At 54.4% G+C, this 55,995-nt stretch carries 54 protein-coding genes (1 of these 54 running past the window's edge); 28 read left to right on the forward strand and 26 right to left on the reverse strand.

Annotation, left to right across the window (positions count from 1 at the left end; genetic code table 11):
• Positions 1 to 557 precede the first annotated feature (557 nt).
• From HMPREF9098_RS08495 to HMPREF9098_RS08525, 7 genes are all read left to right on the forward strand, one after another.
• Positions 558 to 2,864 (forward strand): TonB-dependent siderophore receptor, encoded by a 2,307-nt coding sequence (locus HMPREF9098_RS08495; RefSeq protein WP_040564393.1) that lies wholly within the window; start codon positions 558 to 560, stop codon positions 2,862 to 2,864.
• A gap of 144 nt (positions 2,865 to 3,008) precedes the next feature.
• Positions 3,009 to 3,869 carry an EamA family transporter gene (locus HMPREF9098_RS08500; RefSeq protein ID WP_003783912.1) on the forward strand — a complete coding sequence of 287 codons (861 nt, stop codon included), beginning with the start codon at positions 3,009 to 3,011 and terminating at the stop codon, positions 3,867 to 3,869.
• A 268-nt stretch (positions 3,870 to 4,137) separates the two neighbouring features.
• Positions 4,138 to 7,440 carry a YadA-like family protein gene (locus tag HMPREF9098_RS08505; RefSeq protein WP_003783914.1) on the forward strand — a complete coding sequence of 1,101 codons (3,303 nt, stop codon included), beginning with the start codon at positions 4,138 to 4,140 and terminating at the stop codon, positions 7,438 to 7,440.
• A gap of 138 nt (positions 7,441 to 7,578) precedes the next feature.
• Positions 7,579 to 8,019 (forward strand): MarR family winged helix-turn-helix transcriptional regulator, encoded by a 441-nt coding sequence (locus HMPREF9098_RS08510; RefSeq protein ID WP_003783916.1) that lies wholly within the window; start codon positions 7,579 to 7,581, stop codon positions 8,017 to 8,019.
• Positions 8,020 to 8,127: 108 nt separating this feature from the next.
• A complete protein-coding gene (locus HMPREF9098_RS08515) occupies positions 8,128 to 8,625 on the forward strand; it encodes a DUF2269 family protein (RefSeq protein ID WP_003783918.1) in 498 nt (165 codons plus the stop codon).
• Between the two features lie 151 nt (positions 8,626 to 8,776).
• Entirely contained in the window at positions 8,777 to 9,892 is a 1,116-nt protein-coding gene (locus HMPREF9098_RS08520; RefSeq protein WP_003783919.1) for an NADH-dependent flavin oxidoreductase, read from the forward strand.
• 147 nt (positions 9,893 to 10,039) lie between these two features.
• Complete coding sequence (locus HMPREF9098_RS08525) at positions 10,040 to 10,939, forward strand: pirin family protein (protein ID WP_003783920.1); 900 nt, start codon at positions 10,040 to 10,042, stop codon at positions 10,937 to 10,939.
• A gap of 53 nt (positions 10,940 to 10,992) precedes the next feature.
• Here the strand turns inward: HMPREF9098_RS08525 and HMPREF9098_RS08530 are convergent, their stop codons facing one another.
• The 4 genes from HMPREF9098_RS08530 to dnaA form a co-directional block, all read right to left on the reverse strand.
• Positions 10,993 to 11,634 carry an MBL fold metallo-hydrolase gene (locus HMPREF9098_RS08530; RefSeq protein ID WP_003783922.1) on the reverse strand — a complete coding sequence of 214 codons (642 nt, stop codon included), beginning with the start codon at positions 11,632 to 11,634 and terminating at the stop codon, positions 10,993 to 10,995.
• A gap of 274 nt (positions 11,635 to 11,908) precedes the next feature.
• The gene (locus tag HMPREF9098_RS08535) at positions 11,909 to 13,432 is read right to left on the reverse strand and encodes a fumarate hydratase (RefSeq protein ID WP_003783925.1); all 1,524 of its coding nucleotides are present in this window, start codon (positions 13,430 to 13,432) and stop codon (positions 11,909 to 11,911) included.
• Between the two features lie 111 nt (positions 13,433 to 13,543).
• Positions 13,544 to 14,647, reverse strand: coding sequence for a DNA polymerase III subunit beta (gene dnaN, locus HMPREF9098_RS08540; RefSeq protein WP_003783927.1), 1,104 nt, complete (start codon positions 14,645 to 14,647; stop codon positions 13,544 to 13,546).
• Between the two features lie 58 nt (positions 14,648 to 14,705).
• Positions 14,706 to 16,277 carry a chromosomal replication initiator protein DnaA gene (dnaA, locus tag HMPREF9098_RS08545; protein ID WP_040564394.1) on the reverse strand — a complete coding sequence of 524 codons (1,572 nt, stop codon included), beginning with the start codon at positions 16,275 to 16,277 and terminating at the stop codon, positions 14,706 to 14,708.
• A gap of 326 nt (positions 16,278 to 16,603) precedes the next feature.
• On the opposite strand from dnaA, the gene HMPREF9098_RS08550 reads away from it, so the two are divergent.
• The 5 genes from HMPREF9098_RS08550 (at position 16,604) to yidC (ending at position 20,083) form a co-directional block, all read left to right on the forward strand.
• Positions 16,604 to 17,452: an SPFH domain-containing protein gene (locus HMPREF9098_RS08550; protein ID WP_003783931.1), complete on the forward strand. Its 849-nt coding sequence runs from the start codon at positions 16,604 to 16,606 to the stop codon at positions 17,450 to 17,452.
• 185 nt (positions 17,453 to 17,637) lie between these two features.
• Positions 17,638 to 17,772: a 50S ribosomal protein L34 gene (gene rpmH / locus HMPREF9098_RS08555; protein ID WP_002214728.1), complete on the forward strand. Its 135-nt coding sequence runs from the start codon at positions 17,638 to 17,640 to the stop codon at positions 17,770 to 17,772.
• Positions 17,773 to 18,132, forward strand: coding sequence for a ribonuclease P protein component (gene rnpA / locus HMPREF9098_RS08560; protein WP_003783934.1), 360 nt, complete (start codon positions 17,773 to 17,775; stop codon positions 18,130 to 18,132).
• A 4-nt stretch (positions 18,133 to 18,136) separates the two neighbouring features.
• Positions 18,137 to 18,349 (forward strand): membrane protein insertion efficiency factor YidD, encoded by a 213-nt coding sequence (gene yidD / locus HMPREF9098_RS08565; protein WP_003783936.1) that lies wholly within the window; start codon positions 18,137 to 18,139, stop codon positions 18,347 to 18,349.
• 63 nt (positions 18,350 to 18,412) lie between these two features.
• Complete coding sequence (gene yidC, locus HMPREF9098_RS08570) at positions 18,413 to 20,083, forward strand: membrane protein insertase YidC (RefSeq protein ID WP_003783938.1); 1,671 nt, start codon at positions 18,413 to 18,415, stop codon at positions 20,081 to 20,083.
• Positions 20,084 to 20,172: 89 nt separating this feature from the next.
• Here yidC and argJ read toward each other — a convergent pair whose 3' ends face one another.
• On the reverse strand, positions 20,173 to 21,390 hold the full coding sequence (argJ, locus tag HMPREF9098_RS08575; RefSeq protein WP_003783940.1) for a bifunctional glutamate N-acetyltransferase/amino-acid acetyltransferase ArgJ: 1,218 nt from the start codon (positions 21,388 to 21,390) through the stop codon (positions 20,173 to 20,175).
• Between the two features lie 125 nt (positions 21,391 to 21,515).
• On the opposite strand from argJ, the gene HMPREF9098_RS08580 reads away from it, so the two are divergent.
• The gene (locus tag HMPREF9098_RS08580) at positions 21,516 to 22,172 is read left to right on the forward strand and encodes a DedA family protein (protein WP_040564395.1); all 657 of its coding nucleotides are present in this window, start codon (positions 21,516 to 21,518) and stop codon (positions 22,170 to 22,172) included.
• Positions 22,169 to 22,822, forward strand: a complete 654-nt coding sequence (gene queC, locus HMPREF9098_RS08585) for a 7-cyano-7-deazaguanine synthase QueC (RefSeq protein WP_003783944.1) — start codon at positions 22,169 to 22,171, stop codon at positions 22,820 to 22,822. The genes HMPREF9098_RS08580 and queC overlap by 4 nt, the downstream gene beginning before the upstream one ends.
• Before the next feature lie 76 nt (positions 22,823 to 22,898).
• Here queC and HMPREF9098_RS08590 read toward each other — a convergent pair whose 3' ends face one another.
• From HMPREF9098_RS08590 to ribF, 11 genes are all read right to left on the reverse strand, one after another.
• The gene (locus tag HMPREF9098_RS08590; RefSeq protein ID WP_003783946.1) at positions 22,899 to 23,387 is read right to left on the reverse strand and encodes an acyl-CoA thioesterase; all 489 of its coding nucleotides are present in this window, start codon (positions 23,385 to 23,387) and stop codon (positions 22,899 to 22,901) included.
• A gap of 71 nt (positions 23,388 to 23,458) precedes the next feature.
• A complete protein-coding gene (gene cysS, locus HMPREF9098_RS08595) occupies positions 23,459 to 24,922 on the reverse strand; it encodes a cysteine--tRNA ligase (protein WP_003783948.1) in 1,464 nt (487 codons plus the stop codon).
• Positions 24,923 to 25,019: 97 nt separating this feature from the next.
• Positions 25,020 to 25,574, reverse strand: coding sequence for a thermonuclease family protein (locus tag HMPREF9098_RS08600; protein ID WP_115324759.1), 555 nt, complete (start codon positions 25,572 to 25,574; stop codon positions 25,020 to 25,022).
• Positions 25,575 to 25,586: 12 nt separating this feature from the next.
• On the reverse strand, positions 25,587 to 26,255 hold the full coding sequence (gene rpiA / locus HMPREF9098_RS08605; protein ID WP_040564890.1) for a ribose-5-phosphate isomerase RpiA: 669 nt from the start codon (positions 26,253 to 26,255) through the stop codon (positions 25,587 to 25,589).
• Positions 26,256 to 26,519: 264 nt separating this feature from the next.
• Complete coding sequence (locus HMPREF9098_RS11215; RefSeq protein WP_003783953.1) at positions 26,520 to 26,963, reverse strand: hypothetical protein; 444 nt, start codon at positions 26,961 to 26,963, stop codon at positions 26,520 to 26,522.
• A 19-nt stretch (positions 26,964 to 26,982) separates the two neighbouring features.
• Positions 26,983 to 27,615: a hypothetical protein gene (locus tag HMPREF9098_RS08615; RefSeq protein ID WP_003783954.1), complete on the reverse strand. Its 633-nt coding sequence runs from the start codon at positions 27,613 to 27,615 to the stop codon at positions 26,983 to 26,985.
• A gap of 20 nt (positions 27,616 to 27,635) precedes the next feature.
• Positions 27,636 to 28,019 (reverse strand): hypothetical protein, encoded by a 384-nt coding sequence (locus HMPREF9098_RS08620; RefSeq protein ID WP_003783957.1) that lies wholly within the window; start codon positions 28,017 to 28,019, stop codon positions 27,636 to 27,638.
• Positions 28,020 to 28,035: 16 nt separating this feature from the next.
• Positions 28,036 to 28,515, reverse strand: a complete 480-nt coding sequence (ispF, locus tag HMPREF9098_RS08625; protein WP_003783959.1) for a 2-C-methyl-D-erythritol 2,4-cyclodiphosphate synthase — start codon at positions 28,513 to 28,515, stop codon at positions 28,036 to 28,038.
• Between the two features lie 37 nt (positions 28,516 to 28,552).
• Positions 28,553 to 28,933: a hypothetical protein gene (locus tag HMPREF9098_RS08630; RefSeq protein ID WP_003783961.1), complete on the reverse strand. Its 381-nt coding sequence runs from the start codon at positions 28,931 to 28,933 to the stop codon at positions 28,553 to 28,555.
• On the reverse strand, positions 28,930 to 29,181 hold the full coding sequence (locus tag HMPREF9098_RS08635; protein WP_003783963.1) for a hypothetical protein: 252 nt from the start codon (positions 29,179 to 29,181) through the stop codon (positions 28,930 to 28,932). Before HMPREF9098_RS08635 ends, HMPREF9098_RS08630 begins: the two co-directional genes overlap by 4 nt.
• 29 nt (positions 29,182 to 29,210) lie before the next feature.
• Positions 29,211 to 30,158: a bifunctional riboflavin kinase/FAD synthetase gene (ribF, locus tag HMPREF9098_RS08640; RefSeq protein ID WP_040564892.1), complete on the reverse strand. Its 948-nt coding sequence runs from the start codon at positions 30,156 to 30,158 to the stop codon at positions 29,211 to 29,213.
• Positions 30,159 to 30,335: 177 nt separating this feature from the next.
• On the opposite strand from ribF, the gene HMPREF9098_RS08645 reads away from it, so the two are divergent.
• The 7 genes from HMPREF9098_RS08645 (at position 30,336) to murU (ending at position 36,210) form a co-directional block, all read left to right on the forward strand.
• On the forward strand, positions 30,336 to 31,100 hold the full coding sequence (locus HMPREF9098_RS08645; RefSeq protein ID WP_040564396.1) for an amino acid ABC transporter permease: 765 nt from the start codon (positions 30,336 to 30,338) through the stop codon (positions 31,098 to 31,100).
• 74 nt (positions 31,101 to 31,174) lie between these two features.
• Positions 31,175 to 32,734: a TerC family protein gene (locus HMPREF9098_RS08650; protein WP_003783966.1), complete on the forward strand. Its 1,560-nt coding sequence runs from the start codon at positions 31,175 to 31,177 to the stop codon at positions 32,732 to 32,734.
• A gap of 118 nt (positions 32,735 to 32,852) precedes the next feature.
• Positions 32,853 to 33,131, forward strand: a complete 279-nt coding sequence (locus HMPREF9098_RS08655) for an accessory factor UbiK family protein (protein ID WP_003783967.1) — start codon at positions 32,853 to 32,855, stop codon at positions 33,129 to 33,131.
• A 9-nt stretch (positions 33,132 to 33,140) separates the two neighbouring features.
• The gene (locus tag HMPREF9098_RS08660) at positions 33,141 to 34,640 is read left to right on the forward strand and encodes a YifB family Mg chelatase-like AAA ATPase (protein WP_003783968.1); all 1,500 of its coding nucleotides are present in this window, start codon (positions 33,141 to 33,143) and stop codon (positions 34,638 to 34,640) included.
• Positions 34,641 to 34,787: 147 nt separating this feature from the next.
• Entirely contained in the window at positions 34,788 to 35,255 is a 468-nt protein-coding gene (locus tag HMPREF9098_RS08665; RefSeq protein WP_040564397.1) for a hypothetical protein, read from the forward strand.
• Between the two features lie 68 nt (positions 35,256 to 35,323).
• Positions 35,324 to 35,503 carry a protein MIGRI gene (locus tag HMPREF9098_RS08670; protein ID WP_003783970.1) on the forward strand — a complete coding sequence of 60 codons (180 nt, stop codon included), beginning with the start codon at positions 35,324 to 35,326 and terminating at the stop codon, positions 35,501 to 35,503.
• Positions 35,504 to 35,514: 11 nt separating this feature from the next.
• Complete coding sequence (gene murU, locus HMPREF9098_RS08675) at positions 35,515 to 36,210, forward strand: N-acetylmuramate alpha-1-phosphate uridylyltransferase MurU (protein WP_040564398.1); 696 nt, start codon at positions 35,515 to 35,517, stop codon at positions 36,208 to 36,210.
• A 158-nt stretch (positions 36,211 to 36,368) separates the two neighbouring features.
• Here the strand turns inward: murU and HMPREF9098_RS08680 are convergent, their stop codons facing one another.
• Positions 36,369 to 37,763, reverse strand: coding sequence for an amino acid permease (locus HMPREF9098_RS08680; RefSeq protein WP_040564399.1), 1,395 nt, complete (start codon positions 37,761 to 37,763; stop codon positions 36,369 to 36,371).
• Between the two features lie 201 nt (positions 37,764 to 37,964).
• Positions 37,965 to 38,489, reverse strand: a complete 525-nt coding sequence (locus tag HMPREF9098_RS08685) for a hypothetical protein (protein ID WP_040564400.1) — start codon at positions 38,487 to 38,489, stop codon at positions 37,965 to 37,967.
• A 164-nt stretch (positions 38,490 to 38,653) separates the two neighbouring features.
• Here HMPREF9098_RS08685 and HMPREF9098_RS08690 point away from each other — a divergent pair, with 164 nt between their 5' ends.
• A complete protein-coding gene (locus HMPREF9098_RS08690) occupies positions 38,654 to 39,688 on the forward strand; it encodes an ACP S-malonyltransferase (RefSeq protein ID WP_003783977.1) in 1,035 nt (344 codons plus the stop codon).
• Positions 39,689 to 40,724: 1,036 nt separating this feature from the next.
• Here the strand turns inward: HMPREF9098_RS08690 and HMPREF9098_RS08705 are convergent.
• From HMPREF9098_RS08705 to uvrA, 3 genes are read right to left on the reverse strand one after another with little or no spacing between them, the layout of a single operon-like run.
• The gene (locus HMPREF9098_RS08705) at positions 40,725 to 41,762 is read right to left on the reverse strand and encodes a DUF1848 domain-containing protein (RefSeq protein ID WP_081457178.1); all 1,038 of its coding nucleotides are present in this window, start codon (positions 41,760 to 41,762) and stop codon (positions 40,725 to 40,727) included.
• A 1-nt stretch (position 41,763) separates the two neighbouring features.
• Positions 41,764 to 42,762, reverse strand: coding sequence for a hypothetical protein (locus HMPREF9098_RS08710; protein WP_003783980.1), 999 nt, complete (start codon positions 42,760 to 42,762; stop codon positions 41,764 to 41,766).
• A 30-nt stretch (positions 42,763 to 42,792) separates the two neighbouring features.
• Positions 42,793 to 45,633 (reverse strand): excinuclease ABC subunit UvrA, encoded by a 2,841-nt coding sequence (gene uvrA / locus HMPREF9098_RS08715; protein WP_003783981.1) that lies wholly within the window; start codon positions 45,631 to 45,633, stop codon positions 42,793 to 42,795.
• 169 nt (positions 45,634 to 45,802) lie between these two features.
• Here uvrA and HMPREF9098_RS08720 point away from each other — a divergent pair, with 169 nt between their 5' ends.
• Positions 45,803 to 46,117: a hypothetical protein gene (locus tag HMPREF9098_RS08720; RefSeq protein WP_003783982.1), complete on the forward strand. Its 315-nt coding sequence runs from the start codon at positions 45,803 to 45,805 to the stop codon at positions 46,115 to 46,117.
• Between the two features lie 64 nt (positions 46,118 to 46,181).
• Here HMPREF9098_RS08720 and galU read toward each other — a convergent pair whose 3' ends face one another.
• Positions 46,182 to 47,069 (reverse strand): UTP--glucose-1-phosphate uridylyltransferase GalU, encoded by an 888-nt coding sequence (galU, locus tag HMPREF9098_RS08725; protein ID WP_003783983.1) that lies wholly within the window; start codon positions 47,067 to 47,069, stop codon positions 46,182 to 46,184.
• Between the two features lie 109 nt (positions 47,070 to 47,178).
• On the reverse strand, positions 47,179 to 48,996 hold the full coding sequence (gene dsbD, locus HMPREF9098_RS08730; protein WP_040564402.1) for a protein-disulfide reductase DsbD: 1,818 nt from the start codon (positions 48,994 to 48,996) through the stop codon (positions 47,179 to 47,181).
• A gap of 272 nt (positions 48,997 to 49,268) precedes the next feature.
• Between dsbD and modA the strand changes: the two genes are divergently transcribed.
• From modA to HMPREF9098_RS08745, 3 genes are all read left to right on the forward strand, one after another.
• Positions 49,269 to 50,024: a molybdate ABC transporter substrate-binding protein gene (gene modA, locus HMPREF9098_RS08735; protein WP_003783990.1), complete on the forward strand. Its 756-nt coding sequence runs from the start codon at positions 49,269 to 49,271 to the stop codon at positions 50,022 to 50,024.
• Between the two features lie 115 nt (positions 50,025 to 50,139).
• On the forward strand, positions 50,140 to 50,814 hold the full coding sequence (gene modB, locus HMPREF9098_RS08740) for a molybdate ABC transporter permease subunit (protein WP_040564403.1): 675 nt from the start codon (positions 50,140 to 50,142) through the stop codon (positions 50,812 to 50,814).
• 8 nt (positions 50,815 to 50,822) lie between these two features.
• Entirely contained in the window at positions 50,823 to 51,500 is a 678-nt protein-coding gene (locus HMPREF9098_RS08745) for an ABC transporter ATP-binding protein (RefSeq protein ID WP_003783997.1), read from the forward strand.
• A 134-nt stretch (positions 51,501 to 51,634) separates the two neighbouring features.
• Here the strand turns inward: HMPREF9098_RS08745 and mltG are convergent, their stop codons facing one another.
• Entirely contained in the window at positions 51,635 to 52,636 is a 1,002-nt protein-coding gene (gene mltG / locus HMPREF9098_RS08750; protein ID WP_003783999.1) for an endolytic transglycosylase MltG, read from the reverse strand.
• A gap of 300 nt (positions 52,637 to 52,936) precedes the next feature.
• Between mltG and HMPREF9098_RS08755 the strand changes: the two genes are divergently transcribed.
• On the forward strand, positions 52,937 to 54,538 hold the full coding sequence (locus HMPREF9098_RS08755) for a peptide chain release factor 3 (RefSeq protein ID WP_003784004.1): 1,602 nt from the start codon (positions 52,937 to 52,939) through the stop codon (positions 54,536 to 54,538).
• A gap of 300 nt (positions 54,539 to 54,838) precedes the next feature.
• Here the strand turns inward: HMPREF9098_RS08755 and HMPREF9098_RS11770 are convergent, their stop codons facing one another.
• Both HMPREF9098_RS11770 and HMPREF9098_RS08760 read right to left on the reverse strand, forming a co-directional pair.
• Complete coding sequence (locus tag HMPREF9098_RS11770; protein WP_147285377.1) at positions 54,839 to 55,309, reverse strand: hypothetical protein; 471 nt, start codon at positions 55,307 to 55,309, stop codon at positions 54,839 to 54,841.
• Positions 55,310 to 55,330: 21 nt separating this feature from the next.
• A complete protein-coding gene (locus HMPREF9098_RS08760) occupies positions 55,331 to 55,585 on the reverse strand; it encodes a hypothetical protein (protein WP_003784008.1) in 255 nt (84 codons plus the stop codon).
• Positions 55,586 to 55,730: 145 nt separating this feature from the next.
• On the opposite strand from HMPREF9098_RS08760, the gene HMPREF9098_RS08765 reads away from it, so the two are divergent.
• Positions 55,731 to 55,995, forward strand: partial view of a helix-turn-helix domain-containing protein gene (locus HMPREF9098_RS08765; RefSeq protein ID WP_003784010.1) — the 5' portion only. The gene runs 110 nt beyond the window's last position; 265 of the gene's 375 nt are visible here — the first part of the coding sequence; it begins with the start codon at positions 55,731 to 55,733; the stop codon falls past the right edge of the window.

A 55,995-nucleotide genomic window follows, 5' to 3' on the forward strand; every position in this document is an offset into this window, starting at 1 on the left:
CTCATGTAGAGAATGAAGATTCATTGAATAGTTAGTTGTAATCCTATCGGCGTATTATTTATCTGGATTTTGAAATTTTGTATTGATATTGCATCATAAAAATTTTCTTAATGTAAAACATATAATTATTTTTAAAATATATTCTTTGTTAAATAGTTTTGGTGGTAAAGGACTGGATTTCTAATACTTTAGAACTAGTCTTTTTCTCCGTAAATTTTGTGTAAGTACCGACTGCATCATCGTCTTGTTTTAATAACATGGGATCAAATCTGATGGCGGAAAATCAACATGAATAAAACCAAAGCGTCAAAAGCAGCCTGCACCTTGGTTTTTAAAGTGCAGGCTGCTTTTTTACCTGTTCTAACAGATAGGTAGCCCAATAATCATGTTTTCCTACTATCGGGTATTGTGGTGCGATTGATGCTGTTTTCAGGTTGGGCATGATATTTTTTATCTCACGCTTTAGGACTACGACATTTTGCCGATAAGCACATTTCCCTGTTGCCGATAGAATGGGCGGTTAATTTAATTTAACCTATGCAAAGGAAAGTGAAGAAATGAACTATTCAGGATTTCGCCTGAGCTTGATTGCCTCCTCTATGTTGCTGGGGGTGCATGCCATGGCGGCGGCAGAGGAAGTTGAAGTGTTGGAAAATATTCATGTGCAAGGAGTGAACCGCAGCACGCGTACCGAAAACCGCGATTCGTTCACCACCTCCGCCATGCGTACCACCACGGGTTTGGCTTTGTCGCCCAAAGAAACGCCGCAGTCGGTCAGCGTCATTACCAAAACTCAGATTGAAGGGCAGGGCATTACCCGTTTGGAAGATGCGCTGAAGGCCACTACGGGTGTTACCGTTGTGCGTGATTCCGACCGCTCGCGCTTCATGTCGCGCGGTTTCTATATCGACCAAATAGAAGAAGACGGCGTTTCTTCCGATGTTTCCAGCTATGTGGGCGAAACCATCCTCAATGCCGAGAGTCAGACCGATTTGTCGGTGTACGACCACATCGAAGTGGTGCGCGGTGCCACCGGTTTGACGCAGGCCAACGGCGAGCCGGGCGGAACCATCAATGCGGTACGCAAACGGCCGACTTCTGCACGGCAGATACAAGGCAGCGTGAGTGCGGGGCGTTTCGACACTTACCGCAGCGAATTGGATGTTTCCGGCAGCCTCAACAGCAGCCGCACAGTGCGCGGCCGTTTGTTGGGTGCATGGGAAAAGGCCGGTTCTTTCATTGACCGCGTCAATAGCCGGCAAAACGTGGTGTACGGCGTGCTTGATTTCGATTTGGGCGAAAAAGCAGTTTGGACGGTGGGCAGCCTGTATCAAAACCGCCATGCGGTGCCGGATGTGTACGGCCTGCCTGCAGGCAGCGAGGATCATCCGCTGCATCTGCCGCGCAATGCTTATTCCGGCGCGCCGTGGAACAACAGCCGCTTCACCAAATTCAATTTATTTTCGGAGCTGCGGTACGATTTCAACGATAACTGGCGGGCTATCGGCTTGGTCGATTATCGCCGCGACACGGCATTTCGGGAGTATGCCGCGCTCAGCAGCGGTCCGAGCTGGCAAAACAGCAGCGGCACCATTTGGGGCAGCGGCAACCGCCTTGCCGACAACAAAACTGCGCAATGGACGGCGCAAGGCAAGCTGACCGGCCGCTTTGAGGCATTGGGACGCCAACACGACGTGTTCGCCACATACAGTTACAACAAACGGCGTACCGACTCCGAAACCATGCAGCATTGGAATTTGTGGGCAGACCCGTCCGACTCTTGGAACCAGTTTTGCGCATCGCGCGGCTGGCCGAACTGGTGCGACCCTAACTTGAGCCGAGATTTCCCGCTGGATCCGTTTGACGGTTCCGTTATCCCGCGCCCCGATTGGAGCAAGCTGGCCGATTTGGATTACCGCTTCAACCCCATCCACCGATACACCGAGGAACATACCCGTTCTCATGCCGTCAGTGCCGGCATCCGCTTTAATCCGACCGACAAACTGCACCTGCTGGCCGGTTTCCGCTACACCCGGTGGCGTTATCGGCAAAACACCGATGACATAATCGACCCGGCAAACCCTGCTCCTTTGGAGAGTATGACACGCCGCATTAACCGCAATCGTTTCGTGCCCTATTTGGGTATTACCTGGGATGTAACGCCGCATCACAGCCTGTATGCCAGCTACACCTCGATTTTCAAACCGCAGCTCGAATATAAAGATGCCGGCGGCAACGATTTACCGCCCGTTATCGGCACCAACTACGAAATCGGCTGGAAATCCGCTTGGAACAACAAACGCCTGAACACTGCCGTCGCCTTGTTCCAAATCGATCAGAAAAACCGCGCCGTTTATGGCGGAGATGACGGAATGGGCAACGGCTACTATATCAACACCGGCCGAGTGGTCAGCCGAGGCTTGGATGCGGAAATTTCTGGTAATCTGACCGATAACTGGAAACTGTTTGCCGGCTACACCTACAACGACAGCAAATACCGCAATGATGACGAAGACTACCAAGCAGGGCAGAGATACAGCCAGCACACGCCGCGCAGTATCTTCAGGCTCTACACCAATTACCGGCTGCCCGGTGCCGCGCACCGATGGAGTATCGGCGCAGGTATGAACGTGCAAAGCCGCACCGGTAACCTGCACGACCAGCCCAACCTCAAGCAGGGCGGCTACACCTTGTGGCATGCCGATGTGCAATACGCGCCGACCGACCGCATCCATTTGAGCCTGATTGGCAACAACCTGTCGAATAAGCGTTATTTTGAAAACAACGCCAACCGCAGCAACGGTGCTTACAATTTTTACGGAATGCCGCGCAATATCATGTTCAAACTGAACTGGCGGCTGTAATCCCCTCGTCGTCTGAAATAACGAAAAGCAGCCTGCACTTTTGTTTTAAAATGTGCAGGCTGCTTTTTCTTTCCATCATTGCATATCCGTCCCATTTTTCAGACGACCTTCGGGCAAGCTGAAACACAAATACAAGGAATCCCGATGCCCAGCCGCACCGCCACCATTCTGACCACCGCACTCGCCCCGTTGATTTGGGGCAGCACCTATCTGGTGACCACCGAATTTCTGCCTCCAGACCGACCGTTTACCGCTGCGCTTATCCGTGTTTTACCCGCCGGGCTTTTGCTGTTGGCGTGGACGTGGCGTATCCCCAAACGCGATGAATGGGCGACGGTTGTCTTGCTCGGTTTTTTGAACATCGGCTTTTTTCAGGCCATGCTGTTTGTGGCGGCGTATCGCTTACCGGGCGGACTGGCGGCGGTATTGAGTTCGACGCAGACGCTGATGGTGCTGGTGTTCACTTGGTTAATCGGCAAAACCATGCCGCCTAAAGCAGCTTGGGCTTGGTCGGCGGCAGGGGTTTTGGGGATCGCGCTTTTGGTTTTGTCGCCGCAGGCACGCTATGACGGGACGGGGATTTTGGCGGCATTGGCGGGCGCGGCGGCGATGGCGTTGGGCGTGTATTTGTCGAAACACCGCCGCACTTCACTGCCCGTATTGGCGTTCACCGGCTGGCAGCTTTTCATCGGCGGCTTGTTTTTACTGCCCGTCGCGCTGCTTGCCGAACCGCGGCTCGAATCTTTAAGCCCCGCCAATATCGGCGGCTATCTGTATTTGAGCCTGTTTGGTGCCGTATTGGCTTATGTGTTGTTTTTCAGAGGAATTGCTAAACTTTCACCTGCTGCGGTTTCGTCGCTGGGATTGCTCAGCCCTGTCTCGGCATTTATCTTGGGCTGGCTGTTTTTAGGGCAAGGGATGGATGCGAAGTCGCTGGCGGGATTTGCGTTGGTGTTGGTATCGATATTCGGGGTGCAGCGGGCAGTCATGAAAAAGGTCGTCTGAAAACTTAAAAAGCAGCCTGCACTTTGGAAATGGAAGTGCAGGCTGCTTTCAATGTGGCCGATAGTCAGTATAAATTTCCAAAATTTATTAAATTCAGTATAATGCGTTCCTCAAATACCATTCAACATAGCTGAACACATTTGTTTTCGTTTCCATATACCACGCAACAGGCCAAAAAAGGCAATGGACGTTGTGGAAACGGCAATTGGTTTGGCTATTTGGTTTTGCCGTTATCCGCAAAACCTGTAACAAATTAAGGAATATCACAATGAATAAAACCTACAAAACTGTTTACAACGCCGTGAGCGGCACTTGGGCGGCCGTTTCCGAGCTGGCCAAATCACAAGGCAAAAACACCACGCGCGCCGCTGCCGCTTTGGTGCTGCTGGCGGTTTCTCCCGCTTGGGGCGCGCAAAACACCGGCACGACCACTTCCGGCGGCAATACCGTGCCCGCTGGTGCAGACTACAAATCCTGCTATTTCGACGACAACAGCAAAAACGTGGTTTGTGGCGATGCCACTACGACGGCGGCCGATATTGTAGGCGGTAATAAGCCCGGCAAATCTGTAGCCATCGGCTTATCGGCCAAAACGGCGGGCGAGAGCAATGTGGCTTTGGGTGCGAATTCTTCCGCTTCCAGTACGTCGGGCTTGGCGATTGGGGCAGACAGCAAAGCACATCATAATCAAACGGTTGCCATTGGTGAACGCGCCAATGCACTGGGCGAGGCGGATGTTGCCATTGGTAAGGCGGCGGGCGAAAGCGCCAACAGCACAGGGCGCAATATTGCCGTGGGCGAGGGCGCGCTGAAAAATGCGGCGGCTGCCAATAATGTAATCGGTATCGGTACGGGCGCGGCACAGAATATTAACGGCCAGCACGTTATTGCCATTGGTACGGATGCCAATCAGGGTGTTTCCGGTGTGAACCAAGTGGTGGCCATCGGCTATAAAAGCTCCGCTGTAACATCGCAATCGGTTGCCGTCGGCACAGCGGCTTCTGCTAAAAATATTGGTGCTTTGGCTTTGGGCAACAGTAGCAATGCTGTTACCGAAAGCTCGGTGGCTGTAGGCCGCTTCTCGCAAGCTTCCGGCGCAAACTCGATTGCCGTTGGTGGCGGTCGCAGCGCTGCACAGTCGGCACAGGCCGGCGGTAATTATTCCATCGCTGTCGGCGCGGGTACAGCAGCAACACATGCACAATCGATTGCCATGGGCTGGAATGCTGGTGCGAAATCTATCGGTACTGTGGCAGTAGGTGATACGGCGCAGGCTTCAAAATTGTATGCGATTGCCATCGGTAACAAAGCAGAGGCATCGGGTGAGAAATCTGTTGTGATCGGCTCGAATGAAACGGCCACCAATATTGCCAAAGCCACCGGCAGGCAGTCTGTGGCCATCGGCTGGACGGCTCAGGCAACAGGGTTTACCCAAGCGGTGGCCATCGGCCCGGATGCACAGGCATTGGGCGGGCAATCCACTTCCATCGGTAACAACACCCGAGCCAATGGCAATTCCTCCATCGCTATCGGCAGCGATGATTGGGATTTAGCCAAAGCCCAAGTGGACGCGGATTACCAACGCCTGACCGGCACGTCAATGAGCACCGGTTATCAAAGCACAGAAGCGGCTGAGGCCGCGATTGCCGTGGGTGTGAAAGCCCAAGCCACAGGCGCGCTTTCCACTGCTTTCGGCCCGGGTGCACAAGCCACACAAGTTGGTGCAACAGCAGTTGGCGTGGGTGCGGAAGCTGACAAAGAAAAAGCAGTGGCTATCGGCGCAGGTTCGCGCACAAGCACTGTTGCAACACCAGTGACTAGTGCTACCGTGAACGGCGTGACCTACAGCGGTTTTGCCGGTGCTACCAAGATTACGGATGGTTCTCAGGTTTCCATCGGTACGGCAGGTTATGAGCGCCAAATCAAACACGTTGCCCCTGGTGAAATTTCTGCCACGTCCACTGATGCCATTAACGGCAGCCAGCTTTATCACGTTGCCGCCCAAGCCGCCAATCCGCTCAAATTCGACGGCGACAGCGGTACCACTGTGGAACGCCCGCTTGGCACCACGCTCAACGTGAAAGGCGGCGCCACCGGTACGCTCACCGACAACAACATCGGCGTGGTGGCCGACAAGGCCAGCAACACATTGCGCGTGAAACTTGCGCAAAACGTGGATTTGGGCAATGCAGGCAGCCTGAAAACCGGCAACACCACCGTGAACAACAGCGGCCTGACCATCGCCAACGGTCCGAGCGTGACCAACACTGGTATTGATGCAGGCAACAAACAAATCACCAACGTGGCCAGCGGCGGCAACACCGACAGCAACGCCGCCAATATCGGCGATGTGAAACGCATTACCAACCAACTTTCCACCAACATCCAAGCGGCGAAAACCGAAGTGGTGGCGGGCGACAATATTCAGGTAATCCCGTCTCCAGGCGGGAATGGTCAAACCATCTACACCGTTAAAACCGTTGCAACCCCGACGTTTACCAGTGTGACCACCGGCGGCAACAAACTGGACGGCACGGCAATCAACGTCAATGGCAACACCGTGACCCATGTGAACGATGCCATTAACAAAACCGCCGCCCAAGCCTTCAGCCCGCTCACGTTCACCGGTAACAAAAACAGCGATACCGGCAACGACGGCAGCCAGCAGAAACTGGGAAGCAGCCTGCACATTGGCGGCGGCTTGGCGAACACCGCAGCGGCCAGCAACAGCAATATCCGCACCGAAGTGACGGACGGCAAAGTGGATATTCAATTTGCCGATGCGCCCACTTTCGCCGGCACAGTCACCGCGCCCACCTTCAAAGCAGGCAGCAACACGCTGGACAACACGCCGATAACGGTGAACGGCAACACGGTAACCAACGTGAACAACGCCATCAACCAAACCGCCGCCCAAGCCTTCAATCCGCTCAAGTTTGACGGTGACAGCGGCACCACCGTTGAGCGCAAGCTCGGCACCACGCTCAACATAAAAGGCGGCGCCACCGGCACGCTCACCGACAACAACATCGGCGTGGTGGCCGATAACGCCAGCAACACATTGCGCCTCAAGCTCGCGCAAAACGTGGATTTGGGCAATGCAGGCAGCCTGAAAACCGGCAACACCACCGTGAACAACAACGGCCTGACCATCAACAATGGCCCGAGCGTGACCAACAACGGTATTGATGCTGGCAACAAGCAGATTACCCATGTTGCGGACGGCACCAACCCCAACGATGCCGTGAACGTGCGCCAACTGCAGGCTGCCGTGGCAGGCAGCACCGCCAACCAAAACCAGATTAACCAGCTTGGCCAGCGTATCGGCAAATTGGAAGACAACAGCAACGCCGGTATTGCAGGCGGTATCGCGCAAAGCTCCATTCCGCAAGTGACCCGCACCGGCGCATCCGGCATCGGTATCGGCACGGGCTACTACGGCGGCCAGTCTGCGATTGCCGTGGGTGCATCGGCCATCAGCGACGGCGGCAACTGGATTGTGAAAGGCTCGTTCTCCGTCAATTCACAAGGCCGTGCCGGCGTTGGCGCGGGCGCGCTGTATCAGTGGTAATCCCGCAGTCAGTTTGTTAAGGCTTAAAAAAGCAGCCTGCACTTTGGAAAATGAAGTGCAGGCTGCTTTTCGATGCTCATTTGACAACGAATTCCGATATTACATAAACTTATTTCTATTTTATAGAAAGGCGCAACCATGACCCAACCCAGCGAACACCTTACCGCCGTTACGCTCAACATATTCAGATTAAATGGGATTTTGTACGAATGGGGCAACCGTTTTGCCACCCCTTTGGGTTTGAACACTTCGCGTTGGCAGGTGCTGGGCGCGGTGCTGCTTTCGGAAACGCCACCGACCGTGCCGCAAATTGCCGAAAAAATGGGCATCACCCGCCAGGGCGCGTTAAAGCAGGTCAATATCCTGATAGAAGAAGGCCTACTCGCCGCCCAGCCGAATCCGGCACACCAGCGTGCGCAACTTTATGTTTTAACGGAAAAAGGGCAGCAGGCTGCGCGGCAGATTCAAGTGCATTGGCGTGCCCATGCGGAGAAAATTGCCGAACAGTTCCATCCGGACGATTTGGCCGCCGCGGCACGGGTATTGGGGCAACTCGGCCAGTTTTATCAGGATAAATAGTGCAAAGGATAGGTTTAGCACATAGAGAAATTTATATCCATAAATTGACAACTATTTTCTATATAGGTAAACTTGTTTCTTTATTAAAAGACTGATAAGGAAACTGAAATGAACCGAAACATTTACCGTTTGCTCAAAATACTGCATTTAATCGGCCTGTCCCTGTTTTTGGGTTCGATTTTCGGCCATATTGTCGCCTCTGTGCTGGGTGGCGCGCCGCAAGCGGGTAATGAGACGGCATTTCTGAATTCGCGCGTGCATATTACAGTGGCCACGCGCTATCTGACGATGCCCGGGCTGCTGCTGACACTGGCAACGGGCGTGGGGATGTGGTTGCAGTCGTGGTCGCTGAAACGCGATGTTTGGCTGCGCGCCCACGTGTTTGCCGCGGCACTGATTGCCCTGTTGGCATTTTTTGTGATTGTGCCTGCGGGCAGCGAAATGTTGCGGTTGGCGCAGCAGGGCGTGGCGGAACATGCAGGGCAAATCAAGGCGGCGCACAAGGTGGAGGATATGGTCGGTGCGGCCAATATCCTGCTGACGGTGTTGGCGACGGCCTTGGGTGTGGTTAAGCCGAAATGGGGGAAAAGGCAGCGTGAGAAATAGAAAAAAGCAGCCTGCACTTGGAAAACGCAAAGTGCAGGCTGCTTTTTCATTGCCGCCGCCATGGTATTTGCCTTGAAAAAACATCCGAATCGCCCAATTATCCAAATATCTTTCACAAACAGCCCGAATCTTTGCCATAAGGAATCCCCCCATGAACCCCGTCTTCCAGCCCTACACCTTCAACAACGGCGCCACCGTTTCCAACCGCCTCGCCGTCGCCCCCATGACCCACTTCGCTTCGGACGAAAACGGCCACATCACGGACCAAGAGCGCACGTTTTTGTGCAACCGCTTCAAAGGCTTCGGCCTGTTTATCGCCGCCGCCACATTGGTGCAGGCAAACGGCAAAACCTTTCACGGCCAGCCATATGCCATCAACGAAACCGACTTGCCCAGCCTGCGCGAAGTTGCCAAAATCGCCCAAACACAGGGCGCGAAAGCCATCCTGCAAATCCACCACGGCGGCCTGAAAGCCGAACTTTCCGCCGACATCGTCGCCCCGTCCGCCGATGAAGCCACGGGCGCGCGCGAACTGACCGCCGCCGAAATCGAGCAGCTCATCGCCGCCTATGCCAATGCCGCCGCCCTCGCGGTGCAGGCTGGGTTTGACGGCGTAGAAATCCACGGCGCAAACGGCTACCTGCTACAACAATTCGTGTCCGCCCAAACCAACCGCCGCACTGACGAATGGGGCGGCAGCCTGCAAAACCGCCTGCGCTTCCCGCTGGCCGTGGTCGATGCCGTTGCTGCCGCCGTGAAAGCGCACGCCAAACCCGACTTCATCTTGGGCTACCGATTCTCGCCCGAAGAGCCAGGCGAGCAGGGTATCACCATGGCGGAAACTTTCGCCCTTGTGGACGCGCTGGTGCAAAAACCGCTGCAATATCTGCATGTTTCCCTGCACGATTTCTACAAAAAAGCCCGACGCGGTGCAGACACCCACCGCGCCCGCATGGAACTGCTGCACGAGCGCATCGCCAGCCGCCTGCCCTTAATCGGCGTGGGCAACCTTTACACCGGCAGCGACATCGCCCAAGCGTTTCACACCGGCTGGGCGGAGTTTATCGCGCTGGGCAAAACCGTGATGATTAACCCCGATTTGGCCGACTTAGTGCGCGAAAACCGCGATGCCAACATCCAAACCGACCTCGACCCCGCCCGCACCGACCACTACCGCCTGCCCGACGCGCTGTGGCAACGCTGCCTGACCAACTCGCCGTGGCTGCCGCCCGTGAAAGGGATGGAACGGCAGATTGTGGATATTTGAGGCTACCTGAAAACCATATTGCAGGCACGCACATCGGTTGGCTGAATCAAAGATTCAGACCGATGGCAGCACCACGGGCACGCACATCGGTTAGCTGAATCAGAGATTCAGACCGATGGCAGCCTGCTCCCAATAATAAGGAATCCCATGACCATCACCAAAATCACCGCAAAAACCCACGATGTCGGCGGCATCCCCATTGCCCGACTGCTTCCCAACCGCACGCACCGCACCATAGGTGCATGGTGCTTTCTCGACCACGCCGGCCCCGCGCATTTTGCCGAGCAGGAAGACGGCATGCAGGTTGGCGCACATCCGCACACCAACCTGCAAACCTTCACTTGGATGCTGGAAGGCGAAGTGTTGCACCAAGACAGCCTCGGTAACCGCCAAACCATCCGCCCAAAACAAGTCAATCTGATGACCGCAGGCACGGGCGACCACCACGGCATCAGCCACACCGAACAAACGCCGGAAGGCATCAAAACCCTGCATGCCGTGCAGCTTTGGATTGCCCTGCTCATGCACAAAACCATCGCCCCCGATTTCCGCCACTATCCTGAAATGCCCGAATGGTCGGACAACGGCGCGGATTTCGTGCTGGTGAACGGCAGTTTCGCCGGCCGCACCGCCCCGACCGAACAGCACAGTCCCTTACTCGGCTTGGACATCCGCACCCGTCGGGCGCAAACGCTGGGAATCCCCGCCCAAGCAGGCTGGGAATACGGCGTGCTGGTGCTCAAAGGCGAAGTGGAAATCGACGGACAGATATTTGCGCAAGACGAGTTGGCAAAATTCGCCCGTGCCGACACCGCCCAAACCTTGCACATCCTCGCCCAAGCGGGCAGCCACATTATGCTGCTGGGCGGCGAACCTTTGCCGCACCCGACGCTGATTTGGTGGAACTTCGTTGCCGACAGCCGGGAAGCGCTGGAAAAAGCCGTGGCCGACTGGAACAACGGACACCCGCGCTTTGGCAGCATTGATTTGGTGGGCACGAAATTGCAACGTCTGGCGGCGCCTGAATTGCGCGGGAAAGTGCGTTAGGAAAAAAGCAGCCTGCACCTTTGTTTTTGGGGTGCAGGCTGCTTTTTTGCGGTTTAATCGGCGCGGACAAACGGGTTGTGCCGTTTTTCGTGGCCGATGGTGGTGGTGCGGCCGTGGCCGGGGATGACCAGCGTGTCGTCCGGCAGCGTGTAGAGTTTGCGGCGGATGTTGTTGAGCAGGGCTTGGTGGTTGCCGCGCGGGAAATCGGTGCGGCCGATGCTTTCGCGGAACAACACGTCGCCCGCGATTAAGAGTTTGTTGTCGGGGCTGTGGAACACGACGTGGCCGGGCGTGTGGCCGTCGATGTGCAGCACGTCAAAGCGCTGCTGCCCCACAGTGAGCGTGTCGCCTTCGTTCAGATAGCGCGTGGGCGCAAACGCGGGGCAGACGGGGAAGCCGTATTCTGCGGTGGTTTGCGGCAGGCTTTGCAGCAGGAATTCGTCTTCGCGGTGCGGCCCGAGGATTTCCGTTTCGTGCTGTTGCAGCAGGAAGGGCACGCCGCCTGCGTGATCCAAATGTCCGTGCGTGAGCCAGACGGCGCGCAGGTTCAGCCCTTGCTGTCGGACGTGTTGCCACAGGAAACCGCTGTCGCCGCCGACATCGGTCAGCACGGCGTCGTTGGTGGCGTCGTCCCACAACAGGGTGCAGTTTTGGCGGAAGGGGGTGACGGGGAAGATTCGGTATTGGAGTGCCATGGGAAATCCGTTCGGGTGGTGCAGGCTGCTTTTTGATTGCAGATTTTATAGTGAATTAAAATCGCAATGATACGGCGTTGGCTCGCCTTGACGTACTATTTGTACGCCTTGCGGCTCGCCGCCTTGTCTCATTTTTATTTTAATCCACTATATTTAAAAAACAAAAAAATAAAAGTGCAGGCTGCCATCGGTCTGAATTTACGATTCAACGAACCGATGTGCGTGCCCGCGGCACTGCTTTTGAATACGCCGAAAGCAGCCTGCACCCGGCACATTAGGCTTCTACGGGGATAATGCCGATTTTCGCCTGCCATTGTTTCGGCGCGATGGCGTGCACGGAGCGGCCTTGGCTGTCCACCGCCACGGTAACGGGCATGTCTTTCACTTCGAATTCGTAAATCGCTTCCATGCCCAGTTCCGGGAAGGCGATGACTTTGGCTTCTTTAATCGCTTTGGCGACCAGATAGGCCGCGCCGCCGGTGGCCATCAGGTACACGGCTTGGTTGTCGGCAATGGCTTCGCAGGCTGCCGCGCCGCGTTCGGATTTGCCAATCATGCCCAAAAGGCCGGTCTGTTCCAGCATTTGGCGCGTGAATTTGTCCATGCGGGTGGCGGTGGTGGGGCCTGCTGGGCCGACTACTTCGTCGCGCACGGGATCGACGGGGCCGACGTAGTAAATCATTTTGTTGGTGAAATCCACGGGCAGTTTTTCGCCTTTGTTCAGCATATCGACCATGCGTTTGTGCGCGGCGTCGCGGCCGGTGTAGATTTTGCCGTTCAAAAGCAGCACGTCGCCCATTTTCCATTGCGCCACGTCTTCTTTGGTGAGCGTGTCCAGATTGACGCGGATGCCGTTGTCGGGGCTATAAGTGATGTCGGGCCAGTCTTCCAGGCTGGGCGGGTCGAGTTTGACCGGGCCTGTGCCGTCCAGCGTGAATTCGACGTGGCGCGTGGCGGCGCAGTTCGGAATCATGGCCACGGGTTTGGAGGCGGCGTGGGTCGGATAATCCAGGATTTTCACGTCCAAAACGGTGGTCAGGCCGCCCAAGCCTTGCGCGCCGATGCCCAGTGCGTTCACTTTTTCATACAATTCCAAACGCAGTTTTTCCACCGTGTTCAATTCTGCGCCGGATTTGGCTTTGTCTTGCAATTCTTGGATGTCGATGTGGCTCATCAGGCTTTCTTTGGCCATCAGCATGGCTTTTTCTGGCGTGCCGCCGATGCCGATGCCCAACATGCCGGGCGGGCACCAGCCTGCACCCATGGTGGGCACGGTTTTCAGCACCCAATCGACAATGCTGTCGGACGGGTTGAGCATGGCCATTTTGGATTTGTTTTCCGAGCCGCCGCCTTTGGCCGCGCAGGTAACTTCAACTTTGTCGCCCGCCACGATTTCCATGTGGACGACGGCGGGGGTGTTGTCTTTGGTGTTTTGGCGTTTGCCGGCAGGGTCGGCCAGCACGGAGGCGCGCAATACATTGTCGGGGTGCGTGTAGGCACGGCGCACGCCTTCGTTTACCATTTCCTGCACGCTCATTTGTGCGTCCCACTGCACGTTCATGCCGACTTTCAAAAACACGGTGGCAATGCCGGTGTCTTGGCAGATGGGGCGGTGGCCTTCGGCGCACATGCGGCTGTTCACCAGAATCTGCGTCATCGCATCGCGCGCGGCGGGGTTTTCTTCTTTGGCCAGCGCTTTGGTCAGGGCTTGGATGTAGTCTTTGGGGTGGTAGTAGCTGATGAACTGGAAGGCATCGGCAATGCTTTGGATGAAGTCTTCTTGTTTGATGATGGTCATGGCAGTGTTCCTTTTCGGGGTTTGGGGGATGGTTGTTGTGTTTTTAATGTGCAGGCTGCTTTTTTAGGTTTAAAAGCAGCCTGCACTCGTTATTATCGGCGGATGGTTGGATTAAATGCGCATCGGCATTACAACGTATTTGAATTCCGGGCGGTTCGGAACGGTGAACAAGGTGGCGCGGTCGGCCGAGCCGAAGGCCAGTTGCACTTCGTCGCTGTGCACGTTGCGCAGCAAATCCAGCAGGAAGGTGATGTTGAAGCCCACATCCAGGCTTTCGCCCTGATAGGCGATGTCCAATTCTTCGCTGGCTTCTTCCTGTTCGTTGTTGGTGCAGGTGATGTGCAGGCTGCCCGGTTGCACCAGCAGGCGCACACCGCGGAATTTTTCGTTGGCCAAAATGGACGAACGCTCCAACGCGCCCAGCAGGGACAGGCGGTCAATCACGAAAATGTTTTTATTGTCCATCGGGATGACGCGGTTATAGTCGGGGAAGCGGCCGTCAATCACTTTGCTGACAATCACGGTGTCGTTGCAGCGGAAGCGGATTTGGTTGTCCAAAAGTTCCACCACCACGTTTTCTTTGGGCTGGGTGAGCAGTTTGTTCAGTTCCAGCACGGTTTTGCGCGGCAGAATCACGTCGTGTTTCGGCAGTTCGGTTTCCAGCGTGGCGGATGTGAATGCGAGGCGGTGCCCGTCTGTGGCCACCAAACGCAGCTGGTTGCCTTCGGTCTGCATGAGCAGGCCGTTCAGGTAAAAGCGGATGTCTTGCACCGCCATGCTGTGCTGCACCTGCGAAATCATGTGTTTCAGGGTTTCCTGTGGCAGTGCGAAGGCAGCGGACGTGTTTTCGTCCACGTTCATGGTGGGGAAATCCTGCGCCGGCAGGGTTTGCAGGTTAAAGCGCGATTTGCCTGCTTTGAGCGTGAGTTTGTGGTCGGCCAAATCCAGTTGCACGGTGGAAGAATCGGGCAGGGCGCGCAGAATGTCCTGCAATTTCTTCGCATTGGTGGTGATGCGGAAATCGGGTTGTGCGCCTTGCGCGCCCAATGTGTGGATTTGGATTTCCAAATCGGTGGCCAAAAGCTGCACCTGTCCGTTTTCGCTTTGCAGCAGGATGTTCGACAAGATGGGCAGCGTGTGTTTGCGTTCGACAATGCCGGTAACGGCTTGCAGGGGTTTGAGCAGGTCGTCGCGACCGGTTTCTAAAATCAACATGATGGGTTCTTTCTTAATGTAAGTTTATGGAATTTATGGAATGCTTTGGGGTACTTAATCAGTTTTGTATCAGAATCAGCAGTTTGCCGTAGTCCTGTTCCAGTTCGGGCTCGTCCCTGCGCAGTTTGGTCACGGCTTTGACGGCGTGCATCACGGTGGTGTGGTCGCGGCCGCCGAATGCGTCGCCGATGGCCGGCAGGCTCAGCGTGGTGAGTTCTTTGGTCAGCGCCATGGCGATTTGGCGCGGCCGGGCGATGTTGCGCGTGCGTTTTTTGCCGAGCAGGTCGCTGATGCGGATGCGGTAATAGTCCGCCACGGTTTTCATGATGAGGTCGGCGGTAATCGGTTTGTAGTTGCTGACGATGATGTCTTGCAGCGCGCTGGTGGCCAGGTCGATGTCGATGACGTTGCGCTTTTCAAAGCGGCAGCGGGCAATGACGCGGTTCAGCGCGCCTTCCAGCTCGCGCACGCTGGCTTTCACGTTTTGGGCGATAAACAATGCCGCACCTTCGTCAAACTGGATGTCCATTTTTTTGGCTTTGTGTTCCAAAATGTCGATACGCATTTCCAATTCGGGTGGTTCGATGCGCACGGTCATGCCCCAAGAGAAGCGCGAAATCAGCCGTTTTTCCATGTGCTCCAAGCCGCTGGGCAGCTGGTCGCAGGTCAAAATGATTTGCTGGTTGCGCGAATGGAAATGCTCGAACAGGAAGAAGAATTCTTCCATGGTGCGGTCTTTGCCCTGAATGAACTGGATGTCGTCAATGATGAGCAGGTCGTAGTGCAGATATTGCTGTTTGAACGCGTCCCAGCTTTTGTTTTTCACGGTGGTCATGAAGGTTTTCAGGTATTCGTTCGAGTGCATATAGCGCACTTTGGCGGCCGGATTCAGCGCCAGCAGGCGGTTGCCGACGGCCTGCACCAAGTGGGTTTTACCCAAGCCGGTGGAGCCGTACACGAAAAAAGGGTTATACATATTGTCGCCCGGGTTTTCGGCAATGCTCATCGCCACCTGCACGGGCAGCTGGTTGCCCTTGCCCACCACCAGCGTGTCAAACGTGTATTCGGACGACAGGTTGGTCTGCGTGTGGCGCTGTTCGGCGGCTTCGCGCTGTTTCTCCTGTTCGATGGCGGGGGCAGCGCTGTCCTGCACGGCGGCAGAAGCAGCCTGCACATCGGCGGCGGGGGTGTGCCGGGTCGGCTGGTCGGGGCGCAGGTTGTTCATGCGCTCCTGCAAAATGGCGGTGGCGCTGGCCTTTTTGCTTTTTTTGCCTGTCGTTTTGGATGCGGTTTCCATGTGCAGGCTGCTTTTTTCTTCGGGCGATTCGGTGGCAGGCGATGCGGAAAAAGCAGCCTGCACATCGGCATCCACCATCGCGCACGTTGCCCCGCTGCCGATTTTGTAGCACACGGCAGGTGCGTCGGGCGCAAGTTCCGCCTGCAGCGCGGCAATCTTCGCCGCGTATTGCGAACGCAGCAGATTCACGGCGAACTGGTTTTTGGCATACAGCACCCACGCGCCGTCCTGCTCGCCCAGCGTGACGGGGGCAATGGCGCGGTTGAACTGCTGTTCGCTCAGTTCAGAATGAAGGCGGCGCAGCGCTTGCGCCCAAAAATCAGCTAACTTCATGAAAATGCTCAAAGAAAATAGAGGTTGGAAAACGGGGAATCCAATGGGTGCCGCTTGTGGATAAATGGCTCGCGTGCAGGCTTTTGATTGGGCGGAAATTATACCCAATATTCGCCGCTTTGTGGATAAGTGTTGCGCGGGTAAGCACAAAAAGCAGTACCGCAGGCACGCACATCGGTTCGCTGAATCAAGGATTCAGACCGATGGCAGCCTGCGCTCTGTATTGTGAAAAATCATTTGCATTTTATGCGAATACATTTGCATTCAAGTGAAATTGATGGTATGATTCACGCATTCTCCCACCACAGTCAAGGAAAGGAAAACTGATGAGTCAAACATACAGCAAAAAATACGAAATGCCGTACCTGAACGGCTTTGTCGCACTAGTGATTTTGTTGGTTATCGGTGTGGGTGTTGGCAGTGCGGCATTGGAGAACGGTGCTTTTGCCGCTATTTTGGGCGTGCCGTATTTTTATCTGTTTACCCGTTTCCGCGTGGTGCAGCCGAATGTTGCGCTGGTGGGCACGCTGTTCGGCAAATACGCCGGTATTTTGTCGCATGCCGGTTTTTACTGGCTGATTCCGTTTTACCACACGCAAACCGTGTCGCTCAAAACGGGCAACTATGTGACCGATACGCTGAAAGTGAACGATTCTTCCGGCACGCCGATTGAAATTGCCGCCGCGATTGTGTACCACATCGAAAACCCCGCCGCTGCCGTGCTGGATGTGGAAAATGCCTACCATTTCCTGAACGTGCAGAGCGAAGGCGCGTTACGCGCGCTGGCAACCCACCACCCGTATGCCAACGATGGCAGCGCGGACAGTTTGACGGGGCACTCGCAAACCATTCTGGCGCAGTTCCAGCAAATGCTGCAGGAGCGCGTGGAAGTGGCGGGAATTTCGATTGACGAAGTGCGCTTCACCCATTTGACGTATGCGCCCGAAATCGCACAAGCCATGTTGCGCCGCCAGCAGGCGGAAGCCGTGATTTTGGCACGCCAAGCCTTGGTGCGCGGCGCAATCGCCATGGTGGGCGGCACAGTGTCGGAATTGGAGCGGCGCAATATCGTTCAAATGACCGACAGCGAAAAAGCGCGCCTGGTCACCAGCATGATGACTGTGCTGCTGAGCGAAGAAAACGCATCGCCCGTGCTGAACGTGAGCGGCAACTGACGGATACCGCGGTTTACCCGCCTGCCTTTTGAATCAAAAGCAGCCTGCACCTTGGAAAACAGGGTGCAGGCTGCTTTTTGCTGTATGCGCCCGCCGAACACCTGCTTATTTTGATTGACAAAACACGATAAAACAGGTTTAATTGCGCGTTTAATTTTCCCCGAAATTTAATTAGGATATTCAAAATGAAACGCACTTACCAACCTTCAGTTACCAAACGCAAACGCACACACGGCTTTTTGGTGCGCTCAAAAACCCGCGGCGGTCGCGCCGTATTGGCAGCACGCCGTGCCAAAGGCCGCAAACGTTTGGCTGTGTAATTGGAACAGGGCTTCGGCAAAGCCTGCCGCTTATTAAAAACGGAAGAGTTCTCTTCCGTTTTTGCACTTCGTAAGCAGCGTTCGCGGGAATTTTTGCAGGTGCTGCGCTTGGAAAACAATGTGCAAGGCTTTGCCAGACTCGGTTTGGTGGTTAGCAAAAAAGCCGCCAAACGCGCCAACCGCCGCAACTATATGAAACGGGTCATCCGCGAATGGTTTCGGCGGCATCAATGCGTTTTGCCGCCGCACGATTTTGTGGTGCGCGTCCGAAAGGCATTCGATAAAGACAGCGCGCCGCAGGCCAGGCAGGAATTGTGCGAAATGATGCTGCCGCCCACCGCGCAAAAAACGAAAGAATGAAATCATGCTGCGAACCGTTTTGTTAGGGCTGGTCCGGTTTTACCAACTGGCCATCAGCCCGCTTTTCCCGCCGCGCTGCCGCTATGTGCCGACGTGTTCCCAATATGCCGTCGAAGCCCTGCGCAAACACGGCGCGTGCAGAGGTGCGTGCCTGACCGCGAAACGCTTGTGCCGCTGCCACCCTTGGGGCGGCAGCGGATATGACCCGGTCCCTTGAAACGGAACTTTTGCAGGCTTCCCGGCGCTGCAATGGTTTCAAACCGAATAAGGAAATCTCACAATGGATGCCAAACGACTGTTTATTGCCACAGCATTGTCCATGCTGATTCTGTGGGGCTACGGGCAAATGTACCCCAGCCCGCAGCCGAACACCGCCGCCACGGCGACTGCGCAGCAAGCGCAAGTGCAGGCTGCTTCCCCATTGGGCGCCACCAGCCCCATCACCGTGAACACGGATACCGTGCAGGCGGTGATTGACGAGAAAAGTGGCGATTTGCGCGGCATGACCCTGAACCAATACAACTCTGCGGCGGACGAGCAGCAAAAATTCGTTTTGCTGGCAGACGGCAAGCCGCTGACGTATATTGCGCAATCCGAGCTGGTGGATGCGAACGGCAAAAACTGGCTGGAAGGTCTCACATTCAGCAGCGCGCAGAAAAACTACACTCTATCGGGCGATACGCTGGAAGTGAAACTGAGCGCACAGGCGGCCAACGGCGTGAACATCGACAAAGTGTACACCTTCCGCAAAAACAGCTATTTGGTGAATGTGCGCTTTGACGTGAAAAACACAGGTTCCGCGCCGATTCAGGTCGGCACGAATTACCAAGTGGTACGCGATAACAGCAAGCCGGAGGGCGAAGGCTGGTTCATGAGCAGCTATAACGGCCCCGTGGTGTACACGCCCGACAGCGACGAATTCCAAAAAGTGAAATACAGCGATTTGGACGACGATTTCCAAACCGGCAAAGACACCGCCGAATACCAGCGCAAAGCCACCGGCGGTTATGTGGGCATGATTCAGCATTATTTCGTGTCGGCATGGATTATGCAGCCGCAAGAGGGCAGCAACATCTGCGAAAAAGCAGCCTGCACCGTCAATATGAAAAAACGCAGCGACAACCTGTACAGTTCCGGCGTGAATGTCGCGCCCGTTCAGGTGGCCGCAGGCAGCAGCCAAAGTTTTGGCGCGCAGCTTTATGCCGGCCCGCAAATCACCAGCATTTTGAAAACCGTATCGCCCAAATTCGAGCTGACCAAAGACTACGGTCGCGTGCATATTTTTGCCGCGCCACTGTTCGCCCTGCTTAACTGGCTGCACAGCCTGATTAACAACTGGGGCTGGGCGATTATCGTGCTGACCATTATCGTGAAAGCGATTCTGTATCCGCTCAATAACAAAGCCTACCGCTCCATGGCGAAAATGCGCACCGTTGCGCCCAAAATGGAAGCATTGAAAAAACAATACGGCGACGACAAAATGGGCTTGCAGCAGGCCATGATGAAGCTGTACCGCGACGAAAAAATCAATCCTTTGGGCGGCTGCCTGCCCATGCTGGTGCAAATGCCGATTTTCATCGGCCTGTACTGGATGATTTTCCTGTCGGTGGAATTGCGCCAAGCGCCTTGGCTGGGCTGGATTACCGACCTGTCGCGCCCCGACCCGTTCTTTATCCTGCCGATTCTGATGGCGGCCACCATGTGGTTCCAAACCACGCTGAACCCGCCGCCCAGCGACCCGACCCAGGCACAGATGATGAAAATCATGCCGCTGATGTTCTCCGTCATGTTCTTCTTCTTCCCCGCAGGATTGGTGCTGTATTATGTGGTGAACAACCTGCTGACCATCGCCCAGCAATGGCACATCAACCGCCAAAGCGAAAAACTGGCGACCGAACCGCAAGTGTTGGACAAAGAACCTGCGCCGGGTAAAGGCAAGGGTAAAAAATAACGGGAAATCCCGTGAAAATGAAAGTGCAGGCTGCTTTTAAACCTTGAAAAGCAGCCTGCACTTTTTATTCGCCCCGCCGAAAGGTCATATCAGCTTCGGTAGTCCGCGTTAATGGCGACATATTCTTTCGTGAAATCGCAGGTATAGACCGTGGCATTGTGGCGGCCGGCCTGCACGTCCACGCGCACGGAAATTTCGGCTTCCTTCATCACGCGTTGGCCGTCTTCTTCGCGGTAGCCCGTTGCGCGTCCGCCGTTCTCCGCCACCAGCACATCGCCCAAATACAGCCGCAGCTTATCCGTGTCCACCGCCGCACCCGAATAGCCCACCGCCGCTAAAATGCGCCCCAAATTCGGGTCGCCAGCGGAAAAGGCGGTTTTCACCAGCGGCGAATGGGCAATGGCATAGGCGATTTTTTTGGCATCGTGCAGGCTGCCTGCATTTTCCACCCGAATGGTGATGAATTTGCTTGCGCCTTCGCCGTCGCGCACAATCGCCTGCGCCAATTCCAGCGCCACTTGTTTCACCAGCGCATACACTTGGGCATAGCGCGGGTCGGCGATGTTGTCGATTTCGTTTTGCCCGCTTTGGCCGGTGGCGATGATGACAAAACTGTCGTTGGTGCTGGTGTCGCCGTCCACCGTAATGCAGTTGAACGTTTCATCGGCAATCTCTTCCGTCATTTGCTGCAACACGGGCTGGGCGATTTTGGCATCGGTGGCGATAAAGCCCAGCATGGTCGCCATGTTCGGGCAAATCATGCCCGCGCCTTTGGCAATGCCGGTTACCTGCACCGAGTGGCGGTTGCCCACCTGCCCCTGCGCGCTGGCCGATTTAGCCACGGTGTCGGTCGTCATGATGGCGCGTGCCGCCAAGCCCCAATCCACGGGGCGGGCAGAGGGCAGCGCGGCCACGATTTTTTGAATCGGCAGCGGTTCCAAAATCACGCCGGTGGAAAACGGCAGCACCTGTTCTGCGGTGCAGCCTGCCTGTTTCGCCGCCGCTTCGCACATTTGCAACGCGTGCTGCTCGCCCGTTGCGCCGGTACCCGCGTTGGCATTGCCCGTGTTCACCACCAGCGCGCGGATGCCGTGCCCGCCGAACAAATGCCGCTTGGCCACACGCACGGGCGCGGCGCAAAATTTGTTTTGCGTGAACACTGCCCCCACCGTGCTTTCGGGCGACAACAGCATCAGCGTTACATCATCATGCTGCGGTTTTTTAATGCCCGCCTGCGCCGTGAAAAGTTGCACACCGGCAATGAAATGCAGTTGGTCGGGCGATTTTTCGATCAGGTTTACAGCCATCGGCGTCTCCTTTTTGCTTTCGGGTTAAACGAATGGAATTTGGTGGATAAAGACAATGTAGCATAAAATAACGGCTTTTGACCACACGGCATCCGCCCCGCCTTTCAGAAAGCAGCCTGCACATCATGCTCATGCAAATTATCGATTTTATCCTGCACATCGACAAACACTTGGTCACGCTCACCGCAGAATACGGCGCGTGGCTGTATGTCATTTTGTTCCTTATCGTCTTCTGTGAAACCGGGCTGGTGGTCACGCCCGTGCTGCCGGGCGATTCGCTTCTGTTTGCCGCAGGTGCGGTGGCCGCATCGTCCGCCGGTAATCTGAATGTCCACGTTGTCGTGCTGGTGCTGCTGGCCGCGGCAATTTTGGGCGACGCATTCAACTTCACCATCGGCAAATTCTTCGGCGAAAAACTGTTTTCCAATCCCAACAGCAAAATCTTCAAGCAGGAATATCTGGCCAAAACCCACGCGTTTTACGACAAATACGGCGGCAAAACCATTATTCTGGCGCGGTTCGTGCCGATTGTGCGCACCTTCGCCCCGTTCGTTGCCGGCATGGGCAAAATGCACTATGGCCGCTTTATCCGCTACAACATCATCGGCGGCCTGCTGTGGGTTGTATTGCTGACTTATCTGGGCTACGGCTTCGGCAATCTGCCCGTGGTGAAAGACAATTTCGGCAAAGTGGTCATCGGGATTATTTTCGTGTCCGTGCTGCCCATTGCCGTTGAAATGTTCCGCGCCAAATTCGGCGCACGGCAAGGACAATCATCATGACGCAGGCACTGGTTGTTTTTTCCGGCGGGCAAGACTCCACCACCTGCCTGTTCCAAGCCATGCAGCAATACGGCGCGGAAAACGTGCAAGCCATCACGTTTGCCTACGGCCAGCGGCACGGCATTGAGCTGGAACGCGCCGCGTCCATCGCCCAAGAGCTGGGCATCCGCCAAACCGTGCTGGATTTGTCGCTCATCACCGCCATCACGCACAACGCGCTGACCGACGCGCAGGCGGCCATCGAAACCGATGCTCAAGGTATGCCCAATACGTTTGTGGACGGGCGCAACGCATTGTTTCTGCTTTATGCCGCTATTTATGCCAAATCGCAGAATATCCGCGATATTTTTATCGGTGTGTGCGAAACCGATTTTTCGGGCTATCCCGACTGCCGCCAGATTTTCGTGCAGTCGATGAACGTGACACTCAATTTGGCGATGGCCTACGATTTCCGCCTGCACACGCCGCTGATGTATCTGACCAAAAAGGAAACGTGGGCGTTGGCGGACGAATTGGGCGTGCTGGACTATATCCGCACGCGCACGCACACCTGCTATTTGGGCGTGGACGGCGGTTGCCACGAATGCCCGAGCTGCGTTTTGCGCGAACGCGGGTTGGCGGAATATCTGGCGGAGAAATCAGCCGCGTGATGTTAGTCGGCGATAAAAAAGCAGCCTGCACTTTGAAAATGAAAGTGCAGGCTGCTTTTTCATTGTAAAAATGGGATTAGGCTGCGTTACACGGCAGGCTGTCGTGCGCCTGTGCTTCTTGCAAACGCAGTTGCTTTCGGTGTTGCGCGGCGGTGTGGCGGCAGCGTTGTTGTTCGGTGACCAGCACCAGTTCGGGCACGGGCACGGGTTTGCCGTTGTCCATCGCCACCATGGTGAAGTAGCAGGAATTGGTGTGGCGCGTGGTGCGGTCGCGGATGTTTTGCGCTTCCACGCGGATGCCCACTTCCATCGAGGTGCGGCCGACCATGTTCACGCTGGCGAGGAAGGTGACCAGTTCGCCCACATAAATCGGCTCTTTGAAAGTAACCTTGTCTACCGACAGGGTAACGCAGTAGAAGCCCGAATAGCGGCTGGCGCAGGCATAGGCCACTTGGTCGAGCAGTTTGAGCAAGTCGCCGCCGTGGACGTTGCCGCTGAAATTGGCCATGTCGGGCGTCATCAGCACCGACATTTGCAGTTCGTGTTGAGGGATGTTTTCTTGCATGGTGGTGTCCTTTTCAGAGTGTTTTCAGGTGCAGGCTGCTTTTGGAATGCGCAAAAAGCAGCCTGCACTTATTATCCGCGCGTCCAAGTTGTGCCGTCCGCGCCGTCTTTCAGCAGGATTTTGTGTTCCGCCAAAAGGTCGCGGATGCGGTCGCTTTCCGCCCAGTTTTTGGTTTCGCGCGCTGTTTTGCGTTGGGTGATGAGCGCTTCGATTTCGTCCGCCGACAAGCCGCCTTCTTCACCGCCGCTTTGCAGGAAGTGCTGCGGGTCGTCTTGCAGCAGCCCCAAAGTGCCGCCCAAGGCTTTCAGGCAGCCTGCAAGTTCCGCGCTGCCCGTTTTGTTGGCTTCGTTCGCCAGCTCGAACAGCACGGACATGGCTTCGGCGGTGTTGAAATCGTCGTCCATTGCGGCGAAGAAGCGGCGCGTGTAGTCGTTCGCGTCTTCGCGCACGGCGAATTCGGCAGCCTGCACGTTGCCCAGCGTGTTGTAAAGCCGCGCGAGCGAGTTTTTGGCATCGTCCAAATGCGCGTCCGAATAATTGAGCGGGCTGCGGTAATGCGCGCGCAAAATGAAGAATCGCACGACTTCGGGCGCGTATTTTTTCAGCACGTCGCGGATGGTGAAGAAATTGCCCAGAGATTTGGACATTTTTTCGTTGTCCACGCGGATAAAGCCGTTGTGCAGCCAGTATTTCACATGGCTGTTGATGCGTTTGCCTGCCGCATGGGGCGCATCGTGGCCGCACAGTCCGCCGTGTGCGCCGCAGCTTTGGGCGATTTCGTTTTCATGGTGCGGGAACTGCAAATCCGCTCCGCCGCCGTGAATGTCAAACGTTTGCCCGAACAGTTCGCCGCCCATGGCCGAACATTCGATGTGCCAGCCGGGACGGCCGTTGCCCCACGGGCTTTCCCATGAAGGCTCGCCTGGTTTGGCGGCTTTCCACAGCACGAAGTCCAAAGGGTCGCGCTTGTTGGCATCCACGTCCACGCGCTCGCCGGCGCGCAGGTCGTCCAGCGATTTGCCGGAAAGCTGGCCGTATTCGGCAAATTCGCGCACGGCGTAATACACGTCGCCGTTGGGCGCGGGATAGGCTTTGCCGTTGGCGACCAAATCTTCAATCATGGCAATCATTTGGCCGATGTGTTCGGTGGCTTTTGGCTCGATGTCGGGACGCAGCACGCCCAGCGCGTCGCTGTCTTCGTTCATGGCGGCGATAAAGCGCGCGGTGAGTTCGCCGATGGTTTCGCCGTTTTCGTTGGCGCGGGCAATGATTTTGTCGTCAATATCGGTGATGTTGCGCACATAAGTGAGCGGATAGCCGTGCTGCCGCAGCCAGCGGGCAATCATGTCGAACACGACCAGCACGCGCGCGTGGCCGAGGTGGCAGTAGTCATAGACGGTCATGCCGCAGACGTACATGCGGACGTTTTCGGGATTGAGCGGGACAAATTCTTCTTTTTGGCGTGTGAGGGTGTTGTAGAGGGTGATGGGCATGTTGCGGCCTCGATGGCGGTTGGCGGTTGAAAAATATGCCATTATAGCAAAGACTGCTTTAAATGGGGCAGGGTGTGGCCGGCAGCGAAAAGCAGCCTGCACCTTCTGTTTTTCGAAGTGCAGGCTGCTTTTTCAGGCGTTATTGTTCGTTCCGCCGTTGTTGCTGGCGGTACGTCCAAGGTGCCATCGGGTTGCGGTCGCGCCACAGGCCGGCGCGTTCCTGCTTGGCGGCGGCTTCGCTGCGTTCGTATTGCGCATAATCGGCGGGGTTTTGGTTGCGGCGGGCAATGCTGCGGTAGTGCCACGCGTTGCCCTGCCGTATTTGCTGCAAATTCACATCGCGCCCGTCCAGCAGCACGCGCGCTACTTGGCGGCCGTATTGGTCGGTATCGAACACCTCAATCTGCACGTTTTGGCGTTGCAGTACGGTGCGCAGTGCGTCGCGGCTGCTTTGGCCGTGCGCCTGATTCAATTCCGGCGCGTCGATATACGCCATGCGGATGCGGATTTCGCGGCCGTGGCCGTCGGTTACGCGGATGGTGTCGCCGTCGTGCACGTTTTTCACGGTGGCGTGATAAATGCGGGCATTATCCGCCTGCTCCGGATTTTCGACTTCGACCGATTTGGCGCAGGCGGAAGAGAGCAGGATAAAGCCCGAAAGCAGGGCGGCGCTTAACGTCATCGTTTTTTTCATCGCTGCAATCCTTTACACATGCGGTTGAATCAGTTCGATGCCCGATTCGCGCGCCAAAATCAGCAAATCCGCCGCCCGTTCGGCAAACAGGCCGTTTTCCACCAAGCCCGTGATTTTGTTCAATTCGCGCTCCATGCTCAAAGGCTGGCTCAAATCCAAGCCGCGTACGTCCAAAATTTCGTTGCAGTGCAGCGTTTTGCAGCCGATACGCAGCTCGGGTTGGCCGCCCAACAGCACAATCTGCCGCGCCACCATCGAACGCGCCATCGGCACGACTTCAATCGGCAGCGGGAATTTGCCCAGCCGCGCCACATATTTGCTTTCATCGGCAATGCAGATGAAGCGTTCGGCCAATTTGGCGACGATTTTTTCGGGCAGCAGCGCCGCGCCGCCGCCTTTAATCATTTGCAGCGTGTGGTTGATTTCGTCCGCGCCGTCGATGTAAATGCCCAGCCGCGAAACTTCGTTGGCATGGATTTCGGGGATTTCGTATTTCGCCATCAGCTCGCGGCTTTTGTCGGACGTGGTGACCGCGCCTTTGACTTTTTTGCCGCTTTTGCCCAGCGCTTCAATAAAAAAGTTAATCGTGCTGCCGGTGCCGATGCCGATGTATTCGCCTTCAGGCACGAATTCGACCGCTTTTTCGGCGGCCAGCCGTTTCAAATCGTCTTGAGTCATGATGTTTTTCCTTCCAAAGTGGGGTGCAGGCTGCTTTTGGCGTACTCGAAAAGCAGCCTGCATGTTGGTTAATCAATAATATAGTGAATTAAAATTGCAATGATACGGCGTTGGCTCGCCTTGACGTACTACTTGTACGCCTTGCGGCTCGCCGCCTTGTCTCATTTTTATTTTAATCCACTATAATCAGTAATTTATAGTTTGCGCGCGTCTTGCCGCGCACCACGCTGCCTCGCCGCACGGTTTCTGCCCGTGGTGCAGGCTGCTTTAAAACGGCTGCCGCACGGCAACCAGTTTGCCGAAATATCCGCTATCCGCTGTAAATTCGTATACCGCCAATATCCCGCCTTCAGTTAGGATTTCGCAGCATTGCGGCTCAAAGCGGTGTGCCTGTAATTGCCATGCGATGCCGGCGGCAGACAGGGCGCGTAGGAAATGCGGCAACGGCGAATCGGGGCGGATGCGCGTTTTGCCAACAAAGTATTTGGCGCGGTGCAAATCGGCAGAAAGGTAGGCGATTTTATTTCGGTAAAAGCCGATTTCAAAACCGCCCAGAAAATAAGAAAATCCGGCGGACGGGTTGCAGTCGTTGAAAAAATGTTTTTTACCGCGCTTCAGATTTTGCTTTTTAAAGGCTTTGCGGCTCATGCCGATGCGGGCGGTTTTCAGGCTGCCGTGTTTTAGGAAATGGTTCAGTTTCTGTTTTTTCATGGTGCAGGCTGCCTGAATGTCAAAATGCCGCCCAGTCCGCGAATGCTTCCGCAATATGCCATTTCCTGCCGTCCCATTCTGCCGCCGTATGCGCGCTCAGGTCTTGGATGCTGTCCGTCCACGCGCCGTGGGACGACGAAGCGGCAGGATAGGCATACGGCCGCTGCTTGTGCAGGCGTAAAGTCGCGCCGATATGCTGCGACAGCCGGTTCACGGTATCCGAAACGAAAGCCGCACCCAAATCGTCAAAATAATCTTGGCACAGGCTGAGCAGCAGGCTGCTGTAAGGCTGGTTGTACGGCTGTTCTAGCGCCAGCGTTAATTTTGGCGTTTCGTTTTGTTTGACGCAGGCGGAAAGGTTTGGAAAATAGGCGGACAAAAATTCAAAGAAGAATGTGTCGGGATGACTGCTTTGGCGGTAGTTGTCCGTCAGTTTTTGCAGCACGTCCGCGCGCCAAGACAGCCGCCCCAGTTTCACGGCTTTGCGCCCGTCGTATTGCGCGGCTTTGACGTGTGGCATGCCTTTTATGGGGGAGACGAGCGGGGACAGGCAGTCGGTGAATGTCTGCCAAAACGTGCCGTCCGCTAAATATTGGTTCAGCGTGGCGGGGGCGAGCAAAATAAAGTTTTGGTGCAGGGTGTCGTAGTTCATAGGGTTGCTGTGCAGGCTGCTTATAGCTGTTTTATCACGCCGCTGCCGATGGTGAGTTTGCGGTTCAAATGGCTGCTGTCTTGGTTTTGTTGCCGCCACTGTCCTGCGGTGAATTCCAGTTCGATCATTTTGTGCAGGCTGCCTGCGCCTGGTTTCACGTTTAGCACGTCGCCTTCGGCGGGCGTGTAGTCGAAATCAAACTGCGGCGCATTGTTGAGTGCGGCAATGAGCTGATTGGCAAAATCCTGCGTTTGGGCGGGATAATGCAGTTGCAGGCAGCGGCCGATTTCCAAGTCCGCCCAGTCGTGGCCGTGATAGCGGCGCAGAGTCCATTGGGGGCGCGGATCGTCTGTAGGGACGGCGCAGCGGCAGAACAGGATGCCGTGTGACGGAGTGTCGCACATTTCAGGCAGCCTGCACTCAAACGGCCGCCAGAAGCACGACTGCCTGCGCTTCAACCGCTTCTTCGCGCCCCAGGTAGCCGAGTTTTTCGTTGGTTTTGCCTTTGATATTGACGCATTCCAGCGGCAGCCCCAAGTCGGCGGCGATGTTGGCGCGCATGGCGTCGATGTGTGGGCGCAGTTTGGGTTGTTGGGCGATGACGGTGCTGTCCACGTTCACCACGCGCCAGCCTGCACGTTGTACGGCTTGGTAGGCTTCGCGCAGCAGGTGTCGGCTGTCGGCGTCTTTGTGTTCGGCGGCGGTGTCGGGGAAGAGTTTGCCGATGTCGCCCAAAGCGGCGGCACCCAAGAGGGCGTCGGTGATGGCGTGCAGCAGGGCGTCGGCATCGGAGTGACCGAGCAGGCCTTTGCTGTGGGGAATGGTAACACCGCCCAAAATCAGGGGGCGGCCTTCAACGAGCTGGTGGACGTCGTAGCCTTGTCCGATACGGATATTCATGGGGTTTCCTTGGATAGTGAAAGTGCAGGCTGCTTTATTAATAGCCCAGCCAAATCTTCTGTGCCGCTTGAATGGCGGCTTCATCGCGCAATACGCCGTATTGGAAATGCACCAGTGTGCCGCCGCGCCGGCAGACTTCTTGTTTGCGTTGCGCTTCCTGCCATGTGGCGCACCATTGTGTCGGGCCGGTAACGGGCTGCCGGTCTTGCCGCCACGCGCTGCGGTGTTGTTGCAGCCAGCCTTGCCATGCCTTTGTGCGTGCTTCGCCGGCGGTTTTCGGGGCGGCGAGGATGCGTTGGCCTTGCGCGTCGGTATAGGCAAACCATTGTAGTTGCGACACGGGGCCGACAGTGGCGGCGGGCAAGGTGCAGGCTGCCAGCGCGGCAGCGAGGAATAAAACGGTAATGCGGCGGATCATGTGTTTTTCTTCAGGGCTTCGATGTATTTTTTGGCGTCGCGCAGGCTGCCTCCGGTCACGCGGCGGTAACAGCTTTGCGCCAGTATTTCTTCGTTCAGGCCGACCAGGAAGCGGACATCTTCCAGCGTTTCGTGCTCTTTCGGGTAGCCCAGTTCGCGCTCGCGGCTGCGCAGGGAATGGAGGGTGGGGATGGCAATGACCAGAATCAGTATGCAGGTAAACAGGATGATAAGTGCGGAACCGTCCATAATCCACTCCTTCGCGGTGGCTGGTGGGCTTACTGCTGCTGCGATTGGGCGCGGGCGGCATGCCATTGCCGTGCGGCCAGTATGTCGGCGGCGATTTGCGTTTGCAGGCTGCCCAAGTCGGCAAATTTGATTTCGTCGCGCAGTTTGTGCAGAAAGCGGATGTGCAGGCGCTGGCCGTATAAGTCGCCGTGGAAATCCAGCAGGTGCACTTCCAGCTTGGCGGCGGGGGTGTCGGACACGGTGGGGTTGCGCCCGAACGATGCCACGCCCGCGCATTCGCCAAACGCGCCGCGCACGCTGACGACAAATACGCCTTGCAATGCGTATGTGTGTGATGGTAAATGAATATTTGCAGTGGGGCAACCCAAAGTGCGCCCGATTTTCGCGCCGTGTTTGACGCGGCCGCTCAAGCTGTAGCCGTGTCCCAAAATCTGTTCGGCGCGGTGCAGGCTGCCTTCGGCCAATGCTTGACGCACGGCGGTGCTGCTGGCGCGTTCGCCGGCCACCAAAATGCTGGGCGTGCGCTCGGTAACGAAATCGGCCTGCGCCGACAGCAGGGCGAAATCGCCGCCGCGCGCTTTGCCGAAGCGGAAATCGTCGCCCACCAGCAGATAGCGCGTATTGAGCCGTTCGCGCAAGGTGTTGCGGATGAAGTCTTCGGCTTCGGTTTGGGCGCAATGCGCGTTGAAACGCTGCACCCAAACGCCGTGCAGGCAGCCGGTCTGCGCCAAAAGGTGCAGTTTGTCGCGCAGGGGTGTGATGCGGCTGGGTGCAGGCTGCTTTGCGGCGCGGCTGAAAAATTCCGCCGGCTGCGGTTCGAAAATCATGGCGATGGCGTGGAGGTTGCGCTCCTGCGCCTGAACATGCAGGCGTTGCAGGATATGGCGGTGCCCCGTGTGGACGCCGTCGAAATTGCCGATGGTTAATGCGCTGCCCTGCGGCAGATGGGGCGCGTTTTGCCCGAACCAAATCTTCATCATGAACGTGCGGAAAGTCTGTAAAGTGCGCCATTGTAACCAGTTTGCGGCCGGCTTCATACGTTTTGCATACAAGAAACGGAATTTTATTGTAAAATACGCGGTTTTGTTGTGTGCCGTGCAAAAAGCAGCGCCGAAAGCAGCCTGCACGCGGCCTGAAAATATTGGACTGATTTTATGGACTGGATACTGGAAAGCCGCCAAATGCAAATCATTTGGGAATACCGCCAAATGTTTTTGACCGGCGCATTGATGACTTTAAAGCTGACTACCGTTGCCGTGCTGGGGGGCAGTGTGTTGGGCTTGTTCGGCGCGTTGGCGCGGATTATCCGTTTTGAGAAGGGTGGCGTTTTTCTGCGCGGTATCGCATGGCTGTTGCGCACGCTGTCGCTGATTTATGTGACCCTGTTCCGCGGCACGCCGTTGTTTGTGCAGATTTTTATCTGGCATTTCGTATGGTCGGTCGCGCTGGTCAATCCGGCGGACGGCTGGATTTTGAGCGGTGATGCGGCCGCCGAAGTCCGCCGCAACTATGGGCCGTTGGTGGCGGGTGTATTGGCATTGACCGTGAACGCGGGCGCGTACATCACCGAAATCTTCCGCGCCGGCATCCAGTCGATTGACCGCGGCCAAATGGAAGCTGCCCGCTCTTTGGGGCTGACGTATGCCCAAGCCATGCGCTATGTGATTCTGCCGCAGGCATTGCGCCGAATGCTACCGCCGCTGGCCAACGAATTTATTACGCTGATGAAAGACAGTTCTTTACTTTCGGCCATTGCCGTGGCGGAGCTGGCGTATGTGCAGAGCACGATTTCGGGGCGTTACTCGATTTACGAAGCGCCGCTTTATACGGTCGCGCTGATTTATCTGATTTTGTCGATGGGGTTAAGTTGGATATTCGCCCGCTTGGAGAAGAAATACAACACCGCCCACCAACGCTGAACGCTTTCAAAGCAGCCTGCACTTTCGTTTGAGGGAGAAGGCTGCTTTTCCCATATACGGAGAAATAAAACATTATGGATATTAGTTGGCTTGCCGAGCCGCAAACCTGGGTTGGCCTGGTCACCTTGCTGATTTTGGAAGTCGTGCTGGGCATCGACAACCTGGTTTTTGTGGCGATTCTGGCAAACAAAGTCAAACCCGCCCTGCGCGACCGCGCCCGAATCACCGGTTTGTCGCTGGCCGTGCTGATTCGCTTCGTCATGCTGGCCTTTATGGCGAAAATCATTTCGCTGACCGAGCCGCTGTTCCAAATCGGGCAGCAACATGTTTCGGGCAAAGACCTGATTATGTTCGGCGGCGGCATTTTCCTGCTCTACAAAGCTACCACCGAGTTGCACGAACGGCTGGAAGGCGCCAACCATTTCCAAGTGGCCGACCAGCACAAAAAACACGCCGCCTTTTGGGCTGTTGTCGCGCAGATTCTGGTGCTGGACGCCGTGTTCTCCATCGACAGCGTAATTACCGCCGTGGCGATGGTGGAACACATTGTGGTGGCGATGGCGGCCGTGGCCATTGCCATGGTGCTGATGATTATGGCCAGCAAGCCGCTTACCGAATTTGTCGATAAACACCCGACCGTTGTGATGCTGTGTTTGGGCTTTTTGCTGATGATTGGTTTCAGCCTGATTGCCGAAGCTTTCCACTTCCATATCCCGAAAGGTTATTTATATGCCGCTATCGGATTCTCTATTTTGATTGAGGTGTTTAACCAGGTTTCGCAGAAAAATACCAAGAAAAACGACTACATCAGCAGCTCGTGGCGGCAGCGCACCGCCGAAAATGTGTTGGGCATGATGGGCATACGCGAAAGCCTGCTGGCGGGCGACGGCGGTGCATCGGACGACAACACGCATTTTGAAGAAAACGAGAAATCCATGATTCGCAGCGTGCTGACGCTGGCCGAACGCCCCATTTTCGGCGTGATGATTCCGCGTAGCGACATCGAGCGGCTGGATATTTCGCAAAGCAAAGACGAGCAAAAGGCCAAGCTCATCCAATGCCCGTATTCCCGCCTGTTGGTGGTGGGCAAGGCCGGCGTGGACGAACCTTTGGGCTATATCAACAAAAAAGATTTGCTGACCAACGTGCTGGAAACGGGCGATTGGAATGTGCAGGCTGCTTTGAAACAGCCACTCATGCTGCCCGAAAGCGCCACTGCGCTGATGGCCATCGAATTGTTCCGCAAACACAGCGCGGATTACGCTTTGGTGGTGGACGAATTCGGCGCGATTTTGGGCATGGTCACCATGAAAGACCTGCTGGAAACCATTGCCGGCGAATTCCCCGAAGAGTTCGAGCGCCAAGACGAACCGGCCGTGCAGGCCAATCCCGATGCCAGCCTGACGGTGGACGGCACGCTGGAATATGTGGAACTCGCGCCGCAACTCGGATTGCCGCTGCAAGCCGAAGATGCAGCCTTTCACACGGTGGCCGGCCTGATTATGGAGCAGCTGGGCGATTTGCCCGAAGTGGGCGATGCCATCGAATTCCACGGCTGGCGGTTTGAAGTCACCGAAAAAGCGGGGCACAAAATCGAACGCGTCACCATCCGCCCCGTGCCCGAAGAAGAGTAAAACTGCCGCAAAAAGCAGCCTGCACCTTGCCGCGCCGCGTTTTGCAAAGCCGACGAACTGGTTTAAAATCGCTTTCGTTTGAAAGATTTTCATTGTTTACCGAAACAGGAGCCGTATCATGATTGCCAAACAGTTGTTTGAAGATTTCAGCCAAAAAGTCAGCGAAACGCTGGCGAACAGCCCCGCCAAAGATATGGAGAAAAACGCCAAAGCCATGCTGCACGGCGCGTTGAACAAAATGGACGTGGTAACGCGCGAAGAGTTCGACATCCAGCAGCAGATTCTGATTAAAACGCGCACGAAATTGAGCGAACTGGAAGCGCGCCTGGCGGCTCTGGAAGCGCAAATGCAGCCTGCACCCAAAGCGGAAACAGGCAAAAAAACCGTGAAAAAATAAGGACGGGCGATGAGTTTTGCGGTGGTGAACAGCCGTGCCTTGTGCGGCATGAACGCCCCGTTGGTGGAGGTGGAAGTGCACCTGGCCAACGGGCTGCCGCAATGCAACCTGGTCGGCCTGCCCGATACAGAAGTGAAGGAAAGCCGCGACCGTGTGCGCGCCGCCATTTTGCAGAGCGGCTTTGAATTCCCCATGCAGAAAATCACGGTCAATCTGGCACCGGCCGATTTGCCGAAAGAGTCCGGGCGGTTCGATTTGCCGATTGCCATCGGGATTTTGGCGGCCAGCGGCCAAATTGCCTGCGACCATTTGGCGCAATACGAATTGGCCGGCGAATTGGCATTGTCGGGCGCATTGCGTCCGGTGCGCGGCGCATTGGCGATGGCGTGGCAGGGGCAGCAGTCCGGCCGCGCCTTTATCCTGCCTGCGGAAAACGCCCGGCAAACCGCCGTCCTGCCCAAAATTAAAGCCTACGGTGCAGGCTGCCTGGCGGAAGTGGCGGCGCATTTGAACGGTGCGCAAACCTTGCCGGATTACCGACGCACCGCATTGCCCGCCGCCGATGGCGCGCCGTTGCCCGATTTGCGCGATGTGAAAGGGCAGCAGACCGCGCGTTTGGCGTTGGAAATTGCCGCGGCGGGCGGGCACAGCCTGCTGATGATGGGGCCGCCCGGCACAGGCAAATCCATGCTGGCGCAACGGCTGCCGTCCATCCTGCCGCCGCTGACCGATGACGAACTGATGAGCGTGTGGACGCTGCGTTCCCTGCTGCCCGGCCAACAAAGCAGCCTGCACCTGGATACGCGCCGCCCGTTTCGGAATCCGCACCATTCCGCCAGCGCGGCGGCACTGGTGGGCGGCGGTTCCGACCCGAAACCCGGCGAAATTTCATTGGCACACCACGGCGTATTGTTTTTGGACGAGCTGCCCGAATTCGACCGCCGCGTGCTGGAAATGCTGCGCGAGCCGCTGGAAACGGGGGAGATTCACATTTCGCGCGCCACCCGCCAAGCCACTTATCCGGCACAATTTCAACTGGTGGCCGCCATGAACCCGTGTCCGTGCGGCTATTTGGGCCATCCGTCCAAACCCTGCCGCTGCACGCCCGACAGCATCAAACGTTACCGCGACCGCATTTCCGGCCCGCTGCTCGACCGTATTGATTTGACGATTGAAGTGCCCGCCCTGTCCGCCGCCGATTTGGTTAATGCGCAGGCCGGCGAAGACAGCGGCAGTGTGTTGCGGCGCGTTTTGGCGGCACGTGAACGACAATATGCGCGGCAAGGCAAAACCAACGCGCGCCTGTCCGCCACCGAATTGGACAGCGAAGCCCGCATTGGCAGGGAAGCGCGCGAAGCCTTGGGTACTATGCTGGAGAAACTGTCTTTGTCGGCACGCAGCTTCCACCGCATTTTGCGCGTGGCACGCACGCTGGCGGATTTGTCGGGCGACGAAGAAGTGTCGCGACAACACGTTATCCGCGCCATCAGCTTCCGGCGCGCTGTGTAAAATCGGCGTGCAGGCGCGGCGCGGTTGCGCAAAATCAGGTTAATCATGCGTAAAAGCAAGGCTGCGGATTTGACAAGCCGCCGCCGATTGCGTTTAATTTTTCATTTTTCCAACACGGCATCACGGCCGTTTTTTAAGGAGTTGTTTATGAAACCGATTCAAACCCGTACTTTGCTGGCCGCAGTTCTGGCCGCCTGTTCGTTTGCCGCAACGGCTGCGCCTGCCAGCACGCCGGCCGCCAATAACGGCAGCGAAATCGACGGTAAAAAAGAGGTGGCATACACCTGCCAAGTGGAAATCAACGGCAAACTGACACCGCAGAAAGTCACCGCCATGTATGGCTTTAAGGGCAACGATATCGTGGTGGCGCAACTGAAAATCGGCCGCCAGATTACGCCGGGCATGTGGCGCGACGGCTTCGTTCCCATGAACCGCTTCATCAGCCAGGACAACAGCCGCACCACCGTATGGACGACCATGCCGGCCACCGCGGACAACGTGACCCAAGTGGACGGCGGCAAATTGTCGGTGGGACAGGGCGCGGGCGCACAACAAAGCATTATTTTGGATTCGTGCAAATTAGACCGCGCGGCCACTGCCCGATTGAACCGTTAATCTGTCCGGCATGAAAGTGCAGGCTGCTTTTGAGCCGATTCAAAAGCAGCCTGCACTCTTGTTGATTTATGAACATACTCACACGTTATGCCATCACCGTGCTGGTGTTGTGCCTGCTGGGTTGGACGGTGTGCCGCTTTTTCAGCCGCCGCCACCGCCAGGTTGTGCACGAAACCGTATCGCTGGTGGCCAAAATCCTGCTGCTGGTTGCAGCATTCGTCTTGCTGCGCGCCGCGTGGCAGGGCTGACGGGGAACGCCATGAAAGCCATGATTTTAGCCGCCGGACGAGGCGAAAGAATGCGTCCGCTGACCGATCACACGCCTAAACCGTTGCTGCGCGTGGGCAAAGAGCCGCTGATTGGCTGGCATTTGCGCCGCCTGCGGGCGGCCGGATTTGACGAGATTGTGATTAACCATGCCTGGCTGGGGCGGCAAATTGAAGAAACCTTGGGCGACGGCGGCGCATACGGTGTGCGCATTGCCTATTCGCCCGAAACGGCGGGCGGTTTGGAAACGGCGGGCGGTATTGCCACGGCGTTGCCGCTTTTGGGCGACGAACCGTTTTTGGTGGTGAACGGCGATGTACTGACGCAGATTCCTTTTGGCGACGCGCCGCAGATTGCCCAAAAAATGCAGCAGCAGGGGCAGCTGGCGCATTTGTGGCTGGTGCCGAATCCGCCGCATCATCCGGAAGGCGATTTTGCCCTGCAAGGGGAATCGGTGTCGCAGGATAAGGCGCAAGGGACGGTGGGGACGTTCAGCGGCGTGGGGATTTATATGCCGCAGCTGTTTGCCGATACGCCGGCACATACGCCTGCCAAATTGGCACCGCTATTGCGCGCGGCCATGGCGCAAGGCAAGGTTTCGGGGCAATGGTATGACGGCTTGTGGCTGGACGTGGGCACGCAGGAGCGGCTGGCGGAGGCGAATGATTTGGCACAAGGTTGGGATTGAATCGGCAATGCAAAAAGCAGCCTGCACTTGGGAAATTCAAAGTGCAGGCTGCTTTTTTGCGTGTGGCGGTGTGCGGTAATGCGGTAAACAGGCTGCCACCGTATCCGCCAAAAGGTGCAGGCTGCTTTTAACGTGATTCAAAGCAGCCTGCAGTTTCATCAACCTTGTTTTTGGTTTGCCGGATGGTTGCGGCGGTACAGCAGCCAATACAGGATACCGCACACAATGAACCACAGCGGCATGTACATCAGGCCGAGGCGTGTGTCGGCATCCAGCGAGAACAATACCAGTACAAACGCCAGGAATGCCATGCACAGCCAAATGGTGGTTGTGCCGCCGGGCAGTTTGTAGATGGATTTTTCATGCAGTTGCGGACGGGTTTTGCGGTATTTCAGATAGGCCAGCAAAATCATAATCCACACGAAAATGAAGCCGATGCTGGAAACCGTGGTGACGATGGTGAACATATCCATGATGTCGCCGCTTTGGTAGAGCAGGAAAATCCCCACAACCAAGTAAAGGCAGGAATACAGCAGTCCGGTGGCCGGTACGCCGTTGCGGTTCAGCTTGGAGAACATTTTTGGTGCCACATCGGCGGCGGACAAGCCGTACAGCATGCGGCCGGTGGAGAACATGCCGCCGTTGGCAGAGGACAGTGCGGAAGTGAGCACCACCAAATTCACCAAACCTGCGGCAATCGGAATGCCGATAAGGGTGAACATGTTCACGAACGGGCTTTTGGCCGGATTCACTTCGCTCCACGGCGTTACCGTCATAATCACGCCCAGCGCCAGCACATAAAATATGATAACGCGGACGGGGATGCGGTTGATGGCTTTGGGCAGGTTGGTTTCCGGGTCTTTGGTTTCCGCAGCCGCCGTGCCGACCAATTCAATGCCGACAAAGGCAAATACGGCGATTTGGAAGGCGGAGAAGAAGCCGCCGATGCCGTTCGGGAAGAAGCCGCCTTTGTTCCACAAGTGCGCAAACGAAGCTTTTTCGCCGGAAGACGGGTCGATAAAGCCGGTGAACACCAAGAACAGACCAACCACCACCAGCAGCAAAATGGCGATGATTTTAATCAATGCGAACCAAAATTCCATTTCGCCGAACAGTTTCACCGTGAGCAGGTTCATGCCCGCCATAATCAAGATACATAAAAGCCCGGGCAGCCACAGCGGCACATCCGGCCACCAAAACTGCGTATAGCCCGTAATTGCGATGATGTCGGCCATGCCGATAACGACCCAGCAGAACCAGTATGTCCAGCCCACAAAGAAACCGGCGGCAGGGCCCAGCAAATCGTAAGTGAAATCGGTGAACGATTTATATTCCAAATTTGAAAGCAGCAGCTCACCCATGGCACGCATGATAAAAAACAGAAACGTACCGATGATGACATAAGTCAGCAGCACGGAAGGGCCGGCCAAGTGAATGGTTTTCCCCGAGCCCATAAACAGGCCGGTGCCGATGGCTCCGCCGATGGCGATAAGCTGCAAGTGACGGTTTTTCAGATTGCGCTGCAAACCGTGTGGCGTGTGGTCGTTGCTCATAAGCGTTCCTTTACTTTTGGAGGTGGATGAACTGGTTCTACGACAGCGAATTGTTAATGAACCGTAAAATACTGTAAGCCAGCGGAAAAAGTCAAGAGAATTGGCGGATTTATGCGATTGAAAAATCTGAACGCGGCGATAAGAAAAGCAGCCTGCACGTTTGAACATCCAAAGTGCAGGCTGCTTTTGGCCGTTGTGCGACTATGCCTTTGCCGCCGCCTTAATACGCAGGATTTCCTTCACAAACGCCGCCAGTTTGGCCGCAAAATCCGCATCGTCCAGCCGTCCGACCAGGGCAAACGTTTCCTCTTTGCCACCGTCGTCCGCCGTCAGCGTTTCGCCGCTGAAGTGGCGGAAGAATAATTCCTTGCCGCCACGGATTTTGCCTCGGTGCAGCACCCAAACGCCACCGTTGCCATCCTCCGCGAACACGCCGGACACCGCACGGTTCAGGCCTTCGGTGGGGAAATTGATTTCCGCCGCAATCGACACCTTTTTGCCGGCCACAGGCTGGCCGATACCGAAGCCGTTCCAGCATTTTTTGCCCTGCGGCTGCATGGCGTACCACAAATCCAGTTCGGACGAATAAGCTACTTCGGTTTCAAAGCCGCCGCCCGCGCCCGATACGGTGCAGGCTGCTTTTTGAGGCAGCGCGGCCAGCAGCGTTTCGGCAAACAAGGCTTGTGCGGCAGCAAGGTTTTCGGGGGATGTAATCACGGCAGGCATGACGTTTCCTTTCAACGATAAAACGGAATGATAACGCGAAATCAATAAGGCCGCCTGAAAACCATGTTTGATTTGAGTGCGTGGCACAAGCGCGTTATTCGTCATACAATCATCGTATTAAGTTTTGCAAACCGTTCAACACCGATTACGGAGGGAGTGAAACTATGAGCCAACTGCAACAAAACCGCCTGCCGGAACATTTTTATGACGAACCTTTCGCCTTCTGCTTTTCCGGGCAGGGCTTCGATTGGATAAGCAGCCTGCGCGAGGCTTTGGCCGATGGGGCGAGGGACAGGGCAAACGAAGTGGCCGCCGCAGCCGCCCGAATCTTGGCACCAGTCGCAGAGCAGCTTGCCACCGCCCGCCCGCAGGGTTTCGAGCCGATTAAATGGGCGGAAAACGGCGCGGCCGGCATCGATTTGGTGCGAGCCGCCGTGAGCGCGCCCGGCATTTTCCTTGCGCAAATCGCTAATCTGCACACGCTGGAGGCGCGCGGCTTGGACAGCGGCAAGGCGGCGGGCGTTATCGGGCATTCGCAGGGCATACTCGGGCGTTATCTGATGCGCGAGCCGCAGCATGCCGCCGAACTGCTGGCCTTGGCCGAATTGATTGGCGCGGCGGCCACGCTGCAAGGGCGAGCAACGGGTATGTATCTGTACGACGACCTGCATCCGATGGTGATGGTGCAGGGCGTGAGCCGTGGGCAGATTGCCGCCGTGATTGACGAACTGTTCCCCGCGGATTCCGCCGCTCGCCCGTGTATCGGCTTGCAGAACAGCGCGGACGGTTTTGTCGTCAGCGGCAAGCCCGAATCGGTGGCGCGCGTGTGCGGCGTGTTGTCGGACACGGTGAAAGATGCCAACGGCCAAACGCCCGAAAACCTGCTGTGGCGGCTGGATGTGGAAATCGGCTTCCACCACCCCGCCATGTTACCCGCCGTAGCGCAAACAGCCGAATGGGCGGCCGCCTGCGGTTTGGATGCGGAACAGGCGCGCGGCATCGCGCAAAATGTGTTGGTCAATCCCGTGGACTGGGTGGCCGAATGCCGCAGCATGGCCGCGCTGGGCGTGCGGCGGATTTTGGAAATCGGCCCCTCCGGCGGCGTGGCCATGCTGACGCAAGCCGTGTTGGCAGGGGAAGGAATTGAAGTGCTGGATGTTTCCGGCGCGGAAGGCAAAACGGCGTTGTTTGGCGGATAACGGCGGCTTCTGATTTTTGAAACTGCGGCTGCCGCCAAGTTAAGAAAAGGCTACCTGAAAACGAACGAAGTGAGTTTCTGCGCAGCTAAAACGAAAGAAGTGGGTTTTAACTTCGTTGAAGCCCACGCTTTCAGGTAGCCTTTATTGATGGAATATTTGAATGGTAGCTTGCTCAAAACGAAGCTTCAACGGAGTTGAAAAGCAGCCTGTACATTGGTTTGTTTTAGGCGGTCGGGTGGATTAGTTCTGAAAACTACGGCTTCCTAGGATAGTCGGATAATATGGGTGCAGCTAAAGATGGTCATGATCAACTTAAAAATATTCAATAAAATGAAGCAAAAAAATCGCTTCTTTCTTATTGCTCAAATTTTATTAAATCTCCCATCATTGATATTTTTGACCATATGGCTCATAAAAATAACCATAGTGATGGATGCGGAATTATTTTCATATTTACTTAAATTCATTAAATTATCAAGCTATATTGCAAGCCTATTCGCAGTGGCAACCCTGATCAATTTATTTTTTATAAGAGATATAAAAACCTTACCCATTGCGATGCTCATAAGTATATTTACATTGTTATTCAGTGCGTATACCGTAACTTCGTATACCTGTGATTCTTTTTATGGATATTGCATGTGTTTGGTTAGTAATTATATTTATGAAATTATTCACTAAACAACAAGCGAGCCGTAGCCCCTATGAAAACTTCAATTCCGAAGTGGCGTGAATGTGGTTCGGCAGCACGCATACGGCGACGGTTTCAAAGGGATATTGTTTTTGCACATCCATATAAGCCACATGCGAAGTCGATATGTTCGACAAGCAGGCGCGATTTCGGGTTGGCGAGTTTGACGGTGAAAAAGAATGTGCCGCCGGCAATGAAGTTTTTGCGATTAATGCGCCATAGGATTTTTGTTTGTGGTTTGGGTGTTGGAGAAGGAATGGTTTGTTGTTTAAGGTGTTAACTTTGTTGAAGCTGATGTTTTCAGACGACATTGGAGGCCGTCTGAAATGTTGAAACGGCAAACCGTCAATCAAACAAATCAAATAGACTTGGTTGTTCATTCGCTGATAATTTACTTGTTTTTAAACTTGGTGGCTTTAATTTTTCAGCGCGTTGTTCATCAGTAAAACTTGTAGGGAAATCACCAAGCAAAAATGGGCTCTCTGGGTTGTGCTTTTTCTTGTTTTCAGTTGCCTTATCATGCTGGGTAGTGGCATAACAATACTGGCAGCCATGAACACAAGTATCATAAATACCAATATCACGGCTTTCTACGCAACCACAAGCTTGACGCTGCCCTTTATCCTTTTTGCTGGGAAACCCTTTTTTATGCGCTATCTTTTCCAATAATTCATTATCAATGCATTTCCCATGGGTAATTTCAATCCCATAACGTATTTTCAAATCAATTTCTTCAGAACAAGTCTCAATTGTCATACCATTTTCTTTTGCTACATTTTTCATAAACAAAACTAGTTCTTTTAAGTTATCTTCAAATTCTTTATCTAAGATATTGAAAAACTCAAATTTTGATATTGTATTTTCTAACTTAATAGGTATTTGAACAGATTTCAAATTTCTTTCAGTTTTTTTATAAAAATCAGCAAAGCTAATTACTACTTTATCTGTATAGCCATTTAATAAATCTGCGATTTTAGAAAACAGTCGTTTGTGTTCTTGGATAGTTAGAGTGTTAGATAAAAGAATAGGATCGTATCGCCAAATAACACGTTCTCTACCAATTATCCGACTTAGATTTTTAAATGTTTCAATTGCTTTATAAGGGTTTGGTGTAGATTTTTCTAAGTAACGCGGATAGCCTGTAATTGTATATTGAAAATAATAAATATATGGTTCAAGCAAATCCAAACGCGATATAAAAGGCTGTGGATTTCGCGTCCAAAACACAAATGCATCAACATTTTCAGGTGTTAATTCAACACGATGAACTTGATTAGCATTGAATGGATTTTTGTACAGAACAAAACCAGCTTCTAACCGATTAAAAAACCAATCAGCATAAAAAGCAGGAATATCAGTTTTTCTACTAACGCTAACAATCATATCAAGCTCGTTCAAATTCATAAATATAACAAATTGATTTCATGTTTGTTTTCATGCGATACTTATCACGAAAGGAAATTGTTTCAAAATTAGGAAGTTTCCATACCCAATCATTCATAGCTTTTTTAAAAGAAGCTCCCTCTCCATTATAATCAACTCTGACGCTATTAATTAGTTTAAAATTATTGTCACAATATTCATTAAATTCATTTATAAATAATTTATGATCTGATCCACTATATGCATTATAATCATTTATAAGGATTAGAAAATGAGTAGATGCCAATTCTATTATTTTGTTAAAAATATCTATTTTTTCTTTTTTATCCAATTCATTATAAACATAAGATAAGGTAAATAAATCTATACGACGGCAGAAATCGTTATATGCCTCACTCTCATTTAAAACCGAAAAATCAAAATTTTCTTTGATGTACCCAAAATCATTTATAAAATGTTGCACGGCTTGTGCTGATATATCCCAGTTTTCTTTTTGATCATCAATACGCAAAATATTTAATTCCCGAATTTGATTAATGTTATGCAGAACTGGGTAGGTTTTGCTGGCTATATTGATACGATTCAGCAGTTTTAATATACCTAAAACATCTGTTCCACAAGCATAACCTACTGATGCCATATTTAATACTGATTTATTTTCCAGAAATTCAAGTGCAAAAAATTCCTTATCATTATTATTTTCTATTTTTAAAAATGCATGTTCAATTTCTTCAGCATGAAGAGGCATGGTACGAATCGCATAAATAAAATTTTCTTGCTGACAATGGTACGATGTATCTTGCTTTTGACTATATAAATATTCATAAGAAGCAAGATTGCAGCCAACACAATTTTTAGGCTGTTTGATTGGATTAACTTCAATTCTAGTTTCACATAACTTATAAGTCTGTTCTAAATTTTCTATATAGTTTTCATCAAAATATTCAACTAATTTAACAATAAATTCTGATGAGTCTATGGCAATTTTTGTGTTTGGCATTTTTGTTCCTTGATTGAATTATAAAATTATTTATTTTATATTTGATTTCAAATACTTCCCAGTATAACTTCCTTCCACTTCTGCTACCTTCTCCGGTCTCCCCTCCGCAATTATCCTCCCACCCCCATCTCCCCCCTCGGGCCCTAAGTCCACAATCCAATCCGCCGTTTTTATAACGTCAAGATTATGCTCGATAATCACAATCGAGTTGCCTTTGCCTTTCAGACGACCTATGACTTCGAGCAGCAGGGCGATGTCGGCGAAGTGCAGGCCGGTGGTGGGTTCGTCGAGGATGTAGAGTGTTCTGCCGGTGTCGCGTTTGGATAGCTCTAAGGCGAGTTTGACGCGTTGGGCTTCGCCGCCGGAGAGGGTGGTGGCGGACTGGCCGAGGCGGATGTAGCCGAGGCCTACGTCCATCAGGGTTTGCAGTTTGCGCGATACGGTGGGGACGGCGTCGAAAAATTCGCGGGCTTCTTCGACGGTCATGTCGAGGACTTGGCTGATGTTTTTGCCTTTGTATTGGATTTCGAGTGTTTCGCGGTTGTAGCGTTTGCCGTGGCAGACTTCGCAGGGGACGTACACGTCGGGCAGGAAGTGCATTTCGACTTTGATCACGCCGTCGCCTTGGCAGGCTTCGCAGCGACCTCCTTTGACGTTGAAGGAGAATCTGCCGACGTTGTAGCCGCGTTCGCGCGAGAGGGGCACGCCGGCGAAGAGTTCGCGGATGGGGGTGAACAGGCCGGTGTAGGTGGCGGGGTTGGAACGCGGGGTGCGGCCGATGGGGGATTGGTCGACGTTGATGACTTTGTCGAGGTGTTCGAGACCGTGGATGTCGTCGTATGGGGCGGGTTCTTCTTGGGCGCGGTTGAGTTCGCGGGCGGTGATTTTGGCGAGGGTGTCGTTAATCAGGGTGGATTTGCCGCTGCCGGATACGCCGGTGATGCAGGTAATCAAACCGAGCGGCAGTTCGAGGGTAACGTTTTTGAGGTTGTTGCCGCGCGCGCCTTTGAGGACAAGCATCCGTTCGGGATTGACGGGCGTGCGTTCAGACGGCACGGCAATGGATTTTTTGCCGCTGAGGTATTGTCCGGTAACGGATTTTTCGCATTTGGCGACGTTTTCGGGCGTGTCGGCAATCAGTACGTTGCCGCCGTGTTCGCCCGCGCCGGGGCCCATATCGACGACGAAATCGGCTTCGCGGATGGCGTCTTCGTCGTGTTCGACCACAATCACGCTGTTGCCCAAATCGCGCAGGCGTTTGAGTGTGGCGAGCAGGCGGTCGTTGTCGCGCTGGTGCAGGCCGATGGAGGGTTCGTCCAAAACGTACATCACGCCGGTCAGGCCGCTGCCGATTTGGCTGGCGAGGCGGATGCGCTGGGCTTCACCGCCGGAAAGGGTTTCGGCGGAGCGGCTTAAATTTAGGTAATCCAGCCCGACGTTAATCAGGAAGCCGAGCCGTTCGATGATTTCTTTGAGGATTTTTTCGGCGATTTGTTTTTTGTTGCCGTCCAAATCCAGCGTTTCAAAGAATTGGTGGGTTTTGGTCAGCGGCCAGGCGGAAACTTCGTGCAAGGGTTCGCCGCTAACGTAAACGTAGCGCGCTTCTTTGCGCAAACGTGCGCCGCCGCAGCTCGGGCAGGCGCGGTGGTTTTGGTATTCGCGCAGTTTTTCGCGCACGGTTTCGCTGTCGGTTTCGCGGTAGCGGCGTTCGAGATTGGGGATGATGCCTTCGAAGGCGTGGCTGCGGTTGAAGGTGGTGCCGCGTTCGGATAGGTATGTGAAATCAATGACTTCTTTGCCCGAGCCGTGCAGTATGACTTTTTTCACTTTTTCAGGTAGCGTTTCCCAAGCAGCCTGCACATCGAAACCATAATGCCGCGCCAGTGATTGAATCATTTGAAAATAGAACTGGTTGCGCTTGTCCCAGCCGTCAATCGCGCCCGTTGCCAGCGACAATTCGGGATGCGCGACCACTTTTTCGGGGTCGAAGAAATTAGTGTTGCCCAAGCCGTCGCAAGTCGGGCAGGAACCCATCGGGTTGTTGAACGAAAAGAGGCGCGGCTCTAATTCGGGCAGGCTGTACGAACACACGGGGCAGGCGAAACGCGCCGAAAACCAATGTTCTTCGCCGCTGTCCATTTCCATCGCCAGCGCTCGCTCGTTGCCGTGGCGCAGCGCGGTTTCAAAACTTTCCGCCAGCCGCTGCTTGATGTCCGCCTTCACTTTCACGCGGTCGATGACCACGTCGATATTGTGCTTAATGTTTTTTTCCAGCTTCGGCACTTCGTCCAACTGATAGACCTCGCCGTCCACACGTACCCGCGCAAAACCCTGCGCCTGCAAGTCGGCAAAGAAATCGATAAACTCACCCTTACGCTCGCGTACCGCCGGCGCCAGAATCATCACGCGCGTGTCTTCCGGCAGTTTTAAGACGGCATCAACCATCTGCGACACGGTTTGGCTTGACAACGGCAGATTGTGTTCGGGGCAATACGGCGTGCCGACGCGTGCGTACAAAAGGCGCAGGTAATCATGGATTTCCGTTACCGTGCCGACGGTGGAACGCGGATTGTGGCTGGTGGATTTCTGCTCGATGGAAATCGCGGGCGACAGGCCTTCGATCAAATCGACATCGGGCTTGTCCATCATCTGCAAAAACTGCCGCGCATAGGCGGACAGGCTCTCGACATAACGCCGCTGCCCTTCGGCATACAGCGTGTCAAACGCCAGCGACGACTTGCCGCTGCCCGACAGCCCCGTGACCACCACCAGCTTGTGGCGCGGAATGTCCAAATCAACGTTTTTCAAATTATGCGTGCGCGCGCCGCGGATGCGGATAGTGTCGTTGTCGGGTTTGTGCGGTTTTGCCATGACAGATTGCCTTTTTTCAGGGTGCAGGCTGCTTTTAGATTCACGGAAAAAGCAGCCTGCAAAAATAATGGGGAACTAGTGATTGTAACTTTTCTGTGATAGCATGACCATTCTTTGCAAGAGAATCAACCTTATTATTCTATTTTTATTGGATTTAATTTGAGGATTTATGGGAAATATCAAAAGCTTGTTATTTGTGTTGGCGGTTGGTTACGGACTGTATGTTTTTGGTGCCAAAGGCAACTTCACATTGATTCCGCCTTCCGAAAAAGCGGTGATGCAGGCGGTGGCGGCAGACAAAATGCAGCGGTTTCGGGATTATGATGTGACGTTGCAAAAGAAATGCACGCGCGTGGGCGGCGGCATGGTGCAGGACGGCGTGTATAGCTGCGATATTGAAGTGGTGAATAAACACAATGCCGCACAGTTGCGCACGGAACACATTATTTTGGTGAAACAGAAAAACCGCTGGGTTCTCCGCTGAATAGGTAAACAAAAACGCTTCACGGCAATTGGTGAAGCGTTTTTTAATGTGCAGGCTGCTTTTGTCAGGCAGCCTGCATTTTTTCCGCATATTGCTGCACCAGCGCCTTAAAGGCCGCGCTGGTTTCCGGATGTTTCAAGCCAAAGGCGAGCGTGGCTTCCAGATAACCGATTTTGCTGCCGCAGTCATAACGCACGCCGTCGAAGGCGTGTGCCAGCACGGGTTCGTATTCCAGCAGCTGGGCGATGGCATCGGTCAGTTGGATTTCGCCGCCCGCGCCGCGCGGTGTGTTGTGCAGCAATTCGAAAATGCGCGGTGTGAGGATATACCGCCCCACCACGGCCAAATTGGACGGCGCTTCTTCGGGTTTCGGTTTTTCAACAATACTTTGAATGCGTTGGTAATTCTGCCAATCCGCAATTTCCACAATGCCGTAAGAACCCGTCTGTTCGGGGGCAACGGTTTCCACGCCCAACACGCTGCTGCCGGTTTGGTTATACGTTTCAATCATTTGCGACAGCGCACCTTTGGGCGCGTCAATCAAATCGTCTGCCAGCACCACGGCAAACGGTTCGCTGCCCACCGCCGCCTGCGCGCACAGCACGGCATGTCCCAAGCCCAACGCCTCCGCCTGGCGGATATACAGGCAGGTAACGTGGTGCGGCAGGATGTTTTGAACGTGCGTGAGCAGTTTGTCTTTGTGGCGCAGCGCCAATTCGGTTTCCAGTTCGTAGGCTTTGTCGAAATGGTCTTCGATGCTGCGCTTGCTGCGGCCGGTCACGAAAATGATTTCGGTGCAGCCTGCTTCCACGGCTTCTTCCACTGCGTATTGAATCAAGGGTTTGTCGACAATCGGCAGCATTTCTTTGGGATTGGCCTTGGTGGCGGGCAGAAAACGCGTGCCCATGCCGGCAACGGGGAATACGGCTTTGCGGATTTTCGGGTGGCTCATAACGTTCCTCTTCTATTTCATCGGGTGGACTCGGCGGTATTATAGCGGTAAAAAAAGCAGCCTGCACTTCCCAAAACGGAGGGTGCAGGCTGCTTTCGCATTGTCCGGCTTATTGCTCGCGGGCGCGATACCACGCGATGAATTCATCCGGTTTCGCATAGCCCAGCAGGGCATCGCTGCGGCGGCCATCCGCGTGTAGGACAAACAGTCCGGGCGGGCCGAACAGGCTGTATTGTTTCAGCAGCGCCTGATGTGCGGGCGTGTTGGCAGTTACGTCAATTTGCACTAGCCGCGCCAAGGGGACGGCAGCCTGCACTTCGGGCTGGCTGAACGTGTTGGCTTCCATTTCTTTGCAGGAGACGCACCAGTCGGCATAAAAATCCAACAATACGGGTTGCTGCGGATGTTCCGCCAGCATTTTGGCCACAGCCTGCTCCATTTGCGCCACGTCGGTGAATTTCTGCCCGTGCGCCGTGCCGTCTGTCGGCGGATGCAGCGTTAAAAAGCGGTGCAGCGCGGTGCTTTGCTGCTGCCAGGATTGGTAGGCAAACCACAAGCCGCCCAGCAGCATGGTGCAGGCTGCCGCGCCGAACACAAGCCGCGCCAAACCGCCGAGTTTGCCGAGTTTGCTCAGCCAATACAGCGCGGGCAGCACCAGCAATGCCGTGTAAAGCGATACGGTCAGCGCATAAGGCAGGAACGGGGTGGCCAGATACACGGCGACGGCCAGCAGAATCACGCCGAACGCGTATTTGATGCCGTCCATCCACGCACCGGCGCGCGGCATAATGTGGCCGCCGAACGTGCCGATGGCGATAAGCGGAACGCCCGTACCCAATGCCAACGCATACAGCAGCATACCGCCCAGCAGCGCATCGCCCGTTTTGCCGATATAGCCCAAGGCGGCGGCCAGCGGCGGCGCAACGCACGGGCCGACAATCAGCGCCGACAGCATGCCCATCACAAACACGGAAGCGACTTTGCCGCCCGATAAGCGGTTGGACTGCATTTGGAAATAATTTTGCACGGCGGCGGGCAGTTGCAGCTGGAACACGCCGAACATCGACAATGCCAGCAGCACCATCAGCCCGGCCATGGCCAGCACCACCCAAGCCTGTTGCAGCCACACGGTCAGCAGCGCGCCGGTCAATCCCGCCAGCACGCCCACGGCCGTGTAGGTCAGCGCCAAACCCTGCACATATACGAACGACAGGGCGAACGCCCGTTTTTTGCTGCCGCTTTTATCGCCCACGATAATGCTGGAAACGATGGGCAGTAGCGGATACATGCACGCGGTGAAGCTCAAGCCCAATCCGAACACAAAAAACGCCAGCAGGTTGATACCCAGCGTGTCGCGCGATAAGTGGTGCAGGCTGCTTGAAAGGGAATCAGCAGGCGCGGGTGAAGGGGGAGCAGCGGTCACGCGCGGATTGGACGCTGCTCCCTGCGGCTTTACAAACATACTCTTCGGTTCGTCGGCAGCGGCCGTATCGTTGCCGTACACGCCCGGCCCTTGGATGTCGAACGAGGTTTCCACCGGCGGATAGCACACGCCTGCTTCGGCACAACCTTGATAATTCAATGTGATGTGGTAGCTTTTCGGCGCGGTTTTCGCGTACGGCCAATTCACTTGTGCGCTTTTGTGATACACCGTTTGTTTGCCGAAGAATTCGTCTTCTTTTTCCTGGCCTTCGCTGAATTTCGGCGCGGCCAGTAATCCGGCAGGCTCGGTCACGCCCGTGATTTTGCTTTGGTACATGTAATAACCGTCGGCAATGCGGAATTCCACCGCTACGCCTTGGTCGGACACGGTAACCGTGGGCACGAAGGCTTTTTCCGGCGGCAGCAAGTCGTCCGGGTTCACTGCGGCAAAGGCCAGTTGCAGCCCCAGCAGCCACAGGCACAGCGCATACCATAATTTTTGCATCATACTTCCTTATTATCAAAACGAGTGGGGCGATTATATACCCGATGATGCGCTTGCGCTTGCAAAATCGTAAAGAGGATGGTGCAGGCTGCTTTTTGCGGCCGGAAAGCAGCCTGCATTTGGAAAATCGGCGTGCAGGCTGCTTGGTTGTCTACTACTTTAGAACTAGTCCGCAAAATACACCGAAATTATTATTTTGCCCCGTGGCCGATTTTGTTAAGGTGTCAGGCGTTTTTCTGACACCCATCCACTCACCGAACCGGAGATTCCCCATGAACCAAAAATTACCGAAATATCTGGCCGGCAGCGTTTTGCTGGCATTGTCTTTGAACGTATCCGCAGAAGAAATTACCGTGTCGGCCGCCGCCAGCCTGAAAGAAGCGTTTGGCGAAATTGCCGCACAGTATCAGCAAAAATATCCCGATGCCAAAATTAACCTGAACACCGCCGCTTCCGGCGTTTTGTTGCAGCAAATCGCCCAAGGCGCACCGGCGGACGTGTTTGCTTCTGCCGATGAAGCCACGATGGACAAAGCGGCAGCGCAAAACCTGATTCAGGCGAACACCCGCAAAACCTTCGCGCACAACTCGCTGGTGTTGATTACCCCAAAAAATAGCAGCCTGCACATTACCAAACCGGCGGATTTACTGAACAATGCTGTGCGCCACGTTGCCGTGGGCAAACCCGAAAGCGTGCCTGCCGGTGCCTATACCAAAGCCGCTTTGACGCAACAAAACGTGTGGGACGCGCTGCAAAGCAAAGTGGTGTACACCCAAAACGTGCGCCAAGCATTGGATTATGTGACACGCGGCGAAGCGGATGCGGGCTTTGTGTACCGCACCGATGCCGTGTTGCAGCAAAGCCGCCTGAACATTGCCGCCACCGTGCCGACCGTGAAACCGGTGTCTTATCCTTTGGCCGTGGTGGCCGCCAGCACGCACAAAGCCGAAGCGCAGCGTTTCGTGCAGTATGTGTTGTCGGCCAACGGACAAAACGTATTGCGTAAATACGGTTTCAGCAAACCTTAACCGTTTTGACATGCGCCGTGTTTTATTGTGGGAATGATGATTTCGCAGTAAAACACGGCCGATGTACGCTCAAAAGCAGCCTGCACCCATCCCGATAACGACACGAACACGCGCCATGGACTTCGCCAACACCCTGCCGGCATTTTACTTATCGCTCAAAGTGGCCTTCACCGCCACCGGCATCAACATCATTCTCGGCATCACAATCGGCTTTTTGCTGGCCCGCAAACGCTTTCCCGGCCGCGAACTGCTCGATACCGTGCTCACGCTGCCCATGGTCTTGCCGCCCACGGTGATGGGCTATTACCTGCTCGTCCTGCTCGGCAAACGCGGCGTCATCGGGCAATGGCTGGAAAGCGCGCTCGATATCCGTCTCATCTTCACATGGCAGGGTGCAGCCATTGCCGCCGCCGCCGTCACATTTCCGCTCATCGTCAAACCCACGCGCGCCGCATTCGAAGGCGTGAACCCGCAGCTCGAACAGGCCGCCCGCGTACTGGGGCTGCCCGAAGCCGCCGTGTTTTGGCGCATCACGCTGCCTTTGGCTTGGCGCGGCATTTTGGCGGGCATTTTGCTGACCTTCGCGCGTGCCTTGGGCGAATTCGGCGCCACGCTCATGGTGGCCGGCAGCATTCCGGGCCAAACCCAAACCCTTTCCATTGCCGTGTACGAAGCCGTGCAGGCGGGCGATGATGGACTGGCCAACCAGCTGGTGGCGCTGATTTCCCTTGTCTGCATCGTGATTTTGTGGACGACCACCCACCTGAGCAAAAGCAAACCCCATTACTAAACCGCACCATGCAACCACTGATTTTTGATTTCCGCCTGCGCCAGCACCTAAGCAGCCCCGGCCACACGTTCTCGCTCGACATTGCCTGCCAAAGCAGCGCCAAACGCATTGCCGTGATTGGCGCGTCCGGCTCGGGCAAAAGCCTGACTTTGCGCCTGCTGGCAGGGCTCGAACCGTTGCAGGAAGGGCATGTCCGCATTCGCAACACCTGCTATGCCGATACCGCCGAAGGCATTAACCTGCCACCGCAAAAACGCTGCGTGGGGCTGATGTTTCAGGATTACGCGCTGTTCCCGCATTTGACCGTGGCGCAAAACATTGCCTTCGGGCTGCACAAAAACCTGGCACAGCCGCCCAAAGCAGCCTGCACCCAAACGCAGTTTTGGCTGGAAAAAATGCAGCTTGCCCACTTGACTCACCATTACCCGCACCAGATTTCCGGCGGTCAAAAGCAACGCACCGCCCTGGCGCGCGCCTGCATCGTCCGCCCCGAATGGCTGCTGCTGGACGAACCGTTTTCCGCGCTGGATACCGATTTGCGCCGCCAAATGCGCGAACAGGTGCTGGCCGTGCAGCAGGAATTGGACATTCCGCTGCTGCTGGTGACGCACGACGCGCAAGATGCCGAAGTGCTGGCCGATGAAGTGTTTGACATACAGAACGGCTTGATACAGACGGTTTCTTGATAAAAAATTAATTTAATTAATAAAAAAGCAGCCTGCACTTTGAAAATTGAAGTGCAGGCTGCTTTTGGTCTGAATCTTGAATCTATGATTCAGCGAACCGATATGTGCTTTTTAAGCGCCGAAACCGTACGGTGTTATTTCTTCAGAATATACTGCTTCACCGCGGCATTGTGTTCTTCCAGCGTGTGGCTGAACTGGCTTTTGCCCGTGCCGTCCATGCGCGACACGAAATACAGGAATTTGCTGTCGGACGGTTGGGCGGCGGCATCCAGCGCGGCGCGGCCGGGCAGGGCGATGGGCGTGGGCGTGAGGCCGTAGCGCGTGTAGGTGTTGTAGGGCGTGTCGCGCTGCAAATCGGCACGGCGGATTTTGCCGTTATACGCGCTGCCCATGCCGTAAATCACGGCGGGGTCGGTTTGCAGGCGCATGTTCATGGCCAAGCGGTTGCGGAACACGGCGGCCACGTCGCGGCGGTCTTCTTCGTGTGCGGTTTCCTTTTCAATCAGGCTGGCCATAATCAGCAGTTCGTAAGGCGTTTTATAGGGCAGGTTGTCGGCGCGGCTCTCCCAGGCGGCCTGCAAATTTTCCTGCATGGCGCGGTATGCCGCCCGATAAACTGCCACATCGCTCGAATCGGCCGCTACTTCGTAAGTGTCGGGGAAAAACAGGCCTTCGGGGTTGTCGGACACGGGTTCGGAAGCGATTTTTTGCATCAGCTCTTTATCCGACCAGTTTTTCGTGTCGTGCCGCAGCAGCGTGTTTTGGTTGATGATGCGGCGCATTTGGGCAAAGCGCATGCCTTCCACAATCTGAATGCGCACCATGTCCGGCCCCGCGCTGCTCAGCCGCCGCACGATTTCCCATGCCGACACGCGCGCAGGCAGGCGGTAGCTGCCCGGAGCCAACTGGTTTTGCGTGCCGTTCAAATAAGCCGCCAGCAGCACGCCCCAGCGCGAAAACACCTGATCCTTGTCCGCCAACTGACGGCCGACCGCGGCAAAGCCCTGTCCTTTTTCCACCGTGAGCCGATAAGGCATGCCGTTGTTTTTCGGCACGAACACCAAAGCGGCAGGCACGGCAACCAGCAGGGCAACGATTATGGAAATCGCCAATAAATAAGCCGTTTTGCGCGACATATATTATTTCCCGTGAAAAAAAGGGCATTATATACGACTGTTCCGATTTTCAAAGTGCAGGCTGATTTTTGCGCGGTTCAAAAGCAGCCTGCACATCTGGGAATCCCTGCAATCCGGTGCTGTTTCATGGCGTATCGCCGCCATACCCACTCTTTGCGCCCGCTGTATCCCCAAAAAGCAGCCTGCACCCCGAAAACAACGTGCAGGCTGCTTTTGGCAGTCAAAATCTGTTAAAATCCGTCCCTTTGATTTTTCACGCGTTTCAGGCAGCCTGAAACCCGAAACCCACACGAGAACCCCATGTCCAAAGAATTATTAGACCAAGTACGCCGCCGCCGCACGTTTGCCATCATCTCCCACCCCGACGCGGGTAAAACCACGCTGACCGAAAAACTCTTGCTGTTTTCAGGCGCGATTCAGAGCGCGGGTACGGTAAAAGGCAAGAAAACCGGCAAATTCGCCACCTCCGACTGGATGGAAATCGAGAAGCAGCGCGGCATTTCCGTGGCATCAAGCGTGATGCAGTTCGACTACAAAGACCACACCGTCAACCTCTTGGACACGCCGGGACACCAGGACTTCTCCGAAGACACCTACCGCGTGTTGACCGCCGTGGACAGCGCGTTGATGGTCATCGACGCGGCAAAAGGCGTGGAAGCGCAAACCATCAAACTCTTGAACGTCTGCCGCCTTCGCAATACGCCGATTGTCACGTTCATGAACAAATACGACCGCGAAGTGCGCGATTCTTTGGAATTGCTGGACGAAGTGGAAAATATTTTAAAAATCCGCTGCGCGCCCGTCACTTGGCCGATCGGCATGGGCAAAAACTTCAAGGGCGTGTACCACATCCTGAACGATGAAATCTATCTCTTCGACGCCGGCGGCGAACGTCTGCCGCACGAGTTCGACATCATCAAAGGCATTGACAATCCCGAATTGGAACAACGCTTTCCGCTGGAAATTCAGCAGCTGCGCGACGAAATCGAATTGGTGCAGGCTGCTTCCAACGAGTTCAATCTCGACGAATTTCTCGCCGGCGAACTCACGCCCGTGTTCTTCGGTTCGGCGATTAACAATTTCGGTATTCAGGAAATCCTCAATTCATTGATTGATTGGGCGCCCGCGCCGAAACCGCGCGACGCAACCGTGCGCATGGTCGAGCCGGACGAGCCGAAATTTTCCGGATTTATCTTCAAAATCCAAGCCAATATGGACCCGAAACACCGCGACCGCATCGCCTTTTTGCGCGTCTGCTCCGGCAAATTCGAGCGCGGCATGAAGATGAAACACCTGCGTATCAACCGCGAAATCGCTGCTTCCAGCGTGGTCACGTTCATGTCGCACGACCGCGAGCTGGTGGAAGAAGCCTACGCGGGCGACATCATCGGCATCCCGAACCACGGCAACATCCAAATCGGCGACAGTTTCTCCGAAGGCGAACAACTGGCGTTCACCGGCATCCCCTTCTTCGCGCCCGAACTGTTCCGCAGCGTCCGCATCAAAAACCCGCTGAAAATCAAGCAACTGCAAAAAGGTTTGCAACAACTCGGCGAAGAAGGCGCGGTTCAAGTCTTCAAACCCATGAGCGGCGCGGATTTGATTTTGGGCGCAGTCGGCGTGTTGCAGTTTGAAGTCGTTACCTCGCGCCTCGCCAACGAATACGGCGTGGAAGCGGTGTTTGACAACGCGTCCATCTGGTCGGCACGCTGGGTGTCGTGCGACGACAAGAAAAAGCTCGCCGAGTTTGAAAAAGCCAACGCCGCCAATCTGGCGATTGACGCAGGCGGCAACCTCGCCTACCTCGCCCCCAACCGCGTGAATTTGGGACTCACGCAAGAACGCTGGCCGGACATCGTGTTCCACGAAACACGCGAGCATTCGGTGAAACTGAACGGCTGATAAAGAAAGTGCAGGCTGCTTTTGAAGGTTTAAAAACCCGAAAAGCAGCCTGCACTTTTGTTTACCCTTTATTCCGCAAACGTTTTGCCACGAAACACGCGCACCGCGTTGCCAAGTGCCGAGCCTGCGTTGTGCAAAACTGTCTTGCAGGCTGCCTGAAAATGGGTTGATGAAAAGATGTGGGATTATTAGCAAAAATAAGGGAATACAGTTTTTCATGCTGTTAGAAAAAGAAAAATCAGATTACCTAAAATGGAGTTTGGCAATCTGATTTTGAAATGAGAAAAACTTAATAACCAATTATTGGCTAAAAAAAGTTTTTTCATGACACACATAATTATATATTGTTTCACCAAATGTATCTGGTATAGGCAAAACCTCAAGATTGATATTATCAGCAGAACTTATCAATTTTGGATTCCTCCCTCTCTCTAATCTTAATATAAAAGGCCCCTGATAAGTTTTTGAAGAATTTACACGAACTTTTCGTTGTAGGCAGTTTACAGTTACAGCGTAAAGTGTAGATTTTTCTACAACAGGCTTTCCATTTCTGCTTACTAATTTCCCATTTACGCTTTTATACTCTTCTACTAAAAACCATGCAGAACTATTTGAATGTGTATTCCTATCCCCAAGTAAAGACGAATGCCCTTCTAAATCAATAGAAAGCAAATCCCACCTTCCGTCGAAAAGCGCTTGGTCTTGTGAGGGTGTAAAAGCAAATGCTAATTCAGATATACTCAATAATATAATAAAAAGTAGTTTTTTCATATTGTTACACCATATTGATTATTATACATTAGGGAAAATACTTTGTTTAAGTTCCACATCTTCGCTTTTTAATTCTTCTAAAAAAGCAAGCGCATTGAAATCAAAACCAATCTCTTTTTGAATGGGATAATGAATAACTATTTTTGCCTTATCTATACTGTATTCCCAATTTTTCTTTTGGCAAATTTGTTTCAGCTTTTCTATTAAAATACGGACTTCTTCGACCGTTTCTGCTTCCTGTGCTAAATCCAAATTAAATTTAACGCTATTTATCATAATTTCGCTCCTAATTTAAATAAAATAATACCTATGTTAAACTTTGTAAGAAATTTTAACCAGCAACAGAAAATAGTAAAATGCACACTTTAAATATCGAAAACCACTCTTTCAGGCAACCTGAAAGAAATTAAAGGATAAAAAAATGGAAGTCCACGACAAAATTCGCGTGATGAGAGAAATTAACCAATGGTCGCAAGAAGAAATGGCGGAAAAATTGGCTATGTCCGCCAATGGTTATGCGAAAATCGAACGTGGGCAAACCAACATCAATATTGAGAAACTAAAACAAATTGCACAAATTTTTAATATCGATATGGTAGATTTAATTGCCAACCAAGATAAAACGTTTTTCTTTTCCATCGGCGACAATAATGTAAATAGCCATAATTATTTAAATTCAATGGATA

It is taken from the genome of Kingella denitrificans ATCC 33394, from assembly GCF_000190695.1.
In the GTDB taxonomy this organism is placed as follows: Bacteria; Pseudomonadota; Gammaproteobacteria; order Burkholderiales; family Neisseriaceae; genus Kingella_A; species Kingella_A denitrificans.

Excerpts from the sequence above, each read along its gene's own strand:
- HMPREF9098_RS08710 (WP_003783980.1), bottom strand. The coding sequence starts at position 42,762 with ATGCCAAACACAAAAATTGCCATAGACTCATCAGAATTTATTGTTAAA.
- HMPREF9098_RS08745 (WP_003783997.1), top strand. The coding sequence starts at position 50,823 with ATGCAACCACTGATTTTTGATTTCCGCCTGCGCCAGCACCTAAGCAGC.
- HMPREF9098_RS08685 (WP_040564400.1), bottom strand. The coding sequence starts at position 38,489 with ATGCCTGCCGTGATTACATCCCCCGAAAACCTTGCTGCCGCACAAGCC.
- argJ (WP_003783940.1), bottom strand. The coding sequence starts at position 21,390 with ATGGCTGTAAACCTGATCGAAAAATCGCCCGACCAACTGCATTTCATT.
- HMPREF9098_RS08580 (WP_040564395.1), top strand. The coding sequence starts at position 21,516 with ATGCTCATGCAAATTATCGATTTTATCCTGCACATCGACAAACACTTG.
- HMPREF9098_RS08720 (WP_003783982.1), top strand. The coding sequence starts at position 45,803 with ATGGGAAATATCAAAAGCTTGTTATTTGTGTTGGCGGTTGGTTACGGA.
- HMPREF9098_RS08515 (WP_003783918.1), top strand. The coding sequence starts at position 8,128 with ATGAACCGAAACATTTACCGTTTGCTCAAAATACTGCATTTAATCGGC.
- uvrA (WP_003783981.1), bottom strand. The coding sequence starts at position 45,633 with ATGGCAAAACCGCACAAACCCGACAACGACACTATCCGCATCCGCGGC.
- mltG (WP_003783999.1), bottom strand. The coding sequence starts at position 52,636 with ATGTCGCGCAAAACGGCTTATTTATTGGCGATTTCCATAATCGTTGCC.
- yidC (WP_003783938.1), top strand. The coding sequence starts at position 18,413 with ATGGATGCCAAACGACTGTTTATTGCCACAGCATTGTCCATGCTGATT.
- HMPREF9098_RS08520 (WP_003783919.1), top strand. The coding sequence starts at position 8,777 with ATGAACCCCGTCTTCCAGCCCTACACCTTCAACAACGGCGCCACCGTT.
- HMPREF9098_RS08755 (WP_003784004.1), top strand. The coding sequence starts at position 52,937 with ATGTCCAAAGAATTATTAGACCAAGTACGCCGCCGCCGCACGTTTGCC.
- HMPREF9098_RS08670 (WP_003783970.1), top strand. The coding sequence starts at position 35,324 with ATGAACATACTCACACGTTATGCCATCACCGTGCTGGTGTTGTGCCTG.
- HMPREF9098_RS11770 (WP_147285377.1), bottom strand. The coding sequence starts at position 55,309 with ATGAAAAAACTACTTTTTATTATATTATTGAGTATATCTGAATTAGCA.
- dsbD (WP_040564402.1), bottom strand. The coding sequence starts at position 48,996 with ATGCAAAAATTATGGTATGCGCTGTGCCTGTGGCTGCTGGGGCTGCAA.
- HMPREF9098_RS08505 (WP_003783914.1), top strand. The coding sequence starts at position 4,138 with ATGAATAAAACCTACAAAACTGTTTACAACGCCGTGAGCGGCACTTGG.
- HMPREF9098_RS08690 (WP_003783977.1), top strand. The coding sequence starts at position 38,654 with ATGAGCCAACTGCAACAAAACCGCCTGCCGGAACATTTTTATGACGAA.
- HMPREF9098_RS08635 (WP_003783963.1), bottom strand. The coding sequence starts at position 29,181 with ATGGACGGTTCCGCACTTATCATCCTGTTTACCTGCATACTGATTCTG.
- cysS (WP_003783948.1), bottom strand. The coding sequence starts at position 24,922 with ATGGCATATTTTTCAACCGCCAACCGCCATCGAGGCCGCAACATGCCC.
- HMPREF9098_RS08630 (WP_003783961.1), bottom strand. The coding sequence starts at position 28,933 with ATGATCCGCCGCATTACCGTTTTATTCCTCGCTGCCGCGCTGGCAGCC.
- modB (WP_040564403.1), top strand. The coding sequence starts at position 50,140 with ATGGACTTCGCCAACACCCTGCCGGCATTTTACTTATCGCTCAAAGTG.
- ispF (WP_003783959.1), bottom strand. The coding sequence starts at position 28,515 with ATGAATATCCGTATCGGACAAGGCTACGACGTCCACCAGCTCGTTGAA.
- HMPREF9098_RS08705 (WP_081457178.1), bottom strand. The coding sequence starts at position 41,762 with ATGATTGTTAGCGTTAGTAGAAAAACTGATATTCCTGCTTTTTATGCT.
- HMPREF9098_RS08550 (WP_003783931.1), top strand. The coding sequence starts at position 16,604 with ATGAGTCAAACATACAGCAAAAAATACGAAATGCCGTACCTGAACGGC.
- HMPREF9098_RS08650 (WP_003783966.1), top strand. The coding sequence starts at position 31,175 with ATGGATATTAGTTGGCTTGCCGAGCCGCAAACCTGGGTTGGCCTGGTC.
- dnaN (WP_003783927.1), bottom strand. The coding sequence starts at position 14,647 with ATGTTGATTTTAGAAACCGGTCGCGACGACCTGCTCAAACCCCTGCAA.
- dnaA (WP_040564394.1), bottom strand. The coding sequence starts at position 16,277 with ATGAAGTTAGCTGATTTTTGGGCGCAAGCGCTGCGCCGCCTTCATTCT.
- HMPREF9098_RS08645 (WP_040564396.1), top strand. The coding sequence starts at position 30,336 with ATGGACTGGATACTGGAAAGCCGCCAAATGCAAATCATTTGGGAATAC.
- HMPREF9098_RS08535 (WP_003783925.1), bottom strand. The coding sequence starts at position 13,432 with ATGACCATCATCAAACAAGAAGACTTCATCCAAAGCATTGCCGATGCC.
- HMPREF9098_RS08665 (WP_040564397.1), top strand. The coding sequence starts at position 34,788 with ATGAAACCGATTCAAACCCGTACTTTGCTGGCCGCAGTTCTGGCCGCC.
- galU (WP_003783983.1), bottom strand. The coding sequence starts at position 47,069 with ATGAGCCACCCGAAAATCCGCAAAGCCGTATTCCCCGTTGCCGGCATG.
- HMPREF9098_RS08530 (WP_003783922.1), bottom strand. The coding sequence starts at position 11,634 with ATGGCACTCCAATACCGAATCTTCCCCGTCACCCCCTTCCGCCAAAAC.
- HMPREF9098_RS08510 (WP_003783916.1), top strand. The coding sequence starts at position 7,579 with ATGACCCAACCCAGCGAACACCTTACCGCCGTTACGCTCAACATATTC.
- HMPREF9098_RS08620 (WP_003783957.1), bottom strand. The coding sequence starts at position 28,019 with ATGTGCGACACTCCGTCACACGGCATCCTGTTCTGCCGCTGCGCCGTC.
- HMPREF9098_RS08680 (WP_040564399.1), bottom strand. The coding sequence starts at position 37,763 with ATGAGCAACGACCACACGCCACACGGTTTGCAGCGCAATCTGAAAAAC.
- modA (WP_003783990.1), top strand. The coding sequence starts at position 49,269 with ATGAACCAAAAATTACCGAAATATCTGGCCGGCAGCGTTTTGCTGGCA.
- murU (WP_040564398.1), top strand. The coding sequence starts at position 35,515 with ATGAAAGCCATGATTTTAGCCGCCGGACGAGGCGAAAGAATGCGTCCG.
- queC (WP_003783944.1), top strand. The coding sequence starts at position 22,169 with ATGACGCAGGCACTGGTTGTTTTTTCCGGCGGGCAAGACTCCACCACC.
- ribF (WP_040564892.1), bottom strand. The coding sequence starts at position 30,158 with ATGAAGATTTGGTTCGGGCAAAACGCGCCCCATCTGCCGCAGGGCAGC.
- HMPREF9098_RS08655 (WP_003783967.1), top strand. The coding sequence starts at position 32,853 with ATGATTGCCAAACAGTTGTTTGAAGATTTCAGCCAAAAAGTCAGCGAA.
- HMPREF9098_RS08615 (WP_003783954.1), bottom strand. The coding sequence starts at position 27,615 with ATGAACTACGACACCCTGCACCAAAACTTTATTTTGCTCGCCCCCGCC.
- HMPREF9098_RS08760 (WP_003784008.1), bottom strand. The coding sequence starts at position 55,585 with ATGATAAATAGCGTTAAATTTAATTTGGATTTAGCACAGGAAGCAGAA.
- HMPREF9098_RS08600 (WP_115324759.1), bottom strand. The coding sequence starts at position 25,574 with ATGAAAAAAACGATGACGTTAAGCGCCGCCCTGCTTTCGGGCTTTATC.
- rpmH (WP_002214728.1), top strand. The coding sequence starts at position 17,638 with ATGAAACGCACTTACCAACCTTCAGTTACCAAACGCAAACGCACACAC.
- HMPREF9098_RS08500 (WP_003783912.1), top strand. The coding sequence starts at position 3,009 with ATGCCCAGCCGCACCGCCACCATTCTGACCACCGCACTCGCCCCGTTG.
- HMPREF9098_RS08495 (WP_040564393.1), top strand. The coding sequence starts at position 558 with ATGAACTATTCAGGATTTCGCCTGAGCTTGATTGCCTCCTCTATGTTG.
- HMPREF9098_RS08660 (WP_003783968.1), top strand. The coding sequence starts at position 33,141 with ATGAGTTTTGCGGTGGTGAACAGCCGTGCCTTGTGCGGCATGAACGCC.
- HMPREF9098_RS08525 (WP_003783920.1), top strand. The coding sequence starts at position 10,040 with ATGACCATCACCAAAATCACCGCAAAAACCCACGATGTCGGCGGCATC.
- yidD (WP_003783936.1), top strand. The coding sequence starts at position 18,137 with ATGCTGCGAACCGTTTTGTTAGGGCTGGTCCGGTTTTACCAACTGGCC.
- HMPREF9098_RS11215 (WP_003783953.1), bottom strand. The coding sequence starts at position 26,963 with ATGAAAAAACAGAAACTGAACCATTTCCTAAAACACGGCAGCCTGAAA.
- HMPREF9098_RS08590 (WP_003783946.1), bottom strand. The coding sequence starts at position 23,387 with ATGCAAGAAAACATCCCTCAACACGAACTGCAAATGTCGGTGCTGATG.